This window comes from Amycolatopsis sp. La24 (genome assembly GCF_029087445.1).
GTDB lineage: Bacteria > Actinomycetota > Actinomycetes > Mycobacteriales > Pseudonocardiaceae > Amycolatopsis > Amycolatopsis nivea.
Genome location: NZ_JARACH010000040.1, coordinates 1 through 57,115 on the forward strand (window position 1 = coordinate 1; position 57,115 = coordinate 57,115).

Sequence of the window (57,115 nt, forward strand, 5' to 3'; positions counted from 1 at the left end):
CCGCACCCCGATCACTTACAGTCATCAACGGCCCGCAACCCCGCCCACCCCCAGCAGCAACTCCCGCAGAAACCGACCCCGAGAGCGCAATGAATCACCTGTCACCGCCAGCAATCCACAACACATCTCGGTTCTCGGGGCAATTTTCGATCGATACCGTGGCTCGAAGTCGACAGTGGCGTCACAATCAATCGCTAGGAGCCGCCCGGTGAGCACCAGTCCCACTTCTGCGCGCGGGAGGCTCGGCACGGCCATGCTGCGCCGCAAACCGGTCACCGATTTGGTGGCCGAGGCGGATCACGGGCCGCTCAAGCGGACGCTCGGGCTCAGTCAGCTCACCATGCTCAGCATCGGGGCCACTCTGGGCAGCGGGATCTTCGTCGTGCTCGGCGAGGCGGTTCCGGTGGCCGGGCCCGCGGTCGTGGTTTCGTTCGTGCTGGCCGGGATCACCGCGTTGTTCTCCGCGCTTTCCTACGCCGAACTGGCGGGCATGATCCCGCTCTCCGGCTCCTCTTACTCCTACGCGTACGCGACGCTCGGCGAGCTGGTCGCCTGGGTCTGCGGCTGGTGTTTGGTGCTGGAGTACGGCGTCTCCGTCGCGTCAGTCGCGGTCGGGTGGGGGCAGTACGTCAACGAACTGCTGCACCTGGCCTTCGGCGTCACGTTGCCGGAAGCCCTCAGCGGGCCTCCGGGCGACGGCGGGCTGGTCAACATTCCGGCGATCGTCGTGGTGCTGCTGGCGATGGTGCTGTTGCTGGCCGGCGCGAAGGAAAGCGCGCGGGCCAACGCGATCATGGTCGTAGTCAAGATCGGCACGCTGATCCTGTTCTGCGCCATCGCGTTCACCGCGATCCGGGCGCAGAACTTCACGCCGTTCGTGCCGCTCGGGATGGCCGGGGTGAGCGCGGGCGGAGCGAAGTTGTTCTTCTCCTACATCGGGTTCGACGCCGCCTCCACGGCCGGCGAGGAGGCGCGCAACCCGCAGCGTGACCTGCCGCGCGCGATTCTCCTGTCGCTCGGCATCGTGACCGTTCTCTACTGCCTCGTCGCGGTCGCGGCGATCGGTGCGATGCCCTGGCAGCAGTTCGGCGACAAGCAGGCCGCGCTGTCGCACGTGCTCGCCACGATCTCGGGCAACCCGCTCTGGGCGATCCTGCTCGCGATCGGCGCGATCGTGGCGACCTCCAGCGTCGTGCTGACCGTCCTGTACGGACAGACGCGGATTCTTTTCGCCATGTCGCGCGACGGGCTCGTGCCGAAGTCGCTCTCCACCGTGCACGAGAAAACCGGCGTGCCGCGCACCAACACCTTCGTGGTGTCCGGGTTCGTCGCGCTGCTCGCCGCGTTCATCCCGCTCGGCAAGCTCGCCGACGCCACCAGCATCGGGACGCTGTTCGCGTTCGGGCTGGTCAATGTCGCCGTGCTGATCCTGCGCAAACGCCGTCCCGAAGCGCAGCGCACCTTCCGGGTCCCGTTCTCGCCGGTCACGCCGATCATCGGGATGGCCTGCTGCGCGTACATGATGTTCAGCCTCGACGGGGCGACCTGGGTCGTGTTCGGCGCGTGGATGCTGGTCGGGCTCGTCATCTACTTCGGCTACAGCATCCGTCGCTCGCGGCTCGCGGAAGGCGTCCGATGATCATCGCCGTCCACCAAGGACCGTTCGACCGGCTGCCCGAGGCGATGGCCGCCGCGGCGGAGCGCGGCGCCGAGCTGATCGTGACTGCCGAGATGGGCACGACCGGTTACAACATCGGCGCGAAAGCCGTCGCGGAGCTGGCTGAACCGGCCGATGGACCGCGGGCGGCCGAATTGGGCGCGTTGGCCGCCAAGCACCGGATCGCGGTGGTCTACGGCTATCCCGAGCGCGACGGCGACGCGGTGTACAACTCGGCGCAATTGCTGTCCGCGCAAGGGGAACGGCTCGCGAACTACCGCAAGACTCATCTGTTCGGCGACCTCGACCGCGACCAGTTCTCGCCCGGCAACGAACCGGTGGTGCAGGCCGACTTCAACGGTCTCCGCGCCGGTCTGCTGATCTGTTACGACGTCGAGTTCCCCGAGCTGGTCCGCGCGCACGCGCTCGCGGGTACCGAACTGCTGCTCGTACCCACCGCGTTGATGCGGCCGTACGAGCGCATCGCCGACCTGCTTATTCCGGTTCGTGCGCACGAAAGCCAGCTGTACGTCGTGTACGCGAACCGCTGCGACGCCGAAGGCGAACTCACCTACTGCGGACGCTCGACAGTCGCGTCGCCGGACGAAGTCGTCGCGAAGGCTGGGCCGGACGAAGAGCTCCTGTTCGCCGAACTCGACCCCGCTGTGCTCGCCCAGGCGCGAGCCGAAACCCCGTACCTGGCCGACCGACGGCCGTCGCTGTACCGCTCTCTCACCGAAGGACCCCGGGCATGACCTCCGCAGTTCCCGCCGCGATCCACGCCGAGGAACCCGCCGGCCGGCCGATCACCATGTTCGGCCCCGATTTCCCGTTCGCCTACGACGACTACCTCGCGCATCCGGCCGGGCTCGGCAGTGTGCCGGAGCAGGCGCACGGAACCGAGGTCGCGGTGATCGGCGGCGGCCTTTCCGGCATCGTGGCCGCCTACGAGCTGATGAAGCTCGGGCTGCGGCCGGTCGTGTACGAGATCGACGGCATCGGCGGGCGGCTGCGCACGCACCGCTTCCCCGGGCTGCCCGACGACGTGGTCGCCGAGATGGGCGCGATGCGGTTCCCGCCGTCGTCGACGTCGCTGTTCCACTACATCGCCAAGGCCGGGCTGGAAACCACCCCGTTCCCGAACCCGCTTTCGCCCGCCACGCCGAGCACGGTGGTCGATCTCAAGGGCCGCAGCCATTACGCGCGCACGCCCGAAGATCTGCCTGACGTGTACGGCGAAGTGGCGCGCGCGTGGCAGCGCACGCTCGATGAACACGCCTCGTTCGCCGAGATGCAGACCGCGATCCGCAATCGCGACGTCGCGACGGTGAAAAAGATCTGGAACGAGCTGGTGCCCCGGCTCGACAACCAGACCTTCTACGGATTCCTGTGCGATTCCCCGGCGTTTTCCTCGTTCCAACATCGAGAGATCTTCGGCCAGGTCGGATTCGGCACCGGCGGCTGGGACACCGACTTCCCGAACTCGATTCTGGAAATCCTCCGGGTCGTCTATACCGGCGCGGACGACGAGCACCGCAGCATCGTCGGCGGCAGCGGACAGCTTCCGAAACGGCTGTGGGAGCACGTCCCGGAGAAGCTCGCGCACTGGCCGTCCGGGACGAATCTGGCTTCCCTGCACGAAAACGGCGCGCCGCGGCCGGGGGTCACGCGACTGCACCGCACCGCGCCGAACAACATCACCGTCACCGACGCCTCCGGCCATATCCGCACGTTCGGCGCCGCGGTGTTCACCGCGCAGAGCTGGATGCTGCTGTCGAAGATCGAATGCGACGAGGCGCTGTTCCCGATCGACCACTGGACGGCCATCGAGCGCACCCACTACATGGCCTCCTCCAAGGTGTTCGTGCCGGTCGACCGCCCGTTCTGGCTCGACCGCGACCCGGTCACCGGCCGCGACACGATGAGCATGACGCTGACCGACCGGATGCCGCGCGGCACCTACCTTCTCGGCGACGACCCGGACCGGCCCGCGGTGATCTGCCTGTCCTACACGTGGGCCGACGATTCGCTGAAGTGGCTGCCGCTCAGCGTGTCCGACCGCGTCGAGGTGATGCTGCAGTCGCTGCGCGAGATCTACCCCGGCGTCGACGTGCGGCGGCACATCGTGGGCGACCCGGTGACCGTGTCGTGGGAGGCCGAACCGCATTTCATGGGCGCGTTCAAGGCGAACCTGCCCGGGCATTACCGGTACCAGCACCGGCTTTTCACGCATTTCGTGCAGGATTCACTGCCCGAGCGCTATCGCGGTTTGTTCCTTGCGGGCGACGACATCTCGTGGACGGCGGGCTGGGCCGAGGGCGCGGTGCAGACCGCGCTCAACGCGGTATGGGGCGTGCAGCGGCACTTCGGCGGCACGAGCGATCCGGCGAATCCCGGCCCCGGCGACCGTTTCGCGGACCTCGCGCCGATCGAACTCCCGGACTGAGCAAAGCCGTCAACCCATACCGCGCGGTAGCAGCCGAACGTGTTTCCGCCGCGACATTCCGCCCGGCTGTTCCGCCTTACTGAACCGATCATGCCAAACTGATGCCATGAGCACCGATCCGGCGCCGAAGTGGCGGCGACTCGAACCGGACGAACGCAAAGAGCAGATCTACGCCTGTGCGGCGCGGCTGTTCGGCGAACGACCGTATTCGGAAGTGTCCACTTCGGACATCGCGGCCGAGGCAGGCGTGGCCCGCGGACTGATCAATCATTATTTCGGAACGAAAAGGGAGTTGTACCTCGAAATCGTTCGGCGCGCGCTTACCGTGCCACGGATTGCGGTGCAGATTCTGCCGGACGGCCCGCTGGAAGTACGCGCGGACGCCGCCATCGACTGGCTGCTCGACATGGTGCGCGGGCAGGAGAAGCTGTGGCTCGCCGCGATCGCGCCGGAGGGCATCGGCCGCGACCCGGAGGTGGACCGGATCGTCGCCGAGGCGGACCGCGCGTCCGCCGACCGTGTCCTGGAAGCGGTCGGGCTGTCCCGCGACAGCGCGCACGGCGAGGAACTGAACGCGGCGGTGCGCGCGTTCGCCGGCATGGTGAAGGCGGCGGGCCGCGAATGGCTCGTGCACCGCTCGCTGGACCGGCGCCAGGTGCACACGCTGCTGACCATGTCGCTCGTGACCGTGGTCGGCCAGGTCTTCCCCGCGATCCAGCACCCGCCCCAGCACTGACGTACCGGAAGGAGAACCCCCGGCACCACGAGGGGGGAGGAAAGTGCCGGGGGCCCCTTCCGGAGGCGAGGCCCCCGGTAGCTGTCCACGCTACGCCGGGAAGGCGTCGAATCGGTGTCGGTCGGCGCGGCGACAGCCCGACTTTTCACCACGACCACGCGGACGGCCCAGCGCGGACGCCCCGGCCGGGCAATTTCGCGAATTTCAGCCGCGCAACCGGGCCAATCGGCACGTGAGCCCGTCCAGGCAGCTGCGGATCGCGAAGTCGAACAGCTGCGGATGGTAACCGGCGGCGGCCGCGGGGTCGGCGAGCAGCTCCCGCATCGCGCGGCCGTGCGCGGCCATCCCGGGCAGGTCCTCGCGGTCGTGGTAGGAGGCGTACTCCTCGGTGTTGTCCAGGCGCAGGCCGAGGCTGCAGTCCCGGTCGTCCTCCAGCGCGACGTACTGGCACGCGGTGGTGGTGAGCATCGTGTAGGCGAGCGCGCTCTCGTCGCCGAAGCCCGCGTCCAGCAGCATCCGGACGCCGCGGTCCACCGTGGGCGTGGCCGCGGCGACCGACGGGCCGAACGACGCCATCCGGCGCGCCGTGCCCGGGTGCTTGCGCAGCACCTCGCGCAGACCGGTCAGCAGTTCGACGAACCACTCCTGCCAGTCCAGCTTCTCGTCGGGCAGCCGCAGCTGGCCGACCACCCGGTCGAGCACCGCGCACACGACCGCGTCGCGGTCCCCGACGTGGTGGTAGACGACCGCCGGGTACGCCCCGATCGCGGCGGCCAGCTGCCGCAGCGTCCAGTTCTCCAGGCCGCGTTCGACAGTGAGCTTCACCGCCGCGTCGATCACCTTCTTCGCGGTGACCGCGGGCAGCCCGGCGGCGGAACGGGACCGGGCGCGCTGTCCGGCACGCGAAGTCGGCATGGCGTGCACCGTAACCGGCGACCGCCCGGCTCGGCCACACGCGGTTCCACGCTGCGGCATGATCGGGGCATGCCACGCGCACAGGCCAACGGCCTCGAACTCGAGTACGACACGTTCGGCGACCCGGCCGCGCCGCCGATCGTGCTGGTGATGGGACTCGGTGCCCAGATGATCACCTGGGAGGAGGGTTTCTGCGAGCTGCTCGCGAGCCGCGGCTTCCACGTGGTGCGCTTCGACAACCGCGACGCGGGCCTGTCCACCTGGTTCGACGAACTCGGCGCGCCGGACCTCGCCGGGATCATGGCGGGCACGGCCCCGGCGCCGTACCTGCTCTCGGACCTCGCGGACGACGTCGTCGGGCTGTTCGACGCGCTCGGTTTCGCGAAGGCGCACGTCGTCGGCGCCTCGATGGGCGGAATGGTCGCGCAGCAGCTGGCGATCGACCACCCGGACCGGCTGCTGAGCCTGACCTCGATCATGTCGACGACCGGCGACCCGTCGGTCGGCCAGGTCTCGCCCGCCGCGCTGGAAACGCTCACCAAGCCGGCGCCGGAAACGCGCGAGGAGCAGATCGAGCTGAGCGTCGCGAACTACCGGGTGACCGGGTCGCCGGGCTATCCGGCCACCGAGGAATACCTGCGGCGCAAGGCAACCCGGAACTACGACCGGGGACGGCATCCGGTCGGGATGCAGCGGCAGGCCGCCGCCGTGGTCGCGTCGGGCGATCGCACTGAACGACTGCACGACGTCCGGGTGCCGACCGTCGTGCTGCACGGCGACTCCGACGTGATGATCGACGTCAGCGGCGGGAAGGCGACCGCGGCGGCGATCCCGGACGCGGAGCTAGTCATCGTCCCGGGCATGGGGCACGACCTGCCGGAGCCGCTGTGGCCGGAGATCGTGGCGGCGATCGTCCGCGCGGCCGCCCGCGCCTGACCGGGGTCAAGAAGCCGTCAATACCTCGCGCCGGAGCGTACGGAACCTGTCCGCGCGCCCACCCGTACGCGCCCGCGCGAGGTGCCATGGGGCATGCGTACTGACGGACGGCTGGCTGGCGGATTCGGTTTCCCGCTCGGTTGCGTGGCGGTGGTGGCAGCTGCGATCGCGGCGAAGCTCGCGCCCGCGCATCCCGGTTATGCCGTGGCGGCCGTCGCGCTCGCGGTCGGTGCAGTGGCAGTGATCACGACTCCCCTCGCGGCGGGCGGGGCGGCGATAGTGGGCTGGGCGGTGCTTTCCGGCTTCGTCTACAGCCAGGCCGGCGCGCTGGTTTTCACCGCGGCGACTGGCTGGGTCGCGGCGATCTTGGCTGGTGCGGCCGGGTTCGGGCTCGCTGCCGGTGCTGGATGGCGGCTGGTCCGGCGGGATCCTCCGGTGGTCGCGGAAGCTGTCGTGCCGGTGCCGCGGAAGGCGGTCGAATCGAGCCACCGCCGGGTGGCGTCACTCTGAAATGGCTCGCCAAGGTGCGGGAAGGGTGCCAGGCTGACGGGGTATCACGTCGTCACCTTCGGAGGTCAGCCATGAGTGAAGCGCAACCGGCACCCAGCGACGGGGAGGGCGACGTCAAGCGGAAGTTCCGCGAGGCGCTGGAACGGAAGCAGGCCAAGGCGCGGGACGGGGCCGCGCACGAGAACGCGGGGCAGCAGAGCCAGCACGCGCACGGACCCGCGGCGAACAAGCGGACGTTTCGGCGGAAGAGCGGCTGATCACCGTTCCTGAGGGTGGCGTGGGGCACCCCGAAGCTTGAGTGTGACTACGGGCGGAGGGTGCTTGTCAAGGCGGGAAAGATGCCTTGACAAGCACCCTCCGCCCGTGTTTTGGCTTCGTATCGGGGTGCGGGAGTGGTGTGGGTGCCTCGCTCGTCGGGTGCACTGGCTGCGGTTGGGTGGGTGGGGCTAGCGCCCCCAATGTGGCATTGGGTGCGTCAGATGCACCCAATGTGGCGTTCGGTGCGTGCGATGCACCCAATGCCGCATTGGGGCGCATCCTGGTGAGCTCAGATCGGGCTAGCGCGGGGCGGGCGAACGCACTCCGGCGAGCGCGGGGCGAGCGAACTCAGGTCGGGCTGGCACAGGGCGAGCGCATTCCGGCGAGCGCGCGCATCCCGGGCGTGCGGGGGCGAGCGAGCACAGGCGGGCGAGCGCGAGGCGGGCGGGCGCATCCCGGGCGAGCGAGCGCGGGTGGCGGGCCGTGAAGGGCTCCTTGAGGGAATCCAAGTCCGTGAAGGGGCCCCTCACGACCGGCACGACCGGTGGTGGGTCGTGAGGGGAACCCTGAAGGAATCTGGTTCCGTGGGGGTTCCCCTCACGTACTCGGCGGAGCTACACCGTGAGGATCGAGCGCAGGCGGCCGACGTCGGTCATCCGGCGTTCGGCCAGGCGGTCGGCAGCGGCCGCAGGGGGTACGCCGTCGTCCTTCGCCAGGTCGTACACCGCTTTCGTCGTGTCGAAGATGGCCGCCGTTTTGCGCTGGGCGCGGGCGAAGTCGAAGCCGTGGCGTTCGTCGTCCACCTGGATGACGCCGCCCGCGTTCACCAGGTAGTCGGGGGCGAAGAGGATGCCGCGGTCGTCCAGGAGCTTGTCGACGCCGGGGTGCGCGAGCTGGTTGTTCGCCGCGCCGCACACGATTTGCGTGCGCAGGGCGGCGACTGTCTCGTCGGTGAGCACGCCGCCCATCGCGCAGGGGGCGAAGACGTCCAGTTCGGTCCCGATCATGGCGTCCACATCGGACACCACCTCGACCCCGGGGTACGCCGCGCGGGTGCGTTCCACCGCGTTGGGTGCGACGTCGGTGATCACCACGTGCGCGCCGGCCTCGACGAGATGGCCGACGAGGATGTGGCCGACCTTGCCGACACCCGCGACGCCGACGCGGCGGCCGGTCAGTTCGGGCACGCCCCACACCTGGTCCGCGGATGCGCGCATTCCCTGGTACACGCCGAAAGCAGTGAGCACCGAGGAGTCGCCTGCCCCGCCGTCCTCAGGGGAACGTCCGGTGACGTGCCGGGTTTCGCGGGCGACCACGTCCATGTCGCGGACGTACGTGCCCATGTCGCAGGCGGTGATGTAGCGGCCGCCGAGCGATTCCACGAAGCGGCCGTACGCGCGCAGGAGCGCTTCGGACTTCAGCGTGTTCGGGTCGCCGATGATGACGGCCTTGCCGCCGCCGAGGTCGAGGCCGGCGAGTGCGTTCTTGTACGCCATTCCCTTGGAGAGCGCGAGAACGTCGTCGAGAGCGGCGTCCTCAGTGGCGTAAGGGTAGAACCGGGTGCCGCCGAGGGCCGGGCCCAGAGCGGTGGAGTAGATGCCGATGATGGCTTTCAGCCCGCTGGCCTCGTCGTGGCAGAACACGACTTGTTCATGGCCAGTGTGGCGGCCGAACACGCCTTCGGTCACGGTGGTGACTCCTTTGTCTCCCACGCGGCTCGTGGCCGCGCAAATGTGTGAACGGTGCGCACCGGGAGACGGGGGTTGCCCGTCCCGCGGTGCACACCGTCAACTTACTTCGCCGTTCTCCGGGCCACCACCCGCATCCCGGGAGCTTCACCCCAGATCCGCGACAGCTTCCCGAAGCGTGGAAATCGCGGTCTCGAGCTGTTCATCCGACAGGTACGGCGCGGGTCCGAACCGGAGGTAATGGCCCCGGCTGTCGGTCCGCACGCCGCGCGCGGAAAGGCGTTCGCACAGCTGCCCGGCGACCGGGCTGCGCAGCGAGAGGAAGCCGCCGATGCCGTCGAGCGGGGTCTCGCGGTCGCGGGTGACGACGTCGTCCGGAAGGCCGAGGCTGTCGAAGCAGCTGGCCAGCAGGCCGACCTGGTGCTGCGAAACCTCGCGCAGGAACTCGGCGGTGAGTCCTTGCTCGGCGAAGAATTGCTGCACTCGTACGCCGCGGTAGTGGCTCGACGGGTCGTAAGTCGCTCCGGCGAACCGGTCGCCGCCGGGTGCGTACGCGACTTCGTCCGGCCGGCGTTCGTCGGCGAGGGCGCCGAATTCCGCGTACCAGCCGGTAATGACCGGGCGCAGCTCCTGTGCGTGCGCGGGCAGGCGCAGGAAGCAGTTGCCCTCGCCGAGCTGCAGGTACTTGTAGCCGCCGCCGAGCACCCACGCGTTGGTGAGGCCGAGGTCGTGCAACGAGAACGGGACCGCGCCGACCGCGTGGTAGGCGTCCACGACCAGCTCGACCGAGCGGCTCCGGCACGTGTCAGCCAGATGCGCGAGGCCCGGCACGATCCACGACGTCTCGAACAGCACCGCCGACGTGAGCACCGCGGCAGTGCGGTCGTCGACCTGCTCGGCGAGCCGTTCGGCCAGCGTCGCGACCGGCGCGGCGGGCACGCGGACGACCTCGACGCCCTCCTCGGCCAACCGGGTGAGCTGGCGGCGCAGGGTGTGGAATTCCCCGTCCGTGGTCACCAACCGCGGCCGCTTCCGCAGCTCGATCGCGGACAGGAACCGCAGCACGAGTTCGTGCGTGTTCTGGCCGAGCGCGTAGTCGCCGTGCGGATCGGACAGCCACTGCCGGAATCCGTTCCGCAGCTCGCCGGCCTTCGCGAACGCCCGGCCCCACTTCTCGTCCACCTCCTCCGCGGCGTCGGCGAACGCTTCGCGCAGCCCCTCCTCGGCGACGTCCGGCCAGGCCTGGTGCGAATGCGCGGACAGCAGCAGCCGGTCGGCGACGCGGAACCGCGAATAGTGCGGGGCGAGTGCGTTTTCCTTGGCGCGCAAGGACTCCACCGTGGTCACAACCGGCTCCGGACGGCCCACAGGTCCGGGAACATCGGGTTGAACAGCGTGGTGCGCAGGTAGGCCGCGCCGGACGAACCGCCGGTGCCGGTCTTGTCGCCGATCGTGCGTTCGACCATCTTCACGTGCCGGTAGCGCCATTCCTGCAGGCCCTCGTCGAGGTCGACCAGCGCCTCGGCGAGCACCGACGGGCCGCCGTCGTCCTGGTAGACCTTCAGCAGCACTTCCTGCAGTTCCGGCGACGGCTCCAGCGGACGGGTCACGTCGCGGTCGGTGGCGACCGGATAGCCCTTTCCGGACAGATACGTCAGGAACGAGTCGAACACCGACGGGCGGCGCATCGCGTCGGCGATCCGGGTGCGCTGCTCGCCGCCGTCCGGGTAGTGCGCGAAGACGCGCTCGTCGCGGCGGCCGAGCACCGCCTCCAGTTCGCGGAACTGGCCGGACTGGAAACCGCTCGAAGCGTCGAGGCGGGCGCGGAAGCTGGTGAACTGGCTGGGCGTCATGGTCTCCAGCACGTCGATCTGCGCGACCACCACCTTCAGCACGGTCAGGATGCGGCGCAGCGTGCGGATCGAATGCGCGGTCTTGCCCGCTTCCAGGCTTTCCTGCAGGAACTCGGCCTCGTGCAGGATCTGCTTGAACCACAGTTCGTAGACCTGGTGGATCACGATGAACAGCAGTTCGTCGTGTTCGTCCGAGCGCGGGCGCTGGGCGCCGAGCACCTCGTCGAGGGCCAGATAGGACGTGTAACTGAGTGCGGCCTGGGTGTCGTCGGTTCCGGTCATCGGGTTCCTCATCTCGTGGACAGGGTTCGGTCGAAGTGGCGCTGGGCGGGTGGCGCGAGCGCCGAGTACAGGTCGTGGAACAGCTTGACCGCCGCGGCCCTGGTCTCCGGCGCGGGGATCAGCTCGGCAGGCAGTTCCGGGTCCAGTGAAGGGAATTCGCGATAGGTGTGCACCAGGCGGGTGCGCACGGCGAACGCTTCCGGATCGCCGAGCTCGCGCGGGCAGTCGCCGAATTCCGCGACGAACGCGGCGTAGCGGGCGGACAGTCCGTCGAGGTCCCAGGCCCGTCCGGCGAGCCGGCGCACGTCCAGCGCGGCGGACGGCGTGCCGAGCATCAGACCGGCGTGTTCGGCGACCTCGAGTTCGGTGAGCAGGGCGAGCACCTCGGCCTCGCGGTCGTGCGGGGCGAGCCAGGTGCCGTCCTGGACCGGGCCGAAGCCGAGGAAGCGCAGCCGCCGCACCAGCCGTTCGCGGGATTTGCGCCGGGTTTCCGGGATGTTCTGCCACAGCACGGTCCAGGTCCCGGCCGGTTCGTCGCGGCGGCCGAGGCCGAAGATCCGCCGGTCGCCGTCGTCGAGCAGGGCGACCGTGCGCGCGGTCAGCGAGTAGTGCACCAGCCTGCCCTCGCGGTGCCGCGACAGCAGGCCGCGGCGCACCAGCCGGGTCAGCGCGATGCGGGCCGCGCCGTCGGAGAACCCCAGCTCGTGCAGCAGCGCGACGAGCCCGCCGGACCACACGCGCCTGCTCTCGCGCGGGCGCACGTAGCTGCCCAGCAGCGTCATCACGAGCTCCTGGGGCGTGCGGGCGGGTTCGGTGTCGGGCACGAGCCAACTCTATACACCTCAGCCCGCTGCAGTGTAGCTTTCGGGAGTGAGCAGTTTTTCCGACCGAGTCGTCGTGGTCACCGGCGGCACCCGCGGCATCGGCGCGGCCGTCGCCGAGCGCTTCCGCGGCGCCGGTGCGACCGTGCACTCCCCTGGCCGTGCCGAATGCGACGTCACCGACGAGGCCGCCGTACGCGCGTACTTCGCCCAACTCGGACCGGTTGACGTGCTGGTCAACAACGCGGGGGTGTCCTCGAGCGCGCCGCTGGCGAAGACCGGCCTCGACGACTGGCGCGGCCAGTTCGAGGTGAACGCGACCGGTGCGTTCCTGTGCACGCGCGAGGTGCTGTCGGGAATGCGCGAACGCGACTTCGGGCGGATCGTCACGGTCGCGTCGACCGCAGGTCTGGCCGGGGCGCGCTACACCTCGGGCTACACCGCGTCGAAGCACGCGGCGGTCGGCCTGATGCGCGCGGTGGCGGCGGAAGTGGCCGGCACGGGCGTCACGTCGAACGCGGTGTGCCCGTCGTTCGTGCGCACCGACATGACCGCGACCTCGGTCGCCCGGATCCGCGAGCGCACCGGCCGCGACGAGGCCGACGCGGAAGCCGCGCTCGCTGCCGCGTCCCCGCTCGGACGGCTGCTCGAACCCGGCGAAATCGCGTACGCCGTGGAGTTTTTCGCCGCCCCGGCGGCGGCCGCGATCAACGGACAGACCCTCGTACTCGACGGTGGAGGAATCCAGAAATGAGCCCGTTCCGCGCCAGTGTCCCGCTCACGAAATCGTGGGAGCACTTCGAGTTCACGGTGGACGACGGGGTCGCGACGGTGACCTTCGACCGGCCGGAGAAGCTCAACGCGCTCACCTTCGACGTCTACGCCGACCTGCGCGACCTCGTCGCCGAGCTGCCGCACCGCGGCGACGTGCGGGTGCTCGTGCTCACCGGGAAGGGCCGCGGGTTCTGCTCGGGCGGCGACGTCGAGGAAATCATCGGCGAACTCCAGAAAATGGACACCGCGGAACTGCTCGAATTCACCCGGATGACCGGCGCGGTGGTGAAAGCCATGCGCGAGACGCCGATCCCGATCATCGCGGCGATCAACGGCGTCGCGGCGGGCGCCGGTTCGGTCCTCGCGCTGGCGAGCGATCTCCGGCTGCTGGCCGAATCGGCGAAGTTCGCGTTCCTGTTCACGAAGGTCGGATTGGCGGGCGCGGACATGGGTTCGGCGTATCTGCTGCCGCGCCTGGTCGGCCTCGGCCGCGCGACGGAACTGCTGATGCTGGGCGACAAACTCCCCGCCGCGCGCGCCGAGGCGATCGGACTGGCGAACCGGGTCGTGCCAGACGACGAACTGGCCGGCGAGGCCGCCGCGCTGGCGCGCCGCCTCGCGGACGGTCCGGCACTGGCGTACTCGACCACGAAGGTGCTGCTGACCCGCGAACTCGACAGCGACCTCGGCAGCTCGATCGAACTGGAAGCCATCACGCAGGCGTTGCTGATGACCGCCAAGGACCACAAGGAGTTCTACGCCGCCTGGTCCGCGGGTCGCAGTCCACAGTGGACCGGACGCTGATCAGGCCCGGGTCACCGAGACCTGGAGTTCCGTCACCCAGTCGTCGCGGTTTTCCGGGCACTCCAGGTTGACCTCGCGCGGATAGCCGGTCGACTGGTAGCCGTTCGCGTCGATCCAGCGGGCCAGGGCCTGGGCCGCCGGATCGATCGTCTCCATGGAACCGCGGTGCACGATGGTCGCCGCGTGCTCCAGCGGCGGCAGGTCGAGGACCCGGACGTCGCCGTCCCGCAGCGGGGCGGAAACCTCGACGGCGGCGTGGACGACGACCTTGCCGTCGCCCTCCGGGACGTCCTCGTAATAGGCCACCCCGGGGCCGGTGCAGGCGATGCCCGCCGCCTCCATTCGCCGGAAAAGCTCGTCGTAGAGCGGTCCGATGACGGGACCGATGTCCTCCGGCTCGAAACTCGCGGCGATCGCGGTCAGCTCCGCGACCCGCACCGCGGGGACGTTCTTGACGACGACGTCGTTCTCGGGCATGTGCCCCTCGCTTTCGATCGCTCGGAGCCTCGCCTCGACCCGGACCAGCCGAGCCGCCGCGGCTGCCATCGCCGCTTCCAGGTCGGCCCGCCGCAGTCGCAGCATGGTGCCCAGCTGCTCGGTGGTGACCTTCTCGTCGAGGATCTCCTGCACCTGCTGGAGAGTGAAGCCGAGATCCTTGAGCGCGATGACACGGTTGAGGCGCGCCAGCTGGGCAGCGGCGTAGTAGCGGTAACCGGTGACGGGGTCGACCTGAGCCGGGCGCAGCAGCCCGGTCGCGTCGTAGTGCCGCAACATGCGGACCGAAACGCGGCCGTGCCGGGCGAAGTCTCCGATACTGAACATGACGCCTTCGAGTTGACCGCCTGACACGGTGTGAGAGTCAAGAAGCCTTTCAGAGATCCGTGTAGGCGATCGCGTTCTCTTCCAAAGACCCGAACCACAGCCGGCCGTGATACTCGCGGATGCCCACCAGCAGGTGGAATCCCGGGATCTCGCCGCGCAATTCCCGCACCACCGCGCCCGCCGGGGTGACGGCGACGGCGCCCACCTGGCGTTTCGGGGCGGGCTGCAGGGAATCCGGCAACGCGCGCACCGCGGTCCGGACCGCCGTGGGCAGGCGGCGCACGACGTCGAGGGCGCGGAGGCGCGGGCTGGCCTCGGTGATCCAGATCAGCCCGTCCGAACCGGTCGCGATGTTGTCCGGGAAGCCAGGCAGGTCGTCGATCAGGACGTCGCGGTCGCCCGCGCGCGGTCCGGTCAGCCAGACCCGGCTGACCCGGCACGCGCCGGTTTCGGCGACCGCCACATAGGACTCGTCCGGCGGCAGCGCGACGCCGTTCGCGAACTGGAGACCGTCGCCGAGCAGGTCGATGTGCCCGTCCGGCGTGCGGCGCAGCAGGCGTCCGCCCGCGGTCTGTTCGATGAGGTCGTCGCGCCAGTTGTCGATGCCGAAGCGGCGCGAGGAATCCGTGAAGTAGACCGTTCCGTCGGCGGCGACCGCGGCGTTGTTGCAGAACACGAAGTCCAGCCCGGCCCCGGACGTCGCGAGGGTCGTGGTGTCGCCTCCAGCCAGCGGCATGGTCAGCAAACCGGCGCGGGCGTCGCAGATCAGCAGCTCGTCGTCGCCGTACAGCTCCAGCCCGAGCGGGCGGCCGCCGGTGTCGCCGAGCAGGTCGATCCGCCGTCCGTCCGGCGAAACGCGCAGGATCCGGCCGTCGTCGACACCGGTGTAGACCCGGCCCTCGGCGTCCACGACCACGTCTTCCGGACCGTGCCCGTTCACCGGCACGATGGTGACCTCACCGAACTGCACGCCGGCCTCCTACCGGTAGGTGAGCAGCCGCGCGTTCTCGCCTTCGAGGTGCGGATGCTCGTTGAAGGACAACAGGTTCACGCCGCCGCGGCCGGACGTCAATTTCGTGATGCCGGTGTTCACGGTGACACGGTTCAGCTTCAGCAGCCCGGGCCCCGGCGTGCCCAGCAACGACCCGGCGACCGCGCCCAGCACTCCGCCCGAGGTGAACACGAGCCCGTTCTCGCCCTTGCCCAGCGAACCGGCCAGCTCGGCCAGCGCCGCCGTGCAGCGGCCGAGGAAAGCAGGCCAGCTTTCCGTGCACGGGCCGCTGTCGCCGGAGTCGACCCACGCGGTCAGCGCGGCGTCCAGCAACCGCTGGTACTCGCGCGGATCCTCTTGCGGCGCACCGCCCGCGTGGTGCGCGGCGATGTCGACGTGGTCGTATTCGTTCCAGCGTTCGTCCTCGATCGCCGGCACGTCGCAGCCGAGGGCCTTCAACGCCGTCGCCGCGGTGTCCCGCTGGCGGGCCAGCGTTCCCGAGCGCACCTGCGTGAACTCGACCCCGCGCCGTTTCAGCTCCGCGCCGACCAATGTGGACTGTTCGAACCCCAGCGGCGACAACGCGTCGTAATCCGCCGCGCCGAACGACGCCTGGCCGTGCCGGATCAGGTAAATCGCACCCATTTATCCCGTCCCGTCAGGAAAACATCCGCAGCAACCGGCCAGGAGCCAAGCGTACCGCGAGGCTCAGCGGCACCCAGGGCCACGAAGGCACGTACGCGCGCTTCGGTTCCGCTTCGATCGCCTTGACCAGCGCGTGCGCACCGGCTTCGGCGGACACCATAAGCGGGTTGCGTTTGGTCGAGCGAGCGGTCATCTCCGAACTGATGTAGCCGGGCCGCACGTCGGTGACCGTGATGCCGTGGCTGCTCAGCTCCAGCCGCGCACCCTCGGCGAACGCGGAGATCCCCGCCTTGGACGCGGAGTACGCGGTGAGATTCCGGGGAAAACCGCGCAGCGCCATGAACGACGAGATCACCGCGAGGTGCCCGTCGCGCTGTTCGCGGAAGATGCCCGCCGCCGCCTCGATCTGGGCCACCGCGCCGACGAGATTGGTCTCGAGGGTCTGCCGGTTGGCGTCGAACCGTCCCGCGCCGACCGGCTGTCCCTTGCCGAGCCCGGCGTTGACGATCACGCGGTCGAGCCTGCCGAGTTCCGCCCGGAATTCCTCGAATACCTGGAAGACGCGGTCGTGGTCGGTGACGTCGAGCGCGCGCGTGGCGACGGTGATCCCGGGGTATGCGGCACGCAGTTCCGCGGCCAAGTCGTCGAGCCGTTCGGTGCGCCGGGCGCACAGCGCGAGATTGCGGCCGCGAGCGGCGAACTGCCGGGCCATTCCCTCGCCGAGACCGGAGCTGGCTCCGGTGATCAGGATGTTCTGCCGCAAGACCATGCCCGGAGCCTACCCGCTGGTAACCGCACCTGGCGGTCCGTGTGATCCCGTCGAAGGCCCGGGAGAAAACCGAAGGAGTTTCGCGCTCGCCGCGGCGGATGACCGGTGGCCCGGCCTCTGGGGGCATGCCGGGCCACCGGTTCCGGGCGCGGCCGCCGGCCGGGCGCGGGGCGCGGTCCGCGCTGCCGGGGCCGAGGCTCCGGACGCGCCGGGGGCGGCGCGTTCCGTCCTGGCCATGGAAGCGCGACCGCGCAGGTCACGGCAATGGTTCCCAGTTGCCAGTACTAGCCCGTTCGTCCGAATGGCACGGCGGTACAACCTGGTCGGACGGCTGCTACCGTGCCTGTGTCGGGCTCGGCACGGTCGGTTACCAGCGGGGGCGGGCGGCGGGACATGACGCAGCGGCAGGCGGACCACGCCGGTCCGGACACCGACGGAGGTGGCCGGACCGCGTTCGCGAGCGCGCTGCGCGCCGCGATCGGAGCCAGCGGGCTTTCCCTGGACCGGATCCAGGCACGGCTGCGCGCGCGGGGCGCGACGGTCAGCGTCACCGCGCTCAGCTACTGGCAGTCGGGCAAACGCCAGCCGGAGCGGGCCGGATCGCTTTCGGCGGTGCGGGTGCTGGAGGAAATCCTCGACGTCCCCGACGGCGCGCTGCTCGGTTTGCTGCCGCCGCCCCGCCCGCGCGGCGCGAGCAGACGCGACCGGGCGGGCGAGGAACCGGTCACCTTCACCCGCGAAATCCTGCAGCCGCTGCTGGAACGCGTCGGCGCGCCCGACGCGCTGGACCAGCAGCACCAGCTGAAGCTGATCGGCCTGCACGACCGCTGCGACATCGCGGCCGACGGCGGCCAGCTCTCGGTCACCTCGCGCGCGGTGTTCCAGTCCGGTGCGGACGGTCAGGACCGCTGGCTGCTGGTGTACGCACAGGGCGACGCGACGGCGGTGCCCGACTTGCAGCCGGTGCGCAACTGCCGCGTCGGCCGCGCCGAAGTGGACGACGACCACGGCATCCTGGTGGCCGAACTGCTCTTCGACCGCGCGCTGGAACGCGGCGAAACGCACCTCATCGAGTACACCCTGCGCAACTCCGGGCCGCCGTACCCGCAATGCCGGGCGACGCACTACCGGGAATTCCGCCGCCCGGTCCGCGAGTACCTGCTGGAGATCCGCTTCGACCCGACCGCAGTGCCCGCCCGGTGCTGGCAGTACGCGAACGCCACCGACGAAGCACCGGCCCGGCGCCGGCTGCGGCTCGACAGCGGCAACGGCGTGCACGCGATCGCGCTGGATTTCGGGCCGGGGATCTTCGGCATCGGCTGGGGTTCGTGACTCCGGTAGCCGAGGTGCGCGAGCTGACCGTCGTGGTCGACACCGGACGGTGGCGCGAGACGGTTCTGGACTCGGTGTGTTTCGCGGTGCCAGCGGGACGGATCACCGCGTTGCTCGGCGAATCCGGATGCGGCAAATCCATCGTCGCGGCGGCGTTGACGGGTTCGCTTCCTTCGGTGGCGCGCAGCTCGGGGGCCGTGCGGATCACCGGCACCGTCGGCCTGGTGCCGCAGTCCGGGGTCACGGCGTTCGCTGCGGAGCGAACCGTCGGCGCGCAGCTGGACGAGCGTCAGCAGCTCCATCACGGACGGAGCGTCGAGGACGCCTGCAAGGCAGCGGTCTGTCCCATGGAGACGCTGGAGCTCTTTCCCCACCAGCTTTCCAGCGGGCAGATTCAGCGGGCCGCGCTCGCGGCGGCCTTGCTGTCCGAACCGGACCTGCTCGTTGTGGACGAACCTAGCGCGTCCCTCGACCGCGGCACCGCGTACGACGTGTGGGCCAGCCTGCGCGCGTACGCCGACACCGGCGCCGCCGTCCTCACCATCACCCACGACGGCCCCCTGCTGCTGGAGACCGGAGTCGCCGACGCGATGGTGTTCCTGCGCGACGGGCGAACCGTCGCCGCCGGGACCCCCGCCGAAGTCCGCTCCCTCGCCGATCCCTACGTGCAGGGCTTCTTCCCCTGACCGCGCTCAGCTCAGCTTGGTCCGCAACACCTTCCCGGTCGCGTTGCGCGGCAATTCGTCCAGGAACTCCACGTCCCGAGGCACCTTGTAGCGCGCCAGGTTCGCCTTCACGTACTCGCGCACGCCGTCCTCGTCGAGCGTCGAGCCCTCGGTCCGCACCACGAACGCCTTGAGCCGTTCGCCGAAGTCCGGGTCCTCCACGCCGATCACTGCCGCCTCGAGGACGTCTTCGCGCTCCACCAAGAGGTTCTCCACCTCGATCGGGAACACGTTTTCGCCGCCGGAGACGATCATCTCGTCATCGCGGCCGTCGATGAACAGCAGACCGTCCTCGTCGAAGTGGCCGACATCGCCGCTGGAGAGCAGGCCGTCGATGATTTCCTTGTTGCGGCCGTCGGTGTAGCCGCCGAAGCTGAGCCCGCTGCCGACGAACACCCGCCCGGTCACGTGCGGCTCAGTGATCTTGGCGCCATGTTCGTCGTACAGCGCGACGCGACAGCCGACCGGTGCGCGGCCAACCGTGCCCGGTGCGCGTTTCCAGTCCTCCGGCGTCGCGACCGTCGCCACCGCGACTTCCGTGGAGCCGTACAGGTTGTGCACGACGTCGCCGAATTCCTCGTTCGCCCGGTTGCCGAGATCCGGCGACAGCGCGGACCCGGCGACGAAGATGATCCGCAGGCACGACGTGTCGTACCGGTCGCGGACCTCCTTCGGCAGGTCGACGATCCGCTGCAGCATCGTCGGCACCAGAACGAGCGCGGTGCACCGGTGCGTGGCGACGCCCTTCAGCGTGGCCTCCGGGTCGAACTTCCGGCGCATCACCACCGTGCAGCCGAGCGCGAAGCTGAGGATGAACTGCGACAGCCCGGTGCCGTGGAACAGCGGCGCGCCCATGAAGGTCGCTTCGCCGGAGCGCAGCGGGATGCGGTCCAGGAACTGCGCCGACGCCAGCGCGGACGTGTGCGGTCGCGGCGCGCCCTTCGGGGTGCCGGTGGTGCCGCTGGTGAGCAGCACGAAACCGCCGGGTTTGACGGGCGCGGGCAGCGGGCGGTCGTCGGTGCTGGCGACGATCTCGGCGAGCACCGGGATCTCGTGCCCGCCCGGTTCGTCCACCCAGGCCAGGTACCGGTCGACGTTCTCGTCGATCGCGTCGAGCAGGCCGGTGAACTCCTGGTCGTAGACGAGCGCGGTGACGCCCTCGCGCTGGGCGACGTCGGCGAACTGCGGTTTGGCGAACCCGGTGTTCATCAGCAGCAGCCGCGCGCCGAGCTTGCCCGAGGCGGCCATCGTGAGCACGAGCCCGCGGTGGTCGCGGCACAGCGCGGCGATCACCGAACCGGGGCCGAGCCCGCGCTGCGACCAGGCGCGGGCGAGCGCGTTGGACTGGTCGTCGAGCTGCTTGAAGGTGAGCGGGCCGAGGTCGTCGACGATCCCGACGGCCGTCGAATCGCGCCGCGCGGCGATGTGGTTCGCGCCGGCGAACGGGCCGTACTTGCGGATCGCGACGAGGGAGCGCAGGCCCTCGTCGAGCCGGGGAAACGGCACCAGGCCGGCGCGGCGCATCACCTCGACGCTGCGCACGGTCTCGGTCAGCTTGCCTGCCACCTGGCCGGCCAGCTCGGCCACACTCATCCGGGCACCTCCATTGCTGCGGCGGGAGCGCCCACGCCGACGGTCTCCGTACCGCCGGTATGGGAGTTACTCGACAGTAAAGCAAGGCCCGTCCGCGCACCAGTGCCCGGCCGGGGAGGAAATCTCCCATGCCGGTCACGGACCGTCCGGGAAGCGCTTCGAGAGCCGGTGCTCAGAAATTGTCGGTGCTGGTCCGCACAATGGGACGGTGCAGGTGATCACCGGCCGGGAGGAGGACTCCGGCTACACGATCGAGGGCCCCGCGGGGACCCTCCGCGGGCTTTCGCGCGCCGACTGGGCCGACGAGGTCCGCCGGCTGGAGGCGGCCGAGAGCCCGCGCTGGGTGCTGCCCTCAGCCGAGGAGATCTATCCCACGCTGATCAAGGCGGGGGTGCGGCTGGGTCGCTGCCACGACCTGTCGCTCGCCGAAGGGCTGCTGCTCGCCTACGAGGGCCGGGAGGGCGAATCGCGCAGTTTGCGGGCAGCGTGGGCCCGGGCGAACGGGGAGGAACCGCCCGACGACGGCCCGGCCTTCGGCGAGGACGCGCAGCCCACGCTGTTCTCCCCGCGCGGCCCCGGGCTGCCGCCGGGAGTCACCGTCGCCGCGGCGGCCCGGCGAGTGCTGGCCGAACAGGAGAAACGCGTCGCCGCCACCGAGGCCCCCGCGCGGATGCGGCTGCTGCTCGCGGCCGAATCCGCCAGCGCACTGGCCGCCGCGGAAATCTCGGCCGCCGGGCTGCCCTGGCGCGCCGACCGGCACCTGCAGCTGCTGGAAGAACGCCTCGGCCCCCGCGTACCCGCTGGTCAACGCCCGAAAGTCTTGGTCGAGCTCGCCGCGAAAATCTCCGCGGCGCTGGGCGGGCGGCCGGTCAATCCCGATTCCTCGGCCAGCGTCGTCCGCGCGCTCGCCAGGGAGGGCATCGAAATCCCGGCGGCGCGGAAGTACCTGCTGCAGGACATCGACCATCCCGCGGTCGCGCCGCTGCTGGAGTACAAGGAACTGTCGCGGCTGCACTCGGCCAACGGCTGGGCGTGGCTGGACGAATGGGTAGCCGACGGACGCTTCCGGCCGCACTACGTGGTCGGCGGCGTGGTGTCCGGCCGGTGGGCTACCCGGGGCGGCGGGGCGCTGCAGATCCCGCGCGCGCTGCGCTCGTGCGCGTCCGCGGATCCCGGCTGGAAACTCGTCGTCGCCGACGGTGCGCAACTGGAGCCGCGCGTCCTCACCGCGCTGTCCGGCGACCGCCGCCTTGCCGAAGTCGCCGCGGCTACCGACCTGTACGCCCGGCTGGCGGAAGCGCTATTCTCCGGCACCCGCTACGTCCCGCTCCGCCCCGGAGACACGCGAGACGACCGTTCCCGCGCGAAAATCGCCATGCTGTCCGCGATGTACGGCGGCACCTCCGGCGAGGCCGGTCCGCTGCTCGCGTTGCTGCGCCAGCGTTTCCCGGACGCAGTGTCCTATGTGGAGCACGCCGCCGCGGCAGGCGAACGGGGTGAACGGGTTCGGTCCAGGCTGGGCCGTACTTCTCCGGCTCCGTCTGCTGCTTGGCGTGCTTTGACCGGCGGGCTCACCGAAGACGAGGCAACAGAAACCCGCGCGCGGCGGGCGTCGCGCAGTTGGGGCCGGTTCACGCGGAATTTCGTGGTGCAGGCAAGTGCGGCCGACCTGACGGCGGTCTTGCTGGCGACTTTGCGCGGTCGGCTGCCCGAACCGGCGCATCTGGTGTTCTTCCTGCACGACGAGGTGATCGTGCATGCCCCTGCGGAGCTGGCTGATGAGGTCGCGGAAATCGTGGAGACAGCGATCCAGGAAGCGGCCCGGCTGGTCTTCGGCGAGGCGTGCCCGGTGCGATTTCCCATGGAAGCGAAATCGGTGGACAATTACGCGGAGGCGAAGTGATCAGCTGACTCATGTTTCCCAGCAACCACATGGCGGCACCCGGGAAATCCGTTCGGGGGACGCGGGGTTGCCGTCGGCCGAACTCGGCGCGGGACATTCCACCGCAAAGGCGCTATCCGCGGATCGGAAATGATCAGTACCGTCGTGCGCCATGGTGGGGAGAAAAACACAACGCACACTTGGCAGCTTCTGGAGCTTTCTTGCCTTCATCGCGGTCATCGCCCTGTGGGCGATCCCGTCGATCGGGCCGGGCGTCGCGAACACCAGGAAGAACGAGTTCTGCCGCAACAACGCCAACGGCATCCTGCTCGGTTGTCACATCCGGCAGCACAAATGGCAGAAGCTCGCCATGGCGGTCAAGGAGCAAGCACCGGCGAAAGCGCTCCGAAGAATGCTCAGCAACCTGAGCGGAGTGGCGGCCTCGCTGTCCGCCGTCGCGGGCACGATTTCCGCCAGCGCTGCCACCGTCACTCTCCTCGTGAAGTGACGGCTACGCCAGCGCTTCGTCCAACGCCTTCGTGATCCGCTTCAACGACACCGGATGCGCCGTCCCCAGTGTCTGTGCGAAGAAGCTCACCCGAAGCTCCTCGATCATCCACCGCACCTCCGCCAGTGCGGGCGACGACGTCCCCGGCGGCAACGTGGCCACCGCGTCCTCGTACTCCTTCGTGATCCACGCGACGTCCGCCATCCGCTGCAGGTCGCGTGTCTGCTCCAGCGGCAGCTTCTCCAGCCGCCGCTCGATGCCGCGCAGGTACCGGACCACGTTGGGCAGCCGGGCGGAGCCGGTCTCCGTCACGAAGCCCGCGTGCACCAAACCGTCCAGCTGACGGCGGATGTCCGCCAGCGATTCGGCCGGGCCGCGAGTGTCCGCGAGGCGAGTCTCCACGTCGATGGCCGCGCGCAGGATCCGCTCGACCTCCGTCAGCACTTCCAGCACCTTCGGGTTCAACCCAGCGCGCACCTTTTCCAGCAGCGCCGCGAAACCCGCCTCGTCCCAGACCGGGCCGCCCGCCGCGGCCATCAGTGCGTCGACCGCGCAGTCGACGCAGTCCTCCAGCAGGCCCGCGACGCTGCCGTGCGGGTTGCGGTTCAGCACGAGCTTCGAGGAGTTCGACAGCGACCGCGTAATGAACTTCATCGGCGAGTTCAGGTTCAGCCGCAGCATCCGCCGCGTGCCGGACCACATCGCGTGTTGCTGTTCGGCAGGCGTGTCCAGCAGCCGCACAGCCACCGACGCGCCCTCGTCCACCAGCGCCGGGTACGCCTTCACGTCGTGGCCGCGCCGGGTCGACGCGAACACCTTCGGCAGCTCGCCGAACGACGGCTGCACCAGGCCGGCCTTCTCGATGCTGTTGGCGGCCTTGGAAATCGTCTCCCGCACGCGCGGCGCGAGACGGCGCTTCAGCTCGTCCAGGTCCTTGCCCTCGGCCACCCGCTTGCCGCGCTCGTCCACCACGCGGAAGGTGATCCGGAGGTGGTCCGGCACCGTCGAAAGGTCCCACGCCGTGTGCGGGATGTCGATGCCGCGCATCGCGTGCAGTTCGTCGCCGAGGATGTCGAGCAGCGGACCGTCCGAAGGGGACATTCGCGTCAACGCGTCGGCAGCCGTGTCCGGAGCCGGGACGAAGTTGCGCCGCAACGCTTTCGGCAGCGATTTGATCAGCTGCGTCGCCAGTTCGCCGCGCAGACCGGGCACCTGCCAGTCGAAACCGTCCGGCGTCACCTGGTTCAGGACCGGCAGCGGGATGTGCACGGTCACGCCGTCGGCGTCTGCTCCGGGCTCGAACTGGTAGGTCAGCTTGAAAACGTGCGTGCCCTGCGTCCACGAGTCCGGGTAGTCCGATTCGCGGACCGCGCCCGCGACCTCGTTGATGAGCATGGACTTCTCGAACGACAGCAGGTCCGGCTCGTTCCGCCGCGCCTTCTTCCACCAGCTGTCGAAATGCCGCACGGACACGATGTCCTCGGGCACTCGCGCGTCGTAGAACTCGTACAGGGTCTGGTCGTCCACCAGGATGTCGCGCCGCCGGGCGCGGTTCTCCAGGTCCTCGACCTCGTCCAGCAGCGCCCGGTTCTCGGCGAAGAACCGGTGGTTCGTGTGCCAGTCGCCCTCGACCAGCGCGTGCCGGATGAACATCGCGCGCGAGATCTCCGGGTCGATCCGGCCGTAGTTCACCCGCCGGTCGGCCACGAGCGGCACGCCGTACAGCGTCACCTTCTCGGTCGCCATCACCGCGCCCTGTTTGCGCTCCCAGTGCGGCTCCGAATACGAACGCTTCACGACGTGCTGCGCGAGCGGTTCGACCCAGTCCGGCTCGATCCGCGCGTTGACCCGGCCCCACAGCCGCGACGTCTCCACCAGCTCCGCCGACATCACCCAGCGCGGCTGCTTCTTGAACAGCGCCGAACCCGGGAACACCGAGAACCGGGCCCCGCGCGCGCCGAGGTAGTCGCCCTTCGCCGGGTCTTTGAGCCCGATGTGCGACAGCAGCCCGGAAATCAGCGCCGTGTGCACGTGCTGCGGCTCGGCGGGGGTGGTGCTGAGCGTGATGCCGAGCGGTTTGGCGAGCTGGCGCAGCTGGCCGAAGATGTCCTGCCACTCGCGGATCCGCAGGTAGTTCAGGTACTCGGTGCGGCACATCCGGCGGAACTGGTTGCCGGTCAGCGTCTTCTGCTGTTCGCTGACGTACTCCCACAGCTTGAGGTAGGAGAGGAAGTCCGAGGTCGGATCGGCGAACCGGGCGTGCTGCGCGTCGGCGGCCTGCTGCTTCTCCGCGGGCCGTTCGCGCGGGTCCTGAATGGACAGTGCGGCGGCGATGATCATCACCTCGCGCACGCAGCCGTTCTGCGCGGCCTCCAGCACCATCCGGCCCATCCGCGGGTCCACCGGCAGCAGCGCGAGCTTGCGGCCGACCTCGGTGAGCTTCGAGGAATCGCCGGTCTCGAACGCGCCGAGCTCCTGCAGCAGCTGGACGCCGTCGGTGACCTGGCGGCGGTCCGGCGGTTCGACGAACGGGAACGCGTTCATGTCCCCGAGGCCGAGCGACGTCATCTGCAGGATGACCGAAGCGAGGTTCGTCCGCAGGATCTCCGGATCGGTGAACTCCGGCCGCGATTCGAAGTCCTCTTCGGAGTACAGCCGGATGCAGATGCCGTCCGAGGTACGCCCGCACCGGCCCTTGCGCTGGTTCGCCGACGCCTGCGAAACCGCCTCGATCGGCAGCCGCTGCACCTTCGTGCGGTGGCTGTAGCGCGAGATGCGCGCGGTGCCCGGGTCGATCACGTACTTGATCCCCGGCACGGTCAGCGACGTCTCGGCGACGTTCGTGGCCAGCACGATCCGCCGTCCGGTGTGCCGCTGGAACACGCGGTGCTGATCAGCCGCGGACAGGCGCGCGTACAGCGGCAGCACCTCGGTGTTCCGCAGCTCCAGCCGGTTCAGCACGTCCGCGGTGTCGCGGATCTCGCGTTCGCCGGAGAGGAACACGAGGATGTCGCCGGGACCTTCGCCGGACAGCTCCTGGACCGCCTCGGCGATCGCCTGCGTCTGGTCGCGGTCCGGATCGCCCTCGGGATCGTCCGGGTCCACGAGCGGCCGGTAGCGCACCTCGACCGGGTAGGTCCGGCCGGAGACCTCGACGATCGGCGCGTCGTCGAAATGCCGCGAGAACCGCTCCGGGTCGATCGTCGCCGAGGTGATGATCACCTTCAGGTCGGGACGGCGCGGCAGGAGCTGCTTGAGGTAGCCGAGGATGAAGTCGATGTTGAGGCTGCGCTCGTGCGCCTCGTCGATGATCAGCGTGTCGTACTGGCGCAGCATCCGGTCGGTCTGGATCTCGGCCAGCAGGATGCCGTCGGTCATCAGCTTGACCAGGGTGTCCTGGCCGGACTGGTCGGTGAACCGGACCTTGTAGCCGACGGTGTCGCCCAGTTCGGTCTTCAGCTCGCTGGCGATCCGGTCGGCGACCGTGCGCGCGGCCAGCCGGCGCGGCTGGGTGTGCCCGATCTGCCCGCGCACGCCGCGGCCCAGCTCGAGGCAGATCTTCGGCAGCTGCGTGGTCTTGCCCGACCCGGTCTCCCCCGCGACGATCACCACCTGGTGGTCGCGGATCGCGTCGCCGATCTCGTCCTTGAGCCTGCTGACCGGCAGCTCGGCGGGGTACTCGATCTTCGGCACGCTTTCGCGGCGCTGCTGCACGCGCAGCAGCGCCGTTTCGACGTCGGCGGCGATGCGCTCGGCCGTCTGCTGCTTGTCGCGAGACCGGCGCGCGCCGTCGAGACGACGGCGCAGCCGGTGCTCGTCGCGCAGCATCAATTCGGGCAGCTGGGCGCGCAGCTCTGCGAAGGGGGCTGGAGTGGACATACTTGGGCCAAGGATAGCCGTGCGTGACCGTCGTGGCTTCCGAATATGCCGCGAGCGACAGCCCGGCGTCCCCGGCTCACGGCACCGGGGCCGGCCGCGGCCGCACGAGCTTGGCCGGAAGCAGCCAGGTCAGCCGGTCCGAGCGGAGCACGGCGAGCGGGCCGATCACGGCCAGGAGCAGCACGTACCCGGCGACGAACGGGGCCACTCGCGAATCCAGCCCGGCCGCGGTCGCCATCGTCGCCAAGACGAGCGAGAACTCGCCCCGGGTGAGCACAGTCAGGCCGATGTTCACGCCCTCCTGCCGATCGAAGCCGTGCAGCCGGGCGGCGAACGCGCCGGCGGCGAGGTTCAGCACCAGCGTCAGCGCGACCGCGGCGAGCACCGGGAGGACGACCGTGCCGACCGCGCCCGGGTCGATCGACAGCCCGAAGATGAAGAAGAACAACGCCCCGAACGCGTCCCGCAGCGGCAGCACCAGCTTGTGCACCCGCGGCGCGACCTGGGAATTGCCGAGCATCATGCCGACCATGAACGCGCCGATCGCGTCGGACACGCCCACCTCCTCGGCCACCGCGGCGCCGAGCACGGCCACGCCGACGAAGCAGACGGTGAGCAGTTCGTCGTCCGCCGAACCGAAGAGCCGCGACACGAGCCGTCCGCCCCAGCGCGCCAGTGCGGCGAGCACGAGCAGGAAGCCGAACGCCTTGCCGAAGTCGGCGAGCGCCGCGCCGAAGCCGTCCGCACCGCTGAGCACCGGCTGTAACAGGGCCAGGTACAGCGCGAGGAACAGGTCTTCGAGCACGACGATGCCCATGATGAGGCGGGATTCCCGGTTGTTCATCCGCCGGGTTTCCAGGAGCAGTTTGGTGACGATGGCCGACGAGGAGATGCCGATCGCGCCGGCGATCACCAGCGCCTCGCGCGTGCCCCAGCCGAGCGCGAAGCCGAACGCGAGCCCGCCGCCGATGTTCAGCACGAGGTAGGCCACCCCCGCGCCGGCGAGTCTGGCGCCGCCGCGGGCGAGGTCGTCGAGCGAGAACTCCAGTCCCAGATAGAAGAGCAGGAACACGAGACCGAGCCCGGCCAGTACGCCGAACTCGGCCGGATCGTCCACAAGGGACAGTCCGGGGGTGTGCGGGCCGAAGACGAAACCGGCCAGCATGAACAGGGGAATCGTGGGCAGCCCGATCCGGGCGCCGACGCGGGCGAGGGCGCCGGCGGCGAGAAACGCGCCGCCGACGGCCAGCAAAGCATGACCGTTGCTCATGAAATCCTCTTGAGAGCCGGGTACAGGTGGGAAACGAGTACTCAGCAACCCGGAGGAGCGCGTGCCGCGGCGGCTGCGGGCGCGCGGTCCAGTTCGACCGGCGGCGCGGCGGAAAACGGGACGGTGCACCAATCCGGCCGGGCGAGGCGGATCTCGCCGGGGGCGTCGGCGAGCGGCAGCGGATGCGCGGCGACCAGATGCGGGCCCTGTTCCTGGACCAGGGCGGGTTCAGCGTCGTGCGAACGCGGGCCCGCCGGTCCTGGCCCGGGGACGGCTACGCCGAGCAGGAGCAGCGCGGCGAGCAGCAGGACGAGGATGGACCGGTGCCGCGGCGCGGGAGCGGCGGCAGCAGTCGTCATCTCAGGGCGAGTTTACCATGTCTTTAAGGTTTGCTGGGAGCTCCGCTTTGAGTCCACAATAGACAGATGACGGCCGGATCCCGTGGTCCCAGTCATTTTCCGGCCTGCTTCAGGCAACCTTCATCGTCCATAGTGGACCACTGACGTTCACATCCGTGAAAAATTTTCGTATCCCTTGCCTCGCCGCTTCACGCTCGGTTATCGTGGCGCTACGCCGCAGCAGTACCCGGAACCGGGTCATTCGCCGGTCCGGCCGCCTTGCCCACGTACCGCGGAAAGGGATTCCCCTCATGCGCAAGACGATGCGGCCCGCGCTGGCCGCCGGTCTCACGGCTGCCTCGGCCCTCGCTCTGGTCCTCAGCACTCCCGCTCTCTCGGCCGCCGCCGTGCCCGCCCCGCTCGCCGCTTCGGCGTCCTCGGTGCTCGGCTCGGGCGGCGACCTCGCGTCCCCGGAGAAAAAAGAGATCGCGATGCAGCTGGTGTCGAGCGCGGAAAACTCGTCGCTCGACTGGAAGAAGCAGTACTCCTACATCGAGGACATCGGCGACGGACGCGGGTACACCGCGGGCATCATCGGGTTCTGCTCCGGCACCGGCGACATGCTGGAACTCGTGCAGGCCTACACCAAGTCCGTGCCGGACAACCCGCTGGCGAAGTTCCTGCCCGCGCTGGAAAAGGTCAACGGCTCCGATTCGCACGAGGGTCTCGGCTCGGCCTTCGAAAGCGCGTGGAAGCAGGCCGCGGGCACCGAGGAATTCCAGGCCGCGCAGAACAGCGAACGCGACCGCGTGTACTTCGACCCGGCGGTGAACCAAGGCAAGTCCGACGGTCTCGGCGCGCTCGGCCAGTTCATCTACTACGACGCCATCGTGATGCACGGCCCCGGCACGAGCACCGACAGCTTCGGCGGCATCCGCGACGCCGCGCTGTCGCAGGCGAAGCCGCCGTCCCAGGGCGGCGACGAAACCGCCTACCTCAAGGCGTTCCTCGACGCGCGCAAGGTGGTCATGAAGAAGGAGGAAGCGCATGCGGACACCTCCCGCGTCGACACCGAGCAGCTGGTGTTCCTCAACGACGGCAACCTCGATCTGCACACGCCGCTGAAGTGGAAGGTCTACGGCGACCCGTACGAGATCAACTGAGCCCGCAGCAGGTTCTCGCGGTCACCGCGCACTCCGCCTCCGCGTGGGACCGCGACGGCGACCGCTGGGTACGGGAGCTCGGCCCGTACCCAGCGGACGTCGGCGCGCAAGGAATCGGCGTTGCGCGCGAAGGCCGGTTCGGCGTTCTTCCTGCACGTGTCCACCGGCGGACCGACCGCAGGCTGCGTCGCTCTCGCACAAGACGACCTGATCGCGGTGCTGCGCTGGCTCGATCCGGAGCGGAACCCGGTCATCGCAGTAACTGATCGGCGGTCCGCGTGTTGACGACCCGGTCCGGTCCGATGCCCGCCTTTTCCGCGCGCTCGCAGCCGTAAGCCTGCCAGTCGAGCTGGCCGGGCGCGTGCGCGTCGCTGTCGATCGCGAACTCGCAGCCCAGCTCGACGGCCTGGCGCAGCAAGCCCATCGGCGGGTCGAGCCGGTCCGGCCGCGAGTTGATCTCCACCGCCACGCCGTTCTCCCGGCACGCGGTGAACACCTTCTCCGAGTTGAACTGCGACTCCGGCCTGCTGCGTCCGCCGACCAGCCGTCCGGTGCAGTGCCCCAGCACGCGGACGTGCGGGTTCTCGACGGCGGCCAGCATCCGCGGCGTCATCTCCCGCGCGGGCATCCGCAGTTTCGAGTGCACGCTCGCCACCACGAAGTCGAGCCGGTCCAGCAGCTTCTCGGTCTGGTCGAGCGCGCCGTCGTCGAGGATGTCGACCTCGATGCCGTGCAGCAGGCGAAACGGTGCCAGCTGCTCGTTCACTCGCGCGACCTCGTCCATCTGCGCCCGCAGCCGCTCCGGAGACAGCCCGCGTGCGACGGTCAGCCGCGGCGAATGGTCGGTGAGCACGATCCACTCGTGCCCCAGGTCGCGTGCCGTCTCGGCCATCTCGAGGATCGGGCTGCCGCCGTCGGACCAGTCGGAGTGCGTGTGACAGTCGCCGCGAAGCGCCGTACGCAACGCACCTCCGTCCGGCAGCTTGCTTTCGGGCAGCTTCGCCGCGTACGCGGGCGTACGGTCGTGCCACGCGTCCTCGATGACGCCGGCAGTGGCTTTGCCGATCCCCTTCAACGCCTGAAGCGTCTTCGCGCCGACGCGCGACGCCAGCTCCTCTTCGGAGAGCCTGTCGACCACAGCGGCGGCCTGACGGAACGCGCGCACGCGGTAAGTCGGTTCACCGGCGCGCTCGAGCTGGAAGGCGATGTCGCGCAGCGCGCGGGCCGGGTCCATGCCTCCTGTTTTACCCGCTCAGCCGCGGCGAGGCAGCTCGTGCAGCTCGACGTCGCCGAGACGGCCGTTCTTGATCTCCGCAGTCTGGTAGGTGCAGAACGGCTGCCGCCGCCGGTCGGTGGGCGAGCCGGGGTTGAGCAGCCGCAGCCCGCCGGGCGTCACCGTGTCCCACGGGATGTGGCTGTGTCCGAAGATCAGCACGTCGACGTCCGGATACAACGCGTCGCAGCGAGCCGCCCGGCCCTTCGCGTCGCCGGTTTCGTGGACGACCGCCACCCGGACGCCCTCCAGCGTCTCCCTGGCCACTTCGGGCAGACGTTTCCGCAGTTCAGGACCGTCGTTGTTGCCGTACACGCCGATCAGCCGCGTGCTGCGGGCTTCAAGAGCGTCGAGGGTGTCCACGTCGACCCAGTCGCCCGCGTGCACCACGACGTCGGCCTTCGCGACCTCGTCCCAGACCTGCGCGGGCAGTTCCTTCGCCCGCTTCGGCAGGTGGGTGTCCGCGACGAGCAGCAACCGCACGCCGTCACTCCTCCCCGATCGCCTCGAGCACGTGGTCGAGGAACGCCGCGATGTGCACGCGCAGCAGCTCGGCCGCGCCGTCCTCGTCGCCCTTCCGCGCGGCGGCGAGCACCGCCTTGTGCTCGTTCCATTCCTTGCGCCAGCTGGGATTCGCGTCCCAGCCGACCACGGTGATCAGCGCGGCGCGGTCGCGCAGGTCGTCCAGCATCGACACCATCAGCGGGTTGCCGCAGCCGGCGTACAACGCACGGTGGAACCGCCGGTTGAGCAGGCTCAACGTGGTCTGGTCGGCATCCGCGGCCGACGCCTCCTTGAGAATCTGCGCGGCCTCGTCGAACGACTCCCGGTCCGCCGCCCGCACCGCGCGGCGCAGCGCTTCCGGTTCCAGCACCATCCGCACGTCGTAGACCGACCGCGCCAGCTCCCCGTCGACCACGCACACCGACGCGCCCTTGTACGGGCTGAACGTGACCAGCCCGGTGTTGGACAGCACCTTGAGCGCCTCGCGCACCGGCGTCTTCGAGACCCCGAGCCGCGCGGCCAGCTCCGCCTCCACCAGCTGCTGACCGGGCACCAGCTCGCGGGCGAGAATGCCGCGCCGGATCTCCTCCAGCACCACCTCGGTGCGGGAGGCGGGGAGGCTGAACGTGGACGGCATGCCGACCCTCCTGGCTTTCGCGCTCGTCCCCGCACATTCAACCAGGCGGGCGTCTCCGAACGTCGACACGTACGATCATATATCAGATGCCATCCGTCGACCGAGAGGACGCGCAGCAATGAAGGCACCCGAGGACCTGCGCAGCCACCGCTGGTTCGGCGGCGACGACCTGCGGAACTTCAGCCACCGCACCCGCGCCCGGCAGCTCGGCTACGAGCCGGAAGAACACCTCGGGAAGCCGGTGATCGGCATCCTCAACACCTGGAGCGACATCAACCCGTGCCACCAGCACCTGCGCGAACGCGCGGAGCAGGTCAAGCGCGGCGTGTGGCAGGCGGGCGGATTCCCGCTGGAGTTCCCGGTGGCGACGCTGTCGGAGACGTATCAGAAGCCGACGCCGATGCTGTACCGGAATCTGCTGGCGATGGAGACCGAGGAACTGCTGCGGTCGTATCCGGTCGACGGCGCGGTGCTGATGGGCGGCTGCGACAAGACCACCCCGGCGCTGCTGATGGGCGCGGCGAGCGCCGGGCTGCCGTCGATTTTCGTGCCCGCGGGCCCGATGCTGCGCGGAAACTGGCGCGGCGAGGTGCTCGGCAGCGGCACCGACATGTGGAAGTACTGGGACGAACGGCGCGCGGGCACGATCGGCGACCGCGAACTGGCCGAACTCGAACGCGGCCTCGCCCGCTCCCCCGGCCACTGCATGACGATGGGGACCGCGTCGACCATGACGTCCGCCGCCGAGGTGCTCGGGCTGACGCTGCCCGGCGCGGCCTCGATCCCGGCGGTCGATTCCGCGCACCACCGGATGGCCGCGGCGAGCGGCGCGCGCATCGTGGGCATGGTGTGGGAGGACCTCACGATCGCGAAGATCGTCGACGAGCGCGCGTACGCCGACGCGATCACGACCGTGCTGGCGCTCGGCGGGTCGACCAACGCGGTGATCCATCTGATCGCGATGGCCGGCCGCAGCGGGATTTCCTTGTCGCTGCAGGATTTCGACGCGATCGCCCGCCGCGTGCCGGTGCTGGCGAACATCCGGCCCGGCGGCGACTGGCTGATGGAAGACTTCTACTACGCAGGCGGCCTGCCCGGGCTGCTGTCCCGCTTGACCGACCTGCTGCACCTCGACCGGGTCACCGTCACCGGACGTCCGCTCGCCGACTCGCTCGCCGACGCCCGCGTGCACAACGACGACGTGATCCGCCCGCGCGACAACCCCGTCGCCAGCGAGGGCGGCGTGGCCGTGCTGCGCGGCAACCTCGCGCCCGGCGGCGCGGTGATCAAGCACATCGCCGCCGACCCCGCTCTGCTCACCCACACCGGTCCAGCAGTGGTTTTCGACAACTACCAGGACTTGAAGAAGCGCATCGACGACCCGGCGCTGGGCATCACCGCCGATTCCGTATTGGTGCTGCGCGGATCCGGGCCGCTCGGCGGTCCGGGCATGCCCGAGTACGGCATGCTGCCGATCCCGGCGCACCTGCTGGAACAAGGCGTGCGGGACATGGTGCGGATCTCCGACGCCCGGATGAGCGGCACCAGTTACGGCGCGTGCGTGCTGCACGTGGCACCGGAATCGCACGTCGGCGGGCCGCTCGCGCTGGTCAGCGACGGCGACCTGATCACCCTGGACGTGCCCGCGCGGACGTTGCGGCTGGAGGTCGACGAGGCCGAACTGGAACGTCGTCTCGCCTCGTGGGCCGCCCCTGCGCCGCGGTTCGAGCGGGGTTACGGTGCGCTGTACGCGGAGCACATCACGCAGGCCGACGAGGGCTGCGACTTCGACTTCCTCGCCCGCGCCGGCGCCAATCCGGAACCGGACGCTGGGTGACCGGTTTGTTCCGCTGGGGGCAGTAGTCCGGCATGTCCGGCTCGGCCCGTACGCTGTGCCCCTGACCGCAGCGAATCGAAGGGGTCGTGAGGTGCAGTACGAACCGCGCTGGCCGGAAACCGACAGCGACCAGACCGAGGTCCTGCCGGTCGTACCACCGGAGGAACCTCCGTCCCCGCCGCGAAGGCGCGGCCTGCGCAAAGCCGGCTGGATCAGCGGCGGCGTGCTCGGCGTCCTGGTCGTCGCGTACCTCATCGACCTGCTGACCAGCCAGGGCCGGGTGCCGCGCGGCGTCGTCGTGGCCGGCGTGGACGTCGGCGGGCTGGAGCGGCCGGTCGCCGAACGCGAGCTGCGCGGGAAGATCGAGCCGCGGCTCACCCAGCCGCTCACGGTCACTGCGGGCAACGCGCACACCAAGCTGTCGCCGACCGAGGCAGGGCTGGGGCTCGACTGGAGCGGCACCCTCGACCAGGCGGGCGACCAGCCGATCAACCCCTTCACCCGGCTGGCGTCGTTCTTCAGCACGCGGGAACTGGGCGTCGTGTCGCACGTCGAGGCAGCGAAGCTCGACCCGGCGCTCGAGGACCTGCGCGGCCGTGTCGACCGGGCGCCCGCCGAGGGCACGATCCGGTTCGACGGCACCACTCCGGTCGCAGTCCCGCCGCAGGTCGGGCAGAAGCTGGACGTCGCGGCGGCGCGGGCGAAGGTGCTGAGCGGCTGGGCTTCGGGCAGCGAACTGACCCTTCCGGTCACGCCGACGCCGGTGCGCACCACCGCCGAGGGCGTTCAGCGCGCGCTCACCGAATTCGCCAAGCCCGCGGTGTCCGCGCCGGTCGTCGTCAAGGGCGAAGGCGCGGACGCGACGCTGACGCCGGAGCAGATCGCCGGCGCGCTCACGTTCGTGCCCGGCGACGGCGGCGGCCTCGCCCCGCAGATCGACCCGAAGAAGGTCACCGACGCGCTCGCGCCGCAGCTGAAGTCCACCGAGCAGGAGGGCAAGGACGCGGCCATCGCGTTCTCCGGCGGGAAACCCGTCGTCGAGCCGTCCGCGGACGGCAACACGGTCGACTGGGAACAGAGCCTCAAGCCGCTGCCGAACACGCTGAAGCAGACCGACAGCCGCGAGCTGAAGGCGATCTACAAGAAGACGCCCGCGAAGGTGACCACCGAGCAGGCGGACAAGCTGGGCGTCAAGGAAGTCATCGGCGAGTTCACCACCGGCGGGTTCGCCGCCGACTCCGGCACGAACATCCGGGTGGTCGCCGAGAAGGTGAACGGCGCGATCGTCAAGCCGGGAGAAACGTTCAGCCTCAACGGATTCACCGGTCCGCGCGGGCGTCCGCAGGGCTACGTCGAAGCCGGCGTGATCGAGAACGGCGCGCCCGCCCGCGAGGTCGGCGGCGGCATTTCGCAGTTCGCCACCACGCTGTACAACGCGGCGTACTTCTCCGGGATGAAGGACGCCGGGCACAAGGAACACAGCTACTACATCAGCCGCTACCCGGCCGCGCGCGAGGCGACGGTGTTCCAGAACCCCAACGGCGCCAGCGTGATCGACCTGAAGTTCACCAACGACTCGGACACCGGCGTCGCGATCCAGACCGTCTGGACGCCGTCGTCGATCACCGTGAAACTGTGGGGCACCAAGCGGTACACGGTCGAATCGGTCCCCGGCGAGCGCACGAATCCGACGCCGCCGCCGACGAAACCGGGTCCGGCGGAGAACTGCCACGCGTCCAACGGCGCGCCCGGTTTCACCGCGAGCGACACCCGGATCCTGCGCGACGCGTCGTCGGGCCGGGAAGTTTCGCGGCACACGCGGTCGGTCCGCTACAACCCGCAGCCGAAGATCACCTGCGGGGAGTAGCGAGTCGCTGCATCGTGGCGGCTACCGCGAGGTCGACGGCGAAAGCGAACTCCGCTTCGTGATCGCACCGCGCCAGATGCGGCGCGGATTCGACCACGGCGGGGAGCTCGGTCTGCTCCAATTCGGCGCGGCGGTGGGCGATCCCGGCTTCGTCGGTGACGCCGAACGCCGGTCCCGCGCCCGCCTCGCGCAGAAGCGAGCCGACGACGACGGCCAGAAGCGAGCGCAGCAGGTGCACCGCCTCTTCCGGTGACGCGCCTGCCTTGCGCAGCACCGAAAGCACCGCCTCGACCGGAGCGAGCGCGGCGATCGACGGCAACTGTCTGGTTAGGACAAGCGCGGCGGCCTGCGGGTGCGCTCGGGTTGCTTTTCGGAACGACTGGGCGATGGCGCGGAGATCCGCTTCGGGCTGCCCGGTGAGCTCCGGGAGATCGATCCCGCCCAGTACGTGTCCGGCGACGGCGTCGAGCAAGGCCTCTTTGCCGTCGATGTGGTGGTAGAGGCTCTTCGCGTCCACGCCGAGACGCTGCGCGACTGTCCGCATGCTCACCGCTGCCGCCCCGTCGGCGTCGACCACTTCCAGCGCGGCCGTCAGGATCGCCTCCCGCGACAGCCTGGCGTCTCCCTTGCGCGGGCGTCCCCGGCGCGTCGTGGTGTTCACGGCTCCATCATGGCGCACTTGCGCTAAACCCACAGTGTGGATTAAATTGCGGCTTCGCTCCCCTGGCTTGGAGGAACCCGTGGACCCGTTGGCCATCCCCGCGCCCGAAGTGCTGCGTGCCCGGCAAAAGCTCGTCCTCGACCACTTCCACGACGAGGTGCGCCAGGACTGGGACGACGTGCTGGCGACGTTCCCGCATCCGCACTACGAGATCGTGCCGACGATGACCGTGCACGACGGCGATTCCGCCGTGCGCGGCTACTACGACGAAACGCGCCGCGCTTTTCCCGACCAAGACCACGAAATCATCGCTCTGCGGCACAGCGCGGATGCGGTAATCGTCGAATTCTGGCTTCTCGGCACGCATCGCGGGCCGCTCGGGAAGATCCCGCCCACCGGGCAGCGGTTCCGGGTCCGGATGACCGCGTACTTCCTCTTCGACGCGGACGAACAGCTGGTGTGCGAACGCATTTACTTCGACACGCTCACCATGCTCCGGCAGCTGCTGCGCGCGTACGACGTCCGGAAGCCCACCTCGTGGCCCAAGCTCGTGCGCGCGGTGCGCGGGCTGCTTGCGATGTCCGGGACCCCGGATCCTCGGCTTTCCGAGACCACTCCGCCCGCTTTTTGTCGGTGACCCCGCGTACAGTCGTGCGCACACCACGGGAAGGGGGAACCGGTGTCCGACGACGCGGCCATGGGGCTTTACGGACTCACCAAACGGTTCGGGACCACGCTGGCAGTAGACGATGTGCGGCTTGAAGTGCCGCGGGGGTCGTTCTTCGGCCTCGTAGGCCCCAACGGAGCCGGGAAAACGACGTCGCTGTCGATGGCGGTCGGCTTGCTTCGGCCGGACGCCGGCGAAGCGCGCGTGTTCGGCGTGGACGTGTGGCGGGAACCGGAACGGGCGAAAAGCCTGATCGGCGTTCTTCCGGACGGATTGTCCATTCCGGAACGCCTCACCGGACGGGAACTGCTCACGTACATGGGCCTGCTACGCGGGCTCGCCCCGGACACGGTCGCCGAACGCGCCCAGGAACTGCTCGGCGTGCTGGAACTGACGGACGCCGAGCGCACCCTCGTCATCGACTATTCCGCGGGTATGCGCAAGAAGATCGGCCTCGCAACGGCGCTACTGCACGGCCCGCGGCTGCTGGTGCTGGACGAGCCGTTCGAGGCGGTCGACCCGGTTTCCGCGTCGACGATCCGCACGATCCTGCAACGATTCGTCGCCTCCGGCGGCGCGGTAGTGCTGTCGAGCCACGTGATGGCGTTGGTGGAACAGCTGTGCAGCCACGTCGCGGTGATCACGCGCGGACGCGTCGTCGCCGCGGGCGCGGTGGCTGACGTGCGGGGCGAAGGCACGCTGGAAGACGCGTTCGTGCACATCGTCGGCGGCCGAACGGGCGGAACGGAGGGGCTGGCGTGGTTGGCGTCCTCGACCGACTGAAACTGCGGCACCGGCGCAACTCCCTCCGCGGACGACTCGCCGGAACCATCGTCGGCGCGCGGACCATCGGAACGGGGGCGCCAGCATGATCGGCATCCTCATCCGACTAAAGCTCCGAGTCCTGCGCAACTCCCTCCGCGGCCGACAGATCGCCGGAATGATCGTCGGCGGCCTCTTCGGTCTGCTGGCGGCCCTGTTCACGATCGGCATCGCGGTGTTCCCGGCTCCGGAAGCGCGGATAACCGTCGACTTGCTCACCTCGATCTACGCGGTCTGGATGGCAGGCTGGGTCCTCGCCCCGATCGCGACCGGCGGCGGCGACGACACCCTGCGGCCGGAACACTTCGCGCTGCTGCCGATCGGTCGCCGCAAGCTGGCGGTCGGCCTGCTCGCGGCGAGCTTCGTGGGCGTCACCGCGGTGGTGAGCCTTCTGGCGTTCCTCGGCTTGGTGTTCTACGGCCTGCGGTTCGGCGCCGGCGCCGCGCTCGTCGGTCTCGTGTTCACCGTGCTGCAGCTGGCGTTCGTGGTGCTGCTGTACCGCGTGGTGATGGCCGCGCTGGGCACGCTGCTGACGTCGCGCAAGGGCAAGGAACTCGGCATCATCCTGGTGGCGCTCACCGGGTTGTCCGGCGTCGCGGTCAACTATGTGATGCGAAGCGTCGGCCCGGCGATCGTCACCGGTCAGATGCCCGGCTTCGTCAGCGTCATGCACGCCCTCCCGTCCGGTTGGGGCACGCTCGCAGTACACGCGGCCGGAGTCGGGAATTGGGGCACAGTCGGCGGCCTCTTCGCCGCACTGCTCGGCGTCGTAGCGGTTCTGGTCGTGCTCTGGGGCGCGCTGCTGGCCCGCCAGGTCACCACGCCGTCGTTCCGCGGAGCCTCCCGCACCCGCGCGAAGAGCACCCGCACGCGACGCAGCCTGCTGCCCGCGACCCCGGTCGGCGCCGTGGCCCGCAAGGAACTGCGCACCTGGTGGCGAGACGCCCGCCGCCGCGTCGCCCTCCTGTCGACGCTGCTGATCGGCTTCGTCATCACCGTCGTCCCAGCCCTCTCCGGCGGGGGCGGCCAATCGGCGATGCTGCCGTATTTCGGTGTCGCAGTAGTCCTTTTCGCCTCGATGCAGTCCGGCAACCTGTACGGAATGGACGGCAGCGCCCTGTGGCACACACTGGTCGTCCCCGGCGCCGAACGAGCCGACATCCGCGGCCGCCAACTGGCGTGGGTCCTGATCGTCGCCCCCGTGGCTTTGGTGCTGGCCCTGGTCCTGCCCGGCGTCACCGGCGTACCGGGCGCGTACCCGTGGGTCCTAGGCCTGGTCCCCGCGACGTTGGGTGCCGGAGCCGGAGTCCTGATGCTGCAATCGGTCTTCCTGGCCTTCCCCTTGCCAGATCAACGCCGAAGCGGCAGCCCATGGTCCTCCGGCGGACGCCCAGGGTGCGCCCGAGCCGCCCTGATGCTGGCGACCACACTGCTCATCGTGCTCGGCGCACTGCCGGTAGTGGCACTGGGCGTGGCCGGAAAGCTGGCCGACCTGCCGGTGCTGCAGTGGCTCGGCATCCCAGCCGGAATCGCGACCGGCATCGCGCTGGCATGGTGGTGGGGTTCGCTCGCCCAGCAACGACTGGTGACGCGGGGTCCGGAGCTACTGGCGACCGTCTCCAAGGAACGGTGAGAAATTCTTCTTGCCGAGGTGTCTCATGGCGTCGCGCGCGTTGATAACCAAGGCAAGAGACCCCGCCAGGGGAGTTCGCCGTGAAGCAGTACCTGCTGGCCGACCGGGGAGACGAACCGCGCTGGAGACCGGCGAGGAACTGACCGCCCAGATGGCTTGCACCGACCCAGGCACCGACGACATAAACCTTCGGTGCCTGGGTGTTGGTCGGCGGTTTGCGCCCTTCGCATCCCGCCACCGTCGTCCGCCCCGCGAACGGCGCGGTCATGATGACCGACGGCCCGTTCGCCGAAACGCGGGAGCAACTGGGCCGTCGCACCGCAGCCTCGTCAGCTCACCAACCGCTCCCACGCAGCCACACCTTCACCTGCCACTACCCTCACCAATCGCGCCCTCCGAGCACACCTGCGCCAGCCCACCAACTTTCACCAACCGTGCCCTCCCAGCGCGCCTTCGCCACCCACCAACCGCTCCCACCCGGCACACCTTCGCCTGCCCACTAATCCTGACCACCGCGCCCTCCCAGCACACCTTCACCAGCCCCACCAACCCTCACCAAACGCACCCTCCCAGCACACCTCCACCAACCCACCAACCCTCACCAACCGCACCCTCCCAACGCACCTCCGCTCCCCGCCACCTCCTTCCTGCGCCCCGCCAGCAGCACCTCTCAGGGCAGTGCCGCCAACGATTCCTCCAGTGCCGTATCCGGAAGTTCGTTGTCCACCATGTCGCCCGCCAGATATGCGCCGTACGCGGGCAAGTCGAGATGCGCGTGTCCGCAAAGCGCAGTCAGGATCACCTTCTCTTCGCCAGTCTCCTTGCAGCGCAACGCCTCCTGGATACACGCGGCCAGCGCATGCGTCGGCTCGGGAGCGGGGATGATGCCTTCGGTGCGGGCGAACTGCACCCCGGCGGCGAAGCATTCCTGCTGCCCGATCGCGAGCGCCTCGATGAGGCCCAGTTCGTAGATGTGCGAGATCAGCGGCGACATCCCGTGATAGCGCAGGCCGCCGGCGTGGATCGGGTCCGGGATGAAGCCGTGGCCGAGCGTGTGCATTTTCAGCAGGGGCGTGAGACCGGCGGTGTCGCCGAAGTCGTAGGCGTAGCGGCCGCGGGTGAGGGTTGGACAGGCCGCCGGTTCGACCGCGCGGATCACCGGGTTCATCCGGCCGGCCAGTTTTTCCCGCAGGAACGGGAAAGCGAGCCCGCCGAAGTTGGAGCCGCCGCCGGTGCAGCCGACGAGCACGTCCGGGGTGTCGCCGGCCAGTTCGAACTGTTTGAGCGCTTCCTCGCCGATCACCGTCTGGTGCAGCAACACGTGATTGAGCACGCTGCCCAGCGCGTACCGCGCGCCCGGATCCGCCGCGGCCTGCTCGACGGCTTCGCTGATCGCGATCCCGAGGCTGCCCGTCGACTGCGGGTTCTCCGCCAGGATCGCCCGGCCAGCGGCGGTGCGGTCCGATGGACTCGGGTAGACCTGGGCGCCGAAGGTCTCCATCATCAGCTTGCGATACGGCTTCTGGTCGTACGACGCGCGCACCTGCCAGACCTCGCAGGACAGCCCGAACGTCGCGCACGCGAACGCCAGCGCGCTCCCCCACTGCCCGGCGCCGGTCTCGGTGGTGAGCCGCGTGACGCCCTCCGCCGCGTTGTAGAACGCCTGCGGCACAGCGGTGTTCGGCTTGTGCGAGCCGACCGGGCTGACGCCCTCGTACTTGTAGTAGATCCGGGCCGGGCTGCCGAGCGCCTTCTCCAGCCGACGGGCGCGGTAGAGCGGGGAAGGACGCCAGAGCCGGTAGACGTCCCGGACTTCCTCGGGAATGTCGATGTAGCGCTCGGTGGTGACTTCCTGCTCGATGAGCGCCTGCGGGAACAGCGGAGCCAGGTCCGCGGGCCCGACGGGCTCGCGGGTTCCCGGGTGCAGCGGCGGGGGCGGCGGCTCGGGCAGGTCCGGCACCACGTTGTACCACTGCGCCGGGAGGTCGGCCTCGTCCAGGATGTATTTCGTCCGTTCTGCCATGACGCCTCCTCGGTCGGCGGACCCCAACGTAAGCCGGGCGGCGGGAGAAGCCAAGCGCCGGAGCGCGCGAGGGGACCCCTCGCGCCATTAAAGCCGCAGGTCCACCCATGTGGGCGACCTGTCCACAATGGAGTGTGTGGCTGATTCCCCGGAAGCCGTTTCCGGCGGGCGCCGGTTTTTGTCGGTGGGTGCCGGTACGTTCGGTGGCATGGCGACATTGGTGACGTTCCACGCCCACCCGGACGACGAGGCGATCATGACCGGCGGCGTGATGCGCAAAGCGGCCGACGAGGGGCACCGGGTGGTGCTCGTGGTGGCCACGCGCGGAGAAAAAGGCGAGATCCCCGAGGGCCTGCTCGACGACGGCGAGCAGCTCGCGGACCGCCGGGTGCAGGAGACGCAGGCAGCGGCCGAGGTGCTGGGCGTCTCGCGAGTGGAGTTCTTGGGATACCAGGACTCCGGGATGATGGGCGACCCTTCCAACGACGGCCCGGAAACGTTCTGGAGCGCGCCGGTGGAGGAAGCAGCGAAGCGGCTGGCGGCGATCCTGCTCGAGGAGTCGGCCGACGTGCTCACGGTGTACGACGATTTCGGCGTCTACGGCCACCCGGACCACATCCAGGTCCACCGGGTCGGCATGCGCGCGGCCGAACTCGCGGGAACGCCGCGGGTTTACCAGGGCTCGACGAACCGCGACCAGATCCGCCGAGCCGCCGAAGCCGCCCGCGCGGCTGGTGAGGAGGGCGGCCCGGACGCGGACATGATCATCGGGAAACCGGAAGCCGAGCTGACGGCCGAAGTGGACGTCACGGCATACCTGAAGGTGAAGCGGGCGGCGATGCGCGCGCATCGGAGCCAGATCAGCGAGGAGTCGTTCTTCCTGGCGCTGCCGGACGACAAGTTCGGCGAGGCCTTCGGGACGGAATGGTTCATCCGGGAAGGACAGGGGCCGGGGGTGACGGAGACGGACCTGATGAAGGGCCTCTGACCGGGCCAGGTGAGCCGCGAGGGGTTCCGGGTTCGGGATCGGTGCGGGCACACCGCCGGGAGCGCGGGTTGCCGCTGCGAACGGTGGTCCCGCGACAGGCGCGAGCCGAACCCGCGGGCGGATCGCTCGTACGAGCCCAAGGCCGGGGCGGACGAGCCATCGGGTGCGAGGTCCCGCTGGGGACTGCGTGCCTGGGACAGGTGCGGGCTGAACCTGCGGGCGCGGGCTACCAGCGCGAGCCGAGGTCGGATCGGACGAACCATCGGGCGCGAAGTCGCCGCTGCGGACCGCAGGCACAAGACAGCCAGGGACCGAGCCCGCGGACGCGGGTCGCCGGCGCGAGCCGAAGATCGGTTCGGGCAACCGCCGGGCGCGAAGTCGCCGCTGCGGACCGCAGGCCCGAGACAGCCGAGGGCCGAGCTCGCCGACGCGGGTCACCGGCCCGAGCCCAAGGCGGCGAATGACGAACCGTCCGATGCGAGTTTCCGCTGCGGTCCGCAGGCCCGAGACAGACCGGGCCGAGCCCGCGGGTTGCTGGCCCGAGCCCGAGACCGGCACTGGCGCGCCCTCGGGCCGAGCCATCTTCGTGGGCCGCGGGGCTGGGGGGGCAGGCTCGGGCGACACACCAAGCAGTGGGGTTTCCGGCACGGACCTGGAGCCCGGGATTGGGCCGCGTGGTCGTTGCAGGCAAGCGGCGAGCCGCCCGTTGGCTGGGCGGACGCGGTCGCCCAGCCTGGGCCGCGGTCCATGGTCGAGGTCGCGATGCGTCTTCCCGTGCAGGGCTGAGCTAGCTCAAGCTGCGCGCAGTCCAGCCTGAGCTAGCTCGGCCACCGCAGGCTGGCGAGCGTCGAACGGCCCGCAAACATCACCCGGGCCCCGCAGCCTCTCCCACCCGGGCCGAGGCCAGGCGGACCGCGTCCAGGATTTTTTCGTATCCGGTGCAGCGGCAGAGGTTCCCGGCCAATGCCTCGCGGATTTCTGGATCCGAAGGGGCATCCACGCGGTGCACCAACTCATGCGCGGCGACGATCAACCCCGGTGTGCAGAAGCCGCACTGCACGGCGCCGGTGTCGAGGAAGGCTTGTTGTACTGCGTCCAGCTGGTCGCCGTCCGCTAGGCCTTCTACTGTGCGGACGTTCCTGCCCTCGGCTTGGCCCGCGGCGACCAGGCACGAGCACACTGGGGTACCGTCCAGATACACTGTGCACGAACCGCATTCGCCTTGTTCGCAGGCGTTTTTCGAGCCTGGCAAACCCAGTTGATCACGCAGCACGGAGAGCAGGCTCTGCCCCTCCCACACCTCGTCGACGGTGCGCGGTTCGTCATTGACAGTGAGGTTCAGGCGCATTTCGGCTGCCCGCCTTTCCGGTAGTCTTCCCAGGCCCAGCTCAACGTCCGGCGGGCCAGTACGGCGATCGCGTGGATGCGGTAGTCGGCGCTGCCCCGGACGTCGTCGATCGGGGACGCGGCGCTCGCGGCCAGTTCGCCGAAGCGGCGGACAACCGCGTCCGGCAGCCGAGAGCGGGAGGTCCACGCGTCGGACAGGGCGTCGCGGAGGAAGTCTTCGGCGGCGGTTGCCCGGCGCGGGGTCGGGGCGGCCGAACCGACCGCGGCGCCGATCCAGCCGGTTTCCGGGGCCAGGTCCAGGGCGAACGAGCACACTGCGATGACCATCGCGTTGCGGGTGCCGACCTTCGCGAACTGTTGCGGGCCGGTCGCGGCGGGGAGGTGGATGGCGGCGATCAGCTCGTCGGGGGCCAGAGCGTTGCGTTTGACGCCTTGGTAGAACTCCGTCGCCGGGATCATCCGGGTGCCGCGGACGGACGCGACTTCGATGGTCGCGTCGCAGGCCAGCAGCATGGGGTGGGCGTCTCCAGCCGGAGAGGCCGCACCTAAGTTTCCGCCGACGGTGCCTCGGTTGCGGATTTGCGGGGAGCCGACGGTGCGGCTCGCCATCGCCAGGCCGGGGAGGCGGGTACCTAATTCAGTGATGATTCGCGTGTACGAGACGCCTGCGCCCAGGCGGATCCGGCCGTCTCGCTCGGTCCATTCGGTCAGGTCGCCGATCCGGGTGAGGTCCAGCAGCGCGGGCGGGCGGCGGTGGTCGAAGTTGAGTTCGACCAGGACGTCGGTGCCGCCGGCCAGCGGCACGGCGTCCGGGCGGGCGGACTTGGCGGCCAGGGCTTCGGCCCAGGTCGCGGGGGTCAGGAAATCCACGGGGCACCTCCGGGAGGCAGACTGCCGGTCAGGGACGGGCAGGAAGGGCAAAGGGGCACGGGCGAGAAGGGGGAGGAAGGCCGGGGGCATGCGGCACGAAGGAAAAATGGGCCTCTGCGAACAGGTCGCGCCGGACCGCTGCACACGGGCTACTGCGCTCACGAAACGGACCGCTGCGGACAGTCACGGCGGAACGCTGCGCACGGGCCACCGCACTCACGAAACGGACCGCTGCGGACAGTCACGGCGGACCGCTGCGCACGGGCCACCACGTTCACGAAACGGACCGTTCACGAAACGGACCGCTGCGAACAGGGCACGCCGGACCACTGCGAACGAGTGCACACGCGCTACCGCGCTCACGAAACGGACCGCTGTGAATAGGCAACGCCGGACCACTGCACACGAGCGCACACGAGCCACCATCACGAAGCGGCGCGACGACCGGCCAAGGCGATGTCGTCCGGGCGGATGGGGGCGTTCGGCAGGGGCAGGCCGGTCGCGGAGCGGAGGGCGTTCAGGATCGCGGGGGTCGACGACAGGGTCGGCGGCTCCCCTACGCCGTTCAGGCCGTACGGCGAGTCGGGATGCGGGAATTCGAACAGGCTGATCGGCATCGGCGGGACGTCCAGCACGGTCGGGATCAGGTAGTCCGTGAAGGACGGGTTGCGTACCCGGCCCTCGCGGTCGACCAGGATTTCTTCCATCAAAGCCAAACCCAGGCCCTGTACGCTGCCGCCTTCGATCTGGCCTTCTACGGCTAGCGGGTTCATTGCCTTGCCGACGTCCTGGGCGGTCGCCAGCTCGACCACCTTCACCAAACCCAGGTCGACATCCACGTCCACCACGGCTCGGTGCGCGGCGAAGGCGAACGCGATGTGTGCGTTGCCCTGGCCGGTTTCCGGGTCGATGCCTTGGGTCGGGCGGTGGTGGTACTCGAAGGTGTGCGAGACGGTGTCCGAACCGACGACGCTGGCGATCGGGCACACCGGATGTCCGCCGCTGTCCAGGACGTGGTCGTTGCCCAGCGACAGGGCCGTAGCGGGCAGGTTGTAGGTGTCGGCGGCGCGGCGCAGGAGTTCCCGGGCGAGGTGGCGGCAGGCACCTTGCACGGCACCGGTCGACATCCACGTCATGCGGGAGGCGGACGCGGAACCGGCGTCGCCGATTTGGGTGTCGGCGGGGAGGACGACTACCCGCGAGACGCCCAGTTCCGTGCTCGCTACCTGTGACTGAACCGTGGTGACGCCTTGTCCGCACTCCGCGGCGGCGGTGTGCACCGAGACGACCGGGGCGCCGTTCACTACCGCCAAGGCGACTCGGGCCGTCGAGATGTCGTCGACGCCTCCTGAGTAGCCGATCGCTTTCACCCCGACCGCGTAGCCGACTCCGCGACGCACCCCCTCGCCGTGCGTCGTGTTGGCGGCTCCGCCGGGCAGGGACAGCAGATCATCAGCGCCAGCCGGCGGCAGCGGACGGTCGCGGAGGGCTTGCAGCAGTTCCGCGACTGGGGCTGGGCCGTCGACGGCTTGGCCGGTGGGCAGGACGGTGCCCGTGGTCATGGCGTTGCGGAGCCGCAATTCCATCGGATCCATGCCTAGTTCGTGCGCGAGTTTGTCCATATTGGACTCGCAGCCGTAGGCCGATTGGACGGCGCCGAAACCGCGCATTGCGCCGCAGGGCGGGTTGTTGGTGAATACTGCTAGGCCGTCGATTTCGGCATTCGGGACGTCGTATGCGCCGGTGACGAAGTAGCAAGCGTTGGCGATTACCACGGGCGAAGTTGAGGTGTAAGCGCCGCCGTCTAAAACCAGGCGGGCTTTGACGTAGACCAGGCGGCCGTCCTTGGTGGCTCCGTGTTCGTAGCGCATCTTGGCCGGGTGGCGGTGCACGTGCCCGAAGAAGGATTCGTAGCGGTTGTAAGACATCTTGACCGGACGGCCGAGGCGCAGGGCGAGCATGCAGGCGTGCACGTGGACGGAGAGGTCTTCCCGGCCGCCGAAAGCGCCGCCGACACCGGCCAGGGTCAGCCGCACTTTTTCCGGCGGCAATCCCAGACACGGGGCCAGTTGTTCCAGGTCTTTGTGCAGCCATTGCGAGGAAACGTAAAGCTCGACGCCGCCGTCCTCGGAAGGAATCGCCAAGCCGGATTCCGGGCCTAGGAAAGCCTGGTCCTGCATGCCGACTTCGTACTCGCCGGTGACCACGACGTGCGCTTCGGCGCGCGCCGCGGCTAGATCGCCGTGGCGGATTTTCACGTGCCGGACCAGGTTGCCGTCCGGATGAATAGGACGGACGCCCTCGTCCAGGACCGTCATCGGATCGGTGACCGGGTCGAGCGGTTCGTAGTCGACGATGATCAGTTTTGCTGCCTGCCGGGCGGTTTCCGGGTCGTCGGCGGCGACCAGCGCCACCGGTTCGCCGTGATACCGGACCTCGTCCACCGCGAGGACCGGCTGGTCGGCGGATTTCATTCCGTACGTTTTCGCGCCGGGCACGTCCTCATGGGTGAGCACGGCGTGCACGCCTGGCTGGGCGAGCGCCTTGCTCGTGTCGATGGACCGGATCCGCGCGGCCGCGTACGGGCTGCGCAGCGTGGTCGCCCAGACCGTTCCCTCGATCCACAAATCCGACGAATAGGCGAACCTGCCGGTTACCTTGGCGGTGCCGTCCGGACGGAGGGCGCTTTCGCCCACCCCGGCGGCTTTCCCGGTTTCCGCGGCGCGTACCAGCGAGTCCACAATGACCACCAGCTTTCCTGCGTTGCCGACTGCACGGATTCAACACGTGTAGATCGGGACTGTCAACGGCTCTTCGGGTATCGTCTGGCGCATGCAGCGGGTCACCCGGGACGATGTCGCACGGCTGGCGGGCACCTCGCCGGCCGTGGTCAGTTACGTGCTCAACAACGGCCCGCGGCCGGTCGCGCCCGCCACGCGAGCACGGGTCGAGCAGGCGATCGCCGAGCTCGGGTACCGGCCGAACCTCGTCGCGCGGGCGTTGCGGTCCACGCGCAGCAATGTGCTCGGGCTGGTCGTGCCAGACAGCAGCGAGGGCTACTTCACCCAGCTCACGCACGCGGTCGAGCGGGCCGCGTTCGCTCGCGGATCCCTTGTCCTGCTCGGGAATTCGGCGTTCTCCCGGGAACAGGAGCTGCGGTACGCCGAATCGCTGGCCAACATGCGCGTGGACGGCCTGCTGCTCGTCCGCGCGGAGATCGCCGGAGCGGCCGCCACCCACTCCACTTTGGACGTTCCGGTCGTCTACCTGCACCACCACGCCCCGGCCGGGACTGCCGCGCCGTCCGTCGTGCTGGACAACAAGGCGGGCGGACGGTTGACCACCGAGCACCTTCTCGGGCACGGCTACCGCGAGATCGGCTGCCTCACCGGAACCGCGCGGTCCGGGCCGGTGGCCGATCGCGCCCGAGGCTGGACCGAGGCGATGCGGGCGGCGAAGCGGAGCGCGGGCAACGTCGTCCGCACCGGACTCGACCGGCATGCCGCACGGGCCGATATCCGGCGGTGGTTGCAGTCGCCGGAGCGGCCGCGCGCGATCATGGCGACGGCGGACGGGCTGGCGCTCGACACGCTCACGGTCGCGGCGGAACTCGGCTTGAGCGTGCCGAAAGACCTTGCGGTGATCGGCTTCGGCGGGACCGACGCCGCCGCGCACAGCTGGCCCGCGCTGTCCACTGCCGGGCATTCCTTCGACGATTTCGCCGACGCCGCGGTGTCCACTCTGGACCAGCTCCGCGGGAACACCCAGCCGGACGACCGCGTCCTCGACGTCCACCTGACCGCGCGCGCCAGCTGCGGGTGCGACTGACCCCGCAGCCGGCGCGCCAACGGAATCAGGAACTAGCGGCCTCTGCCCACGCCGAAGGCGTGTAGCCGAGATAATGCGACGCGTGCGTATTCGCCGCGGACGCCTGCGGAATGTCGCCACGCAAATACGCCTCGGCTTCCGCCTTGTCCTTCGGCGGCGGCGTCGGCGCGAGGCCGAGCAGTTTGGCCATGTTGTTGCCGAGGTAGCCCTCCAGGTCGTCCTCCGACAGGTTCAGGCCCTGCGGCGGCTGGTGGCACAGCACTTCCAGCTCGCGCGCCCACATGCCGGGCTCGTTCGGCGGCGAATCGGTGCCGAAGACCAGGTCGCTCTTCTTCATCTCCTTGGCGAATTCGACGATGCGCGACTGCAGCAGCCAGCCCGATTCGCCGATCACGTTCGGGGAGTCCTGGATCATCCAGAACGCCTCGAAACAGTAGACGCCGCCGGTCTGGATGCCGAAATGGCCGAGAATGAACGTGACGTTCGGGAACTCGCGGATGATCGGGTAGAACTGGGTGGGGATCGAGTACGGCCCGTCCCCGGTGTGGATCAGCACGATCACGCCGAGTTCGTCGCACACCCGCATCACCGGCCGCAGCCAGTCCAGCGCCCGGTCCGGGCGGTAGGAATGCATGTTGGCGTGCAGCTTCAGCATCTTGTAGCCGTATTCCTTCACGTGGAAGGCCAGCTCCGCCGCGCCGTTTTCCGGGCCGAAACGCGGGTTGTACATGAAGTTGCCGACGAACCGGTCCGGGTACTGCTGCACCAGCGAGGTCACGTACGCCTGGTATTCGCGGATGCCCTCGCGGCCGGTTTTGTTGCCCTCGCGCCAGGTCGTGTTCCCCGGCGGCGGCATGATGCAGCTGACGTCCACGCGCCGCGGCTTGCCGTTGATCCAGAATGGACCGTCCATCATTTCCAGCGTGCGCTCGCCGGTGAACGGGGTTCCGGTGTGCCGCCAGGCTTCGTCGACGAGATTCGTCGGATGGACATGGGTATCGATAATCACCGGATGTCTCCTTACGCAAGACTTGAGTAAAGGACTCCCCGGCCGCGCTTCACCGCACCTACGGGACCCGGAAGCGCGATCCGCGCTCCGGCGCAACCGAGTGCAGCACCTCCGCCGCCCGGTGTCAACACATGATCGCCGAATGCCTTGCGCGGCAAGCCTTTTCCGCACTCCCCTCTTGACACCGATCCCGCGAGGGCTTTGCATTGAACGACCCGGCGGTGCTGCCGGGCGCCGGTGACCTCCCGTTTCGGGCCAACCGTTCGGCCAACTGCCTCCAGCCGCGCGCTGGAGACGACCGCCGGGCCGGGTCCGACCCCGCCCGGGGAAGGGCGGCCCGATGTCGGCTGCGGAACCGGAACCCTGCGATCTCCTGCTGACCGGCGGCACCGTGGTGACCGTCGACGACCAGCGCACTGTCCATCAGACCGGCCACGTCGCGATCATCGGCGACCGGATCGCCGGCGTCGGCGAAGGGCCTGGCACCGAACGCTGGCGCGCCGCCGAGGTCGTCGATTGCCGCGGCAAAGCCGTGCTGCCCGGCCTGGTCGACGGGCACAACCACCTCTACCAAGCACTCGCCCGAGGGCTCGGCGAAGGCATGTCGATCGTGCCGTGGCTGTGCGAATTCATGTGGCCGTACTCGATCGCGATCACCGGACCGGAAGCGGTGGCCGGGGCACGGCTCGGTGCGGTCGAAGCGTTGCGCGCCGGCATTACGACGGTGATCGACAACCATTACGCGCCAAGCGATCTTGAAACGACGCTCGCCGTCGCGGACGTCATCGAGGAAGCCGGGCTTCGCGGCGCGGTCGCCCGCGGCATGCTGGGCGAGCGCACCGAAATCGCCGACCGTCGCGGCCAGCCGATCGAACTGTTCCGCTACTCGAGCGAGGACGAATTCGCGATCACCCGCGAGGCGATGCAGCACCGGCCGCCGAGTTCGAAGGTCTCCGTCTGGCCCGCCGCGCTCAACCTCTGTTACGTGGAGCAGAAACTCGTCCGCCAGACGGTCGAACTCGCCCGGGAATACGGCACTCGCTGGCACACCCATTGCTGCGAGAGCAAAACCGATCCGGTCAGCTATCTCGAAACCCACGGGGTGCGGCCGGTCGAGTGGCTCGCGAAGGAAGGCCTGCTCGACGAACGGGCCACGCTCGCGCACGCGATTTGGCTCGACGAAGCCGAAATCGAGCAGATCGCGGCGGCGGGCGCGGGAGTTTCGCACAACCCGGCGTCCAACGGCTACCTCGCCTCCGGCACCGCGCAAATCGCGAGCATGCGGAAACAGCACGTCCCGGTCGCGCTCGGCACCGACGGTCCCAGCTGCGGCCATCGGCAAGATCTTTTCGAGGCGATGAAACTCAGCGTCTTCGGCCAGCGAACGGCCACTTTGGACCCGACCGCGCTGCGGGCCGAGGACGCGCTGGAAATGGCCACCCGCGAGGGGGCCCGTTACGCCGGAATCGACGCGGGTGTGCTGAGCGAGGGCAAACTCGCCGACGTCATCGTGACCGCGCTCGACCGTCCGCACGTGCGCCCGGTGCACCGGGCCGTCGCCGCCCTCGTCTACTCCGCCCGCGGGTCCGATGTGGAGCTGACGATCGTGGGCGGCGAGATCGTCTACCGCGCCGGACAGTGCGTCCGCGTCGACGAAGCGGCCGCCGCCGACGAGGCGGAACGGCACGCGGCCCGGCTGCTGGAACGCAGCGGCATGGGCGGACTGCTCACTCCCTGGGCGCGGTGATCCGCGCTCCCCCTTCCCCGCTGTGGAGGAAACCATGCGATTCCGTCCGCGCACCACCCGAGCCGAAACCCGCGACGCGGTCGACACCGTCCCCCGGTTCCGGCAGATGCTCCCCCTCGGCATCCAGCACCTGCTGGTCGCCTATTCCGGAATGGTCACCGTCCCGCTGCTGATCGGGCTCGGCGTCGGCCTGTCCACCGCGCAGATCGCCACGCTCATCACGGCGAACGTGCTGGTCAGCGGCATCGCGACGCTGCTGCAGACGCTCGGGATCGGCAACGTCGGCGTCCGGCTGCCGATCGTGATGGGCTCGACCTTCACCGGAATCACCCCGGCGATCATCGTCGGCAAGGAGGCCGGACTGCCCGCGGTCTTCGGCGCGACGATCGTCGCCGGGCTGCTGACCTGGCTGGTCGCGCCGTGGTTCAGCAAGCTGATCCGGTTCTTCCCGCCGATCGTGACCGGGACGATCATCGCGATCATCGGGTTCTCGCTGCTGCCCTCCACCGCGACGCTGATCGCCGGGTCCAACCCGAATGCGGCCGACCACGGTTCGGCCGGACGGCTGATTCTCGGCCTGGGCATCATCGTGCTGACTGTCTGTTTGGAACGGTTCGCCCCGCCCGCGGTGCGCCGCTTCGCGATCCTGATCGCGCTGGCGGTCGGCACCCTCGTCGCGGTTCCGCTCGGCATGGCGGACTTCAGTTCGGTCGGGCAAGCGGACTGGTTCGGCGTGGTGAAACCGTTCGAATTCGGCATGCCGACCTTCGCGTTGTCCGCTTTGCTGCCCATGATCATCGTGCAATTGGTGAACATGGTGGAATCGACCGGCGACACGCTCGCCATCGGGCAGATCGTCGGCCGCGACGTCGGTCCGCCGGAGATTTCCCGGGCACTGCGCGCGGACGGGCTCGGCACCGCGTTCGCCGGCGTGTTCGGCTCGTTCACCGTCGTTACCTTCGGCGAGAACGTCGGGCTGGTCAGCATCACCCGCGTGATGAGCCGGTTCGTGGTCGCGACCGCGGGCGCGGTGCTGGTGCTCATGAGCCTGGTGCCGAAACTCGGCGCGGCCGTCGCGTCGCTGCCGGGACCGGTCCTCGGCGGCGTCGGCGTGGTCATGTTCGGCACCGTCGGAGCGGTCGGGCTGCGCATCATGAGCCAGGCGGATCTCAGCAACGGCCGCAATATCCTGATCGTCGCCATCTCGTTCGGCTTCGGTCTTCTGCCGGTCGGCGCGCCAGAGTTTTACCAACATCTGCCCGTGGTGGTGCAGACGGTACTGACGAGCGGCATCGCCGCCGGCGGCATCGCGGCGTTCCTGCTGAACCTCGTGCTCAACCGCCGGGAGCGGGCTCCGCGCACCGGAACGGAAGCCGCGCCCGGGTATTGACCCTCGGCGGCTTCCGATGCACCATAGTCGAAACTCCTTGCAGGGAAGGAAAAATCTTCGCTCATCCCATAACCCCGTAGGTGCGGCGGCAGGTTCGCGCGCGGCCGGGGGTCCTCGCCGCCGGCAGCCCGTCCGGCTCCGGCGACGCCCCGCGATCCGCCCGGCCCGGCCGTTTCCCGGCCCCGCCGGCCCAACGAGGTGAGGGAATCATGGCCAGTCACCCGTCTCCCCCGTCCCCGGTGGACGAACGTCCCCGGTTCGGTCCGCTGGTGCTGCTGGGTTTGCAGCACGTGCTCGTGATGTACGCCGGCGTCGTCGTGGTGCCGATCGTGGTCGGCGCCGGGCTCGGGCTTCCGCAGTCGCAGATCGCCGACCTGGTCAGCGTCGACCTGGTGCTCGCCGGGATCGGCACCATGCTGCAGGCGTTCGGCGTCTGGAAATTCGGCATCCGGATGCCGCTCGTCGTCGGGGCCGCGTCCAACGGCATCGTCCCGATGGTGCTGATCGGCAGCACCCAGGGGCTGTCCACAGTGTATGGCTCGCTGCTCGTGGTAGGCGTGCTCTGGGTGCTGATCGCGCCGTTGTTCAGCAAACTGCTCAAGCTGTTCCCGGAGGTCGTCACCGGAACCGTCATCACGCTGATCGGGCTGACGCTGATCCCGGTCGGGCTGAAACTCATCGCCGGTTCCACTCCGTCCGCGCACAATTACGGCGCGCCCGCGAATCTCGCGCTCGCCGGGTTCACGCTCGCGCTGATCGCGGTGTTCTACCGGGTGTTCCGCGGTCTGCTCGGCCAGTTGGCGATGCTGATCGCGCTGACCGTCGGCGCGATCGTCGGCTGGCTGACCGGACTGGGCAGTCTCGCCGGGGTCGCCGACGGTCCCGTTTTCGGATTGCTGAAACCACTGCACTACGGAGCGTTGCATTTCGACATCCCGTCGATTCTGCTGTTCCTGGTGATCGTTTTCGTGCTGATGGTCGAGGCGTCCGGACAGGGGCTCGCCGTCGGGCAGGTGGTCGGCAAGAAGGTCGGGCCGCGCGACGTCGCGAACCTGCTGCGGGTGGACGGGCTGCTCACCGCGCTCAGCGGCGTGTTCAACGGTTTCGCCTACACCACCTTCGGCCAGAACATCGGGCTCGTCGCGCTGACCAAGGTGCGCAGCCGGTACCCGGTCGCGGTCGGCGGCATGATCCTCGTCGTTTTCGGCGTGGTGCAACCGGTCGGCCGGGTGATCGCGGCGATCCCGCAGCCGGTGATCGGCGCGGCCGCGGTCGCCACGTTCGCCGCGCTCACCGTGTCCGGCATCCAGCTGCTGTCCCGAGTGGACTTCAACCAGACCGGCAACCTGGTGATCGTCATGCTGTCGCTCGGCGTGGGCCTCATCCCGGCCGGAGCGCCGGACTTCTACAAGCAGTTTCCCTTCGCCGCACAGGTTTTCCTCAAGAGCGGCGTGGCCACCGGAACCGTGCTGGCGGTGCTGCTGAATCTGCTTTTCTTCGCTGCTCGGAAACGGCGGCCAGCAGAGCCGCTCGTGCACCGAGAACCCGCCGCGAAACTTTCCCAGTCCTGAAAGGACGTCATGGGCACCGAACCGCAGCGGCCCCGGCTGATCGTCGGCATCACCGGGGCCAGCGGCCCGCACCTGGCTGTCCACCTGCTGACCGCGCTGCGCAAGCTCGGCACGGTGGAAACGCATCTGGTCATGTCGCGAGCCGCGCACCGCACCGTCGAACTGGAAACCGGGATGCCGCCCGCCGAGGTCGCCGACCTCGCCGACGTCCGCCACGCGCGCGGGGACATCGCCGCGTCGATCGCGTCCGGTTCCTTTCGCACCATGGGCATGGTCGTCGTGCCGTGCTCGATGAAAACCGTCGCCGGGATCGCGCACGGCTACAGCGACGACCTGCTCGTCCGCGCCGCCGACGTCACCCTGAAAGAACGCCGTCCGCTCGTGCTCGTCGCCAGGGAAACCCCGTTGAGCCTCGTGCACCTGCGCAATCTGGTGGCGGTGACCGAGGCGGGCGCGACCGTGCTGCCGCCGATGCCCGCCTTCTACCACCAGCCCGAGTCCATTGAGGACATCCTCGCCCACCTGACCGGCAAGGTGCTCGACCAGTTCGGCATCGAGCACGACCTGTTCGCGCGCTGGCAGGGGCCGCCCGCCTCGCAAGGAGTTTCGCGGTGAACCACCGGCAAGATCCCCACGCTTTCGTTGACCAGTACCGCCACGAGTTTCCCGACGACGTGCTCGTCCTCGACGACCCGGTCCCGGCCGACGAGGGCGTCACCGGGGTGATTTACGAACTCGCCGCGGCCGGACGGCACGAGATGGTGCTGTTCCGGAAGGTGACCGGGCTCGACGTGCCGGTGGTGAGCAACATGTTCGCTTCGCGGCAGCGGATCGCCCGCATGCTCGAAACCGGACCGTCCGGTTTGCACAGTGCCTATCAACAACGGGCGCTCCGCGCGGTACCGCCGCGGGTGGTCGAGAGCGGACCGGTGCTGGACGAGGTGACCACCGAGGTCGACTTGGCGGCCATCCCGATGCTCCGGCACTTCGCCAGCGACCGTTCTCCTTACGTCACCAGCGGAATCATCGTCGCGGAGGATCCGGACACCGGCGTCGGCAACCTCAGCTACCACCGGGCGATGCCGCATTCCCGCACCGAACTGGCGACCAGTCTCCATTCTCGCGGGGATCTGTGGCGGATGCTGCAGAAGTACGCCGAACGCGGCGAACCGATGCCGGTCGCGATGGTGCTCGGCGGGCATCCGCTGTTCATGCTGGCCGCGTCCGCGCGGGTCGGTTACGACGTGGACGAGCGCGCGGTAGCTGGAGGGCTTCTCGGCGAACCGCTGGAAGTCGTGCGCACTCCCCGGCATGGCATCGGCGTCCCGGCTTGGTCGGACTTCGTGTTGGAAGGCACCATCGACGCGTCCGAGCACGCGGACGAAGGCCCGTTCGGCGAGTTCTCCGGCTATTCCTCGAGTCGCTCGACCAACAACCTCCTGCGCGTGCACACCGTCCTGCGCCGCTCCGACGCCATGCTCATCGACGTCGTCGGCGGAAACACTGACGAGCACCTGAATCTCGCGCGCGTGCCACGGGAATCGGAAATGGCGGAGAAGCTCAAAGCACGTTTCCCGGACGTCACCGCGGTGCACTATCCGACATCCGGCACGCACTTCCATTGCTACGTCGCGCTTCGCCAGCGACGGCCCGGTCAAGCCCGGCAGGTGATGCTCGGCCTGCTCGGCTGGGACCCGTACGTGAAGACCGTGATCGCGGTGGACGAGGACGTCGACGTCACCAGCGACAGCGACGTCCTCTGGGCGCTCGCCACGCATTTCCAGCCGCACCAGGACCTGTTCACTGTGGACGGTCTGCCCGGCTCGCCGCTCGACCCGTCCTCGGGCTCCGACGGGACGACGTCCCGGATGGGTCTGGACGCGACCCGCGGGCCGCACTTCGACGGCAATCGCATTGTCGTCTCCGAAGAAGCACGTCAGCACGCTCGCCGGATTCTCGGCGGGAACGTTTAAGGAGGGAAACACCATGGCCAAAATCCCGGTGACCGTACTGACCGGCTTTCTCGGCTCCGGCAAGACCACGCTCGTCAACCACATCCTCACCGCGAACCACGGGCACCGGATCGCGGTGATCGAGAACGAATTCGGCGAAATCCCGATCGACAACGCCCTTGTGCTCGGCGGCGACGAGAAGATCATCGAAATGAGCAACGGCTGCTGCCTGTGCTGCACCGCGCGCACGGACCTGATCGAAATCCTGCAGTCACTGCTGCGCCGCCGCGAACGCTTCGACCGGATTCTCATCGAGACCAGCGGCATGGCCGACCCGAACCCGGTCGCGCAAACGTTCTTCGTGGACGACGAGGTTTCGTCGGCGTTCGCACTGGACGCGATCGTGACGCTGGTCGACGCGCGGCACGTCGGCAGCCATCTCGAGGAGGGCGAACACGACGGCGTCGGCGGCCAGGTGAGCAACCAGATCGCGTTCGCCGACCGGATCGTGCTCAACAAGATCGACCTGGTCACCGAGCCGGAGATCGAGGAACTGCGCACCCAGCTCCGCTCGGTCAACGCGACCGCGGACATCCTCACGTCCAGCTACGGCAGCGTCGACCTGGACGACATCCTCGGCATCAACGCCTTCGACCTGAACCGCACCGTCGCCGCCGACCCGGACTGGCTCGAAGACGAATCGCACCACCACGACCCGACGCTGGAATCGGTCTCGATCGAACTCGACTACCCCCTGGAGCGCGCCGCGTTCGAACAGTGGCTCACCGCCCTGCTGGCCGAACGCGGCGACGACCTGTACCGGTTCAAGGGAATCCTCGCCTTCGACCGCAAGACGGTGCTGCAAGGCGTGCATCGGATTTACGAACTGACG

50 protein-coding genes (1 of these 50 cut by a window edge) are annotated in these 57,115 nt (G+C 69.4%); 28 read left to right on the forward strand and 22 right to left on the reverse strand.

The window, feature by feature from the left end; all coding sequences use genetic code 11:
* Positions 1 to 253: 253 nt before the first annotated feature.
* The 4 genes from PUT80_RS30280 to PUT80_RS30295 all read left to right on the forward strand — a co-directional run bounded on the left by PUT80_RS30280 (position 254) and on the right by PUT80_RS30295 (position 4,839).
* Positions 254 to 1,639 carry an amino acid permease gene (locus PUT80_RS30280; RefSeq protein ID WP_037820601.1) on the forward strand — a complete coding sequence of 462 codons (1,386 nt, stop codon included), beginning with the start codon at positions 254 to 256 and terminating at the stop codon, positions 1,637 to 1,639.
* Complete coding sequence (locus PUT80_RS30285) at positions 1,636 to 2,412, forward strand: carbon-nitrogen hydrolase family protein (protein WP_275294234.1); 777 nt, start codon at positions 1,636 to 1,638, stop codon at positions 2,410 to 2,412. Before PUT80_RS30280 ends, PUT80_RS30285 begins: the two co-directional genes overlap by 4 nt.
* Positions 2,409 to 4,103: an NAD(P)/FAD-dependent oxidoreductase gene (locus tag PUT80_RS30290; protein ID WP_134662496.1), complete on the forward strand. Its 1,695-nt coding sequence runs from the start codon at positions 2,409 to 2,411 to the stop codon at positions 4,101 to 4,103. Before PUT80_RS30285 ends, PUT80_RS30290 begins: the two co-directional genes overlap by 4 nt.
* A 106-nt stretch (positions 4,104 to 4,209) precedes the next feature.
* Complete coding sequence (locus tag PUT80_RS30295; RefSeq protein ID WP_037715077.1) at positions 4,210 to 4,839, forward strand: TetR/AcrR family transcriptional regulator; 630 nt, start codon at positions 4,210 to 4,212, stop codon at positions 4,837 to 4,839.
* Between the two features lie 204 nt (positions 4,840 to 5,043).
* On the opposite strand, the gene PUT80_RS30300 is transcribed toward PUT80_RS30295, so the two are convergent.
* Entirely contained in the window at positions 5,044 to 5,754 is a 711-nt protein-coding gene (locus PUT80_RS30300; protein ID WP_037820595.1) for a TetR/AcrR family transcriptional regulator C-terminal domain-containing protein, read from the reverse strand.
* Between the two features lie 69 nt (positions 5,755 to 5,823).
* Between PUT80_RS30300 and PUT80_RS30305 the strand changes: the two genes are divergently transcribed.
* The 3 genes from PUT80_RS30305 to PUT80_RS30315 all read left to right on the forward strand — a co-directional run bounded on the left by PUT80_RS30305 (position 5,824) and on the right by PUT80_RS30315 (position 7,457).
* Positions 5,824 to 6,690, forward strand: a complete 867-nt coding sequence (locus tag PUT80_RS30305) for an alpha/beta hydrolase (protein WP_134730536.1) — start codon at positions 5,824 to 5,826, stop codon at positions 6,688 to 6,690.
* 93 nt (positions 6,691 to 6,783) lie between these two features.
* Entirely contained in the window at positions 6,784 to 7,200 is a 417-nt protein-coding gene (locus PUT80_RS30310) for a hypothetical protein (protein ID WP_275294235.1), read from the forward strand.
* 71 nt (positions 7,201 to 7,271) lie between these two features.
* Positions 7,272 to 7,457, forward strand: a complete 186-nt coding sequence (locus PUT80_RS30315; protein ID WP_037820589.1) for a DUF5302 domain-containing protein — start codon at positions 7,272 to 7,274, stop codon at positions 7,455 to 7,457.
* A 615-nt stretch (positions 7,458 to 8,072) separates the two neighbouring features.
* On the opposite strand, the gene PUT80_RS30320 is transcribed toward PUT80_RS30315, so the two are convergent.
* The 4 genes from PUT80_RS30320 to PUT80_RS30335 form a co-directional block, all read right to left on the reverse strand.
* Complete coding sequence (locus tag PUT80_RS30320; RefSeq protein ID WP_275294236.1) at positions 8,073 to 9,146, reverse strand: Glu/Leu/Phe/Val dehydrogenase dimerization domain-containing protein; 1,074 nt, start codon at positions 9,144 to 9,146, stop codon at positions 8,073 to 8,075.
* Positions 9,147 to 9,293: 147 nt separating this feature from the next.
* On the reverse strand, positions 9,294 to 10,493 hold the full coding sequence (locus PUT80_RS30325) for a kynureninase (protein ID WP_275294237.1): 1,200 nt from the start codon (positions 10,491 to 10,493) through the stop codon (positions 9,294 to 9,296).
* A complete protein-coding gene (locus PUT80_RS30330; RefSeq protein WP_037817470.1) occupies positions 10,490 to 11,281 on the reverse strand; it encodes a tryptophan 2,3-dioxygenase family protein in 792 nt (263 codons plus the stop codon). The genes PUT80_RS30325 and PUT80_RS30330 overlap by 4 nt, the downstream gene beginning before the upstream one ends.
* 8 nt (positions 11,282 to 11,289) lie before the next feature.
* On the reverse strand, positions 11,290 to 12,063 hold the full coding sequence (locus PUT80_RS30335) for a PaaX family transcriptional regulator C-terminal domain-containing protein (protein ID WP_051173119.1): 774 nt from the start codon (positions 12,061 to 12,063) through the stop codon (positions 11,290 to 11,292).
* An 88-nt stretch (positions 12,064 to 12,151) separates the two neighbouring features.
* On the opposite strand from PUT80_RS30335, the gene PUT80_RS30340 reads away from it, so the two are divergent.
* Positions 12,152 to 12,856: an SDR family oxidoreductase gene (locus tag PUT80_RS30340; protein WP_275294238.1), complete on the forward strand. Its 705-nt coding sequence runs from the start codon at positions 12,152 to 12,154 to the stop codon at positions 12,854 to 12,856.
* Positions 12,853 to 13,680 (forward strand): enoyl-CoA hydratase family protein, encoded by an 828-nt coding sequence (locus PUT80_RS30345; protein ID WP_275294239.1) that lies wholly within the window; start codon positions 12,853 to 12,855, stop codon positions 13,678 to 13,680. Before PUT80_RS30340 ends, PUT80_RS30345 begins: the two co-directional genes overlap by 4 nt.
* Here the strand turns inward: PUT80_RS30345 and PUT80_RS30350 are convergent, their stop codons facing one another.
* The 4 genes from PUT80_RS30350 to PUT80_RS30365 are packed head-to-tail and all read right to left on the reverse strand — an operon-like array spanning position 13,681 to position 16,907.
* Complete coding sequence (locus tag PUT80_RS30350) at positions 13,681 to 14,502, reverse strand: MerR family transcriptional regulator (protein WP_275294240.1); 822 nt, start codon at positions 14,500 to 14,502, stop codon at positions 13,681 to 13,683.
* Between the two features lie 49 nt (positions 14,503 to 14,551).
* Positions 14,552 to 15,472 (reverse strand): SMP-30/gluconolactonase/LRE family protein, encoded by a 921-nt coding sequence (locus PUT80_RS30355; protein WP_275294241.1) that lies wholly within the window; start codon positions 15,470 to 15,472, stop codon positions 14,552 to 14,554.
* A 9-nt stretch (positions 15,473 to 15,481) separates the two neighbouring features.
* Positions 15,482 to 16,138 carry a histidine phosphatase family protein gene (locus tag PUT80_RS30360; protein WP_134730525.1) on the reverse strand — a complete coding sequence of 219 codons (657 nt, stop codon included), beginning with the start codon at positions 16,136 to 16,138 and terminating at the stop codon, positions 15,482 to 15,484.
* A 13-nt stretch (positions 16,139 to 16,151) separates the two neighbouring features.
* The gene (locus PUT80_RS30365; protein ID WP_134730523.1) at positions 16,152 to 16,907 is read right to left on the reverse strand and encodes an SDR family oxidoreductase; all 756 of its coding nucleotides are present in this window, start codon (positions 16,905 to 16,907) and stop codon (positions 16,152 to 16,154) included.
* Between the two features lie 393 nt (positions 16,908 to 17,300).
* On the opposite strand from PUT80_RS30365, the gene PUT80_RS30370 reads away from it, so the two are divergent.
* Together PUT80_RS30370 and PUT80_RS30375 are read left to right on the forward strand one after the other, a co-directional pair.
* Positions 17,301 to 18,239, forward strand: coding sequence for a hypothetical protein (locus PUT80_RS30370; RefSeq protein WP_134730521.1), 939 nt, complete (start codon positions 17,301 to 17,303; stop codon positions 18,237 to 18,239).
* A complete protein-coding gene (locus PUT80_RS30375; protein WP_275294242.1) occupies positions 18,236 to 18,925 on the forward strand; it encodes an ATP-binding cassette domain-containing protein in 690 nt (229 codons plus the stop codon). Before PUT80_RS30370 ends, PUT80_RS30375 begins: the two co-directional genes overlap by 4 nt.
* A 6-nt stretch (positions 18,926 to 18,931) precedes the next feature.
* Here the strand turns inward: PUT80_RS30375 and PUT80_RS30380 are convergent, their stop codons facing one another.
* Positions 18,932 to 20,557, reverse strand: coding sequence for an acyl-CoA synthetase (locus tag PUT80_RS30380; RefSeq protein ID WP_037817483.1), 1,626 nt, complete (start codon positions 20,555 to 20,557; stop codon positions 18,932 to 18,934).
* Between the two features lie 208 nt (positions 20,558 to 20,765).
* On the opposite strand from PUT80_RS30380, the gene PUT80_RS30385 reads away from it, so the two are divergent.
* Together PUT80_RS30385 and PUT80_RS30390 are read left to right on the forward strand one after the other, a co-directional pair.
* Positions 20,766 to 22,460: a bifunctional 3'-5' exonuclease/DNA polymerase gene (locus PUT80_RS30385; RefSeq protein WP_134662511.1), complete on the forward strand. Its 1,695-nt coding sequence runs from the start codon at positions 20,766 to 20,768 to the stop codon at positions 22,458 to 22,460.
* 151 nt (positions 22,461 to 22,611) lie between these two features.
* Positions 22,612 to 22,947 carry a hypothetical protein gene (locus tag PUT80_RS30390; protein ID WP_275294243.1) on the forward strand — a complete coding sequence of 112 codons (336 nt, stop codon included), beginning with the start codon at positions 22,612 to 22,614 and terminating at the stop codon, positions 22,945 to 22,947.
* A 3-nt stretch (positions 22,948 to 22,950) separates the two neighbouring features.
* On the opposite strand, the gene hrpA is transcribed toward PUT80_RS30390, so the two are convergent.
* The 3 genes from hrpA to PUT80_RS30405 form a co-directional block, all read right to left on the reverse strand.
* Positions 22,951 to 26,826, reverse strand: a complete 3,876-nt coding sequence (gene hrpA, locus PUT80_RS30395) for an ATP-dependent RNA helicase HrpA (protein WP_275294244.1) — start codon at positions 26,824 to 26,826, stop codon at positions 22,951 to 22,953.
* A gap of 76 nt (positions 26,827 to 26,902) precedes the next feature.
* Positions 26,903 to 28,096, reverse strand: a complete 1,194-nt coding sequence (locus PUT80_RS30400; RefSeq protein ID WP_275294245.1) for a cation:proton antiporter — start codon at positions 28,094 to 28,096, stop codon at positions 26,903 to 26,905.
* 41 nt (positions 28,097 to 28,137) lie between these two features.
* The gene (locus PUT80_RS30405) at positions 28,138 to 28,455 is read right to left on the reverse strand and encodes a hypothetical protein (RefSeq protein WP_275294246.1); all 318 of its coding nucleotides are present in this window, start codon (positions 28,453 to 28,455) and stop codon (positions 28,138 to 28,140) included.
* Between the two features lie 290 nt (positions 28,456 to 28,745).
* Here PUT80_RS30405 and PUT80_RS30410 point away from each other — a divergent pair, with 290 nt between their 5' ends.
* Complete coding sequence (locus PUT80_RS30410; protein WP_043838950.1) at positions 28,746 to 29,597, forward strand: chitosanase; 852 nt, start codon at positions 28,746 to 28,748, stop codon at positions 29,595 to 29,597.
* Between the two features lie 120 nt (positions 29,598 to 29,717).
* Positions 29,718 to 29,882, forward strand: coding sequence for a hypothetical protein (locus tag PUT80_RS30415; RefSeq protein ID WP_275294247.1), 165 nt, complete (start codon positions 29,718 to 29,720; stop codon positions 29,880 to 29,882).
* On the opposite strand, the gene PUT80_RS30420 is transcribed toward PUT80_RS30415, so the two are convergent.
* The 3 genes from PUT80_RS30420 to PUT80_RS30430 are packed head-to-tail and all read right to left on the reverse strand — an operon-like array spanning position 29,848 to position 32,011.
* Complete coding sequence (locus tag PUT80_RS30420; RefSeq protein ID WP_238604936.1) at positions 29,848 to 30,831, reverse strand: PHP domain-containing protein; 984 nt, start codon at positions 30,829 to 30,831, stop codon at positions 29,848 to 29,850. The genes PUT80_RS30415 and PUT80_RS30420 overlap by 35 nt on opposite strands.
* Positions 30,832 to 30,849: 18 nt before the next feature.
* Positions 30,850 to 31,353, reverse strand: coding sequence for a metallophosphoesterase (locus PUT80_RS30425; protein ID WP_037817497.1), 504 nt, complete (start codon positions 31,351 to 31,353; stop codon positions 30,850 to 30,852).
* A 4-nt stretch (positions 31,354 to 31,357) separates the two neighbouring features.
* A complete protein-coding gene (locus PUT80_RS30430; protein ID WP_043838955.1) occupies positions 31,358 to 32,011 on the reverse strand; it encodes a GntR family transcriptional regulator in 654 nt (217 codons plus the stop codon).
* Between the two features lie 118 nt (positions 32,012 to 32,129).
* Here PUT80_RS30430 and araD point away from each other — a divergent pair, with 118 nt between their 5' ends.
* Positions 32,130 to 33,848, forward strand: coding sequence for an L-arabinonate dehydratase (araD, locus tag PUT80_RS30435; RefSeq protein ID WP_275294248.1), 1,719 nt, complete (start codon positions 32,130 to 32,132; stop codon positions 33,846 to 33,848).
* A gap of 91 nt (positions 33,849 to 33,939) precedes the next feature.
* Positions 33,940 to 35,715 carry a VanW family protein gene (locus PUT80_RS30440; RefSeq protein WP_275294249.1) on the forward strand — a complete coding sequence of 592 codons (1,776 nt, stop codon included), beginning with the start codon at positions 33,940 to 33,942 and terminating at the stop codon, positions 35,713 to 35,715.
* Here PUT80_RS30440 and PUT80_RS30445 read toward each other — a convergent pair.
* The gene (locus tag PUT80_RS30445; RefSeq protein WP_134730505.1) at positions 35,699 to 36,376 is read right to left on the reverse strand and encodes a TetR/AcrR family transcriptional regulator C-terminal domain-containing protein; all 678 of its coding nucleotides are present in this window, start codon (positions 36,374 to 36,376) and stop codon (positions 35,699 to 35,701) included. The two genes, PUT80_RS30440 and PUT80_RS30445, sit on opposite strands and share 17 nt — an antisense overlap.
* A 79-nt stretch (positions 36,377 to 36,455) precedes the next feature.
* Here PUT80_RS30445 and PUT80_RS30450 point away from each other — a divergent pair, with 79 nt between their 5' ends.
* From PUT80_RS30450 to PUT80_RS30460, 3 genes are all read left to right on the forward strand, one after another.
* A complete protein-coding gene (locus PUT80_RS30450) occupies positions 36,456 to 37,013 on the forward strand; it encodes an ester cyclase (protein WP_275294250.1) in 558 nt (185 codons plus the stop codon).
* A gap of 42 nt (positions 37,014 to 37,055) precedes the next feature.
* A complete protein-coding gene (locus PUT80_RS30455; RefSeq protein WP_134662523.1) occupies positions 37,056 to 37,826 on the forward strand; it encodes an ABC transporter ATP-binding protein in 771 nt (256 codons plus the stop codon).
* Positions 37,827 to 37,911: 85 nt separating this feature from the next.
* Complete coding sequence (locus tag PUT80_RS30460; RefSeq protein WP_238604933.1) at positions 37,912 to 39,498, forward strand: hypothetical protein; 1,587 nt, start codon at positions 37,912 to 37,914, stop codon at positions 39,496 to 39,498.
* 670 nt (positions 39,499 to 40,168) lie between these two features.
* On the opposite strand, the gene PUT80_RS30465 is transcribed toward PUT80_RS30460, so the two are convergent.
* Positions 40,169 to 41,521 (reverse strand): TrpB-like pyridoxal phosphate-dependent enzyme, encoded by a 1,353-nt coding sequence (locus PUT80_RS30465; protein ID WP_275294251.1) that lies wholly within the window; start codon positions 41,519 to 41,521, stop codon positions 40,169 to 40,171.
* Positions 41,522 to 41,729: 208 nt separating this feature from the next.
* Between PUT80_RS30465 and PUT80_RS30470 the strand changes: the two genes are divergently transcribed.
* A complete protein-coding gene (locus PUT80_RS30470; protein WP_037817713.1) occupies positions 41,730 to 42,509 on the forward strand; it encodes a PIG-L family deacetylase in 780 nt (259 codons plus the stop codon).
* An 865-nt stretch (positions 42,510 to 43,374) separates the two neighbouring features.
* On the opposite strand, the gene PUT80_RS30475 is transcribed toward PUT80_RS30470, so the two are convergent.
* The 3 genes from PUT80_RS30475 to pucD form a co-directional block, all read right to left on the reverse strand.
* Positions 43,375 to 43,857, reverse strand: coding sequence for a (2Fe-2S)-binding protein (locus tag PUT80_RS30475; protein WP_134730498.1), 483 nt, complete (start codon positions 43,855 to 43,857; stop codon positions 43,375 to 43,377).
* Positions 43,848 to 44,726 carry an FAD binding domain-containing protein gene (locus PUT80_RS30480; protein WP_037817512.1) on the reverse strand — a complete coding sequence of 293 codons (879 nt, stop codon included), beginning with the start codon at positions 44,724 to 44,726 and terminating at the stop codon, positions 43,848 to 43,850. Before PUT80_RS30480 ends, PUT80_RS30475 begins: the two co-directional genes overlap by 10 nt.
* Before the next feature lie 425 nt (positions 44,727 to 45,151).
* Positions 45,152 to 47,476, reverse strand: a complete 2,325-nt coding sequence (gene pucD / locus PUT80_RS30485; protein ID WP_275294252.1) for a xanthine dehydrogenase subunit D — start codon at positions 47,474 to 47,476, stop codon at positions 45,152 to 45,154.
* An 82-nt stretch (positions 47,477 to 47,558) separates the two neighbouring features.
* Between pucD and PUT80_RS30490 the strand changes: the two genes are divergently transcribed.
* Positions 47,559 to 48,554: a LacI family DNA-binding transcriptional regulator gene (locus tag PUT80_RS30490; RefSeq protein WP_238604929.1), complete on the forward strand. Its 996-nt coding sequence runs from the start codon at positions 47,559 to 47,561 to the stop codon at positions 48,552 to 48,554.
* Between the two features lie 25 nt (positions 48,555 to 48,579).
* On the opposite strand, the gene PUT80_RS30495 is transcribed toward PUT80_RS30490, so the two are convergent.
* Positions 48,580 to 49,563 (reverse strand): amidohydrolase family protein, encoded by a 984-nt coding sequence (locus PUT80_RS30495; protein WP_238604928.1) that lies wholly within the window; start codon positions 49,561 to 49,563, stop codon positions 48,580 to 48,582.
* Positions 49,564 to 49,903: 340 nt separating this feature from the next.
* On the opposite strand from PUT80_RS30495, the gene PUT80_RS30500 reads away from it, so the two are divergent.
* The 6 genes from PUT80_RS30500 to PUT80_RS30525 form a co-directional block, all read left to right on the forward strand.
* Positions 49,904 to 51,310: an amidohydrolase gene (locus PUT80_RS30500; RefSeq protein WP_275294253.1), complete on the forward strand. Its 1,407-nt coding sequence runs from the start codon at positions 49,904 to 49,906 to the stop codon at positions 51,308 to 51,310.
* A 34-nt stretch (positions 51,311 to 51,344) separates the two neighbouring features.
* A complete protein-coding gene (locus tag PUT80_RS30505) occupies positions 51,345 to 52,700 on the forward strand; it encodes a nucleobase:cation symporter-2 family protein (protein WP_205673240.1) in 1,356 nt (451 codons plus the stop codon).
* Between the two features lie 209 nt (positions 52,701 to 52,909).
* Positions 52,910 to 54,271, forward strand: coding sequence for a nucleobase:cation symporter-2 family protein (locus tag PUT80_RS30510; RefSeq protein ID WP_134730488.1), 1,362 nt, complete (start codon positions 52,910 to 52,912; stop codon positions 54,269 to 54,271).
* Positions 54,272 to 54,280: 9 nt separating this feature from the next.
* Positions 54,281 to 54,886, forward strand: coding sequence for a UbiX family flavin prenyltransferase (locus PUT80_RS30515; RefSeq protein ID WP_037817523.1), 606 nt, complete (start codon positions 54,281 to 54,283; stop codon positions 54,884 to 54,886).
* Positions 54,883 to 56,244, forward strand: coding sequence for a UbiD family decarboxylase (locus PUT80_RS30520; RefSeq protein ID WP_275294254.1), 1,362 nt, complete (start codon positions 54,883 to 54,885; stop codon positions 56,242 to 56,244). Before PUT80_RS30515 ends, PUT80_RS30520 begins: the two co-directional genes overlap by 4 nt.
* A 13-nt stretch (positions 56,245 to 56,257) precedes the next feature.
* Positions 56,258 to 57,115 carry the 5' portion of a GTP-binding protein gene (locus tag PUT80_RS30525; RefSeq protein WP_275294255.1) on the forward strand. It continues 123 nt past the right edge of the window, so 858 of the gene's 981 nt are visible here — the first part of the coding sequence; the start codon lies at positions 56,258 to 56,260; the stop codon falls past the right edge of the window.

Coding starts and splice junctions, on each gene's coding strand:
- PUT80_RS30280 (WP_037820601.1), top strand. CDS start 254: ATGCTGCGCCGCAAACCGGTCACCGATTTGGTGGCCGAGGCGGATCAC.
- PUT80_RS30285 (WP_275294234.1), top strand. CDS start 1,636: ATGATCATCGCCGTCCACCAAGGACCGTTCGACCGGCTGCCCGAGGCG.
- PUT80_RS30290 (WP_134662496.1), top strand. CDS start 2,409: ATGACCTCCGCAGTTCCCGCCGCGATCCACGCCGAGGAACCCGCCGGC.
- PUT80_RS30295 (WP_037715077.1), top strand. CDS start 4,210: ATGAGCACCGATCCGGCGCCGAAGTGGCGGCGACTCGAACCGGACGAA.
- PUT80_RS30300 (WP_037820595.1), bottom strand. CDS start 5,754: ATGCCGACTTCGCGTGCCGGACAGCGCGCCCGGTCCCGTTCCGCCGCC.
- PUT80_RS30305 (WP_134730536.1), top strand. CDS start 5,824: ATGCCACGCGCACAGGCCAACGGCCTCGAACTCGAGTACGACACGTTC.
- PUT80_RS30310 (WP_275294235.1), top strand. CDS start 6,784: ATGCGTACTGACGGACGGCTGGCTGGCGGATTCGGTTTCCCGCTCGGT.
- PUT80_RS30315 (WP_037820589.1), top strand. CDS start 7,272: ATGAGTGAAGCGCAACCGGCACCCAGCGACGGGGAGGGCGACGTCAAG.
- PUT80_RS30330 (WP_037817470.1), bottom strand. CDS start 11,281: ATGACCGGAACCGACGACACCCAGGCCGCACTCAGTTACACGTCCTAT.
- PUT80_RS30335 (WP_051173119.1), bottom strand. CDS start 12,063: ATGACGCTGCTGGGCAGCTACGTGCGCCCGCGCGAGAGCAGGCGCGTG.
- PUT80_RS30345 (WP_275294239.1), top strand. CDS start 12,853: ATGAGCCCGTTCCGCGCCAGTGTCCCGCTCACGAAATCGTGGGAGCAC.
- PUT80_RS30350 (WP_275294240.1), bottom strand. CDS start 14,502: ATGTTCAGTATCGGAGACTTCGCCCGGCACGGCCGCGTTTCGGTCCGC.
- PUT80_RS30360 (WP_134730525.1), bottom strand. CDS start 16,138: ATGGGTGCGATTTACCTGATCCGGCACGGCCAGGCGTCGTTCGGCGCG.
- PUT80_RS30365 (WP_134730523.1), bottom strand. CDS start 16,907: ATGGTCTTGCGGCAGAACATCCTGATCACCGGAGCCAGCTCCGGTCTC.
- PUT80_RS30370 (WP_134730521.1), top strand. CDS start 17,301: ATGACGCAGCGGCAGGCGGACCACGCCGGTCCGGACACCGACGGAGGT.
- PUT80_RS30380 (WP_037817483.1), bottom strand. CDS start 20,557: ATGAGTGTGGCCGAGCTGGCCGGCCAGGTGGCAGGCAAGCTGACCGAG.
- PUT80_RS30390 (WP_275294243.1), top strand. CDS start 22,612: ATGGTGGGGAGAAAAACACAACGCACACTTGGCAGCTTCTGGAGCTTT.
- hrpA (WP_275294244.1), bottom strand. CDS start 26,826: ATGTCCACTCCAGCCCCCTTCGCAGAGCTGCGCGCCCAGCTGCCCGAA.
- PUT80_RS30400 (WP_275294245.1), bottom strand. CDS start 28,096: ATGAGCAACGGTCATGCTTTGCTGGCCGTCGGCGGCGCGTTTCTCGCC.
- PUT80_RS30405 (WP_275294246.1), bottom strand. CDS start 28,455: ATGACGACTGCTGCCGCCGCTCCCGCGCCGCGGCACCGGTCCATCCTC.
- PUT80_RS30410 (WP_043838950.1), top strand. CDS start 28,746: ATGCGCAAGACGATGCGGCCCGCGCTGGCCGCCGGTCTCACGGCTGCC.
- PUT80_RS30420 (WP_238604936.1), bottom strand. CDS start 30,831: ATGGACCCGGCCCGCGCGCTGCGCGACATCGCCTTCCAGCTCGAGCGC.
- PUT80_RS30430 (WP_043838955.1), bottom strand. CDS start 32,011: ATGCCGTCCACGTTCAGCCTCCCCGCCTCCCGCACCGAGGTGGTGCTG.
- araD (WP_275294248.1), top strand. CDS start 32,130: ATGAAGGCACCCGAGGACCTGCGCAGCCACCGCTGGTTCGGCGGCGAC.
- PUT80_RS30460 (WP_238604933.1), top strand. CDS start 37,912: ATGATCGGCATCCTCATCCGACTAAAGCTCCGAGTCCTGCGCAACTCC.
- PUT80_RS30465 (WP_275294251.1), bottom strand. CDS start 41,521: ATGGCAGAACGGACGAAATACATCCTGGACGAGGCCGACCTCCCGGCG.
- PUT80_RS30470 (WP_037817713.1), top strand. CDS start 41,730: ATGGCGACATTGGTGACGTTCCACGCCCACCCGGACGACGAGGCGATC.
- PUT80_RS30475 (WP_134730498.1), bottom strand. CDS start 43,857: ATGCGCCTGAACCTCACTGTCAATGACGAACCGCGCACCGTCGACGAG.
- PUT80_RS30490 (WP_238604929.1), top strand. CDS start 47,559: ATGCAGCGGGTCACCCGGGACGATGTCGCACGGCTGGCGGGCACCTCG.
- PUT80_RS30500 (WP_275294253.1), top strand. CDS start 49,904: ATGTCGGCTGCGGAACCGGAACCCTGCGATCTCCTGCTGACCGGCGGC.
- PUT80_RS30505 (WP_205673240.1), top strand. CDS start 51,345: ATGCGATTCCGTCCGCGCACCACCCGAGCCGAAACCCGCGACGCGGTC.
- PUT80_RS30510 (WP_134730488.1), top strand. CDS start 52,910: ATGGCCAGTCACCCGTCTCCCCCGTCCCCGGTGGACGAACGTCCCCGG.
- PUT80_RS30515 (WP_037817523.1), top strand. CDS start 54,281: ATGGGCACCGAACCGCAGCGGCCCCGGCTGATCGTCGGCATCACCGGG.